Source organism: Marichromatium sp. AB32, from assembly GCF_003718675.1.
In the GTDB taxonomy this organism is placed as follows: domain Bacteria; phylum Pseudomonadota; class Gammaproteobacteria; order Chromatiales; family Chromatiaceae; genus Marichromatium; species Marichromatium gracile.
Window position 1 is genome coordinate 56,846 of the sequence record NZ_RHFJ01000003.1, and the last position, 56,541, is coordinate 113,386.

50 protein-coding genes and 1 tRNA gene (2 of these 51 only partly in view) are annotated in these 56,541 nt (G+C 69.2%); 30 read left to right on the forward strand and 21 right to left on the reverse strand.

What is annotated here, in order from left to right; genetic code table 11:
- The 9 genes in view from EBL85_RS01905 to EBL85_RS01945 are tightly spaced (at most 52 nt apart) and all read right to left on the reverse strand, a layout consistent with a single transcriptional unit that may run on beyond the window.
- Nucleotides 1-59: the start of a tetratricopeptide repeat protein gene (locus tag EBL85_RS01905; protein WP_123142024.1), read on the reverse strand. The gene continues 649 nt to the left of window position 1, outside the view; the window shows 59 of its 708 coding nt (coding positions 1-59); it begins with the start codon at nt 57-59; the stop codon falls past the left edge of the window.
- Complete coding sequence (gene mshL / locus EBL85_RS01910; RefSeq protein ID WP_190287895.1) at nt 56-1,711, reverse strand: pilus (MSHA type) biogenesis protein MshL; 1,656 nt, start codon at nt 1,709-1,711, stop codon at nt 56-58. Before mshL ends, EBL85_RS01905 begins: the two co-directional genes overlap by 4 nt.
- A 52-nt stretch (nt 1,712-1,763) precedes the next feature.
- Nucleotides 1,764-2,579 (reverse strand): Tfp pilus assembly protein FimT/FimU, encoded by an 816-nt coding sequence (locus EBL85_RS01915; RefSeq protein WP_132228610.1) that lies wholly within the window; start codon nt 2,577-2,579, stop codon nt 1,764-1,766.
- The gene (locus EBL85_RS01920; RefSeq protein WP_123142025.1) at nt 2,572-3,330 is read right to left on the reverse strand and encodes a hypothetical protein; all 759 of its coding nucleotides are present in this window, start codon (nt 3,328-3,330) and stop codon (nt 2,572-2,574) included. Before EBL85_RS01920 ends, EBL85_RS01915 begins: the two co-directional genes overlap by 8 nt.
- Nucleotides 3,331-3,367: 37 nt before the next feature.
- Nucleotides 3,368-4,006 carry a hypothetical protein gene (locus tag EBL85_RS01925; protein WP_123142026.1) on the reverse strand — a complete coding sequence of 213 codons (639 nt, stop codon included), beginning with the start codon at nt 4,004-4,006 and terminating at the stop codon, nt 3,368-3,370.
- Complete coding sequence (locus EBL85_RS01930) at nt 4,003-5,487, reverse strand: hypothetical protein (protein WP_148040506.1); 1,485 nt, start codon at nt 5,485-5,487, stop codon at nt 4,003-4,005. Before EBL85_RS01930 ends, EBL85_RS01925 begins: the two co-directional genes overlap by 4 nt.
- Nucleotides 5,393-5,872: a hypothetical protein gene (locus tag EBL85_RS01935; RefSeq protein WP_123139990.1), complete on the reverse strand. Its 480-nt coding sequence runs from the start codon at nt 5,870-5,872 to the stop codon at nt 5,393-5,395. Before EBL85_RS01935 ends, EBL85_RS01930 begins: the two co-directional genes overlap by 95 nt.
- Nucleotides 5,869-6,699, reverse strand: a complete 831-nt coding sequence (locus EBL85_RS01940) for a prepilin-type N-terminal cleavage/methylation domain-containing protein (RefSeq protein WP_123139989.1) — start codon at nt 6,697-6,699, stop codon at nt 5,869-5,871. The genes EBL85_RS01935 and EBL85_RS01940 overlap by 4 nt, the downstream gene beginning before the upstream one ends.
- 32 nt (nt 6,700-6,731) lie before the next feature.
- The gene (locus EBL85_RS01945; protein WP_255419358.1) at nt 6,732-7,511 is read right to left on the reverse strand and encodes a type II secretion system protein; all 780 of its coding nucleotides are present in this window, start codon (nt 7,509-7,511) and stop codon (nt 6,732-6,734) included.
- A gap of 594 nt (nt 7,512-8,105) precedes the next feature.
- On the opposite strand from EBL85_RS01945, the gene EBL85_RS01950 reads away from it, so the two are divergent.
- From EBL85_RS01950 to EBL85_RS01975, 6 genes are all read left to right on the forward strand, one after another.
- Nucleotides 8,106-8,855, forward strand: coding sequence for a YebC/PmpR family DNA-binding transcriptional regulator (locus EBL85_RS01950; protein WP_123139987.1), 750 nt, complete (start codon nt 8,106-8,108; stop codon nt 8,853-8,855).
- 29 nt (nt 8,856-8,884) lie between these two features.
- Nucleotides 8,885-9,436, forward strand: a complete 552-nt coding sequence (ruvC, locus tag EBL85_RS01955; RefSeq protein WP_123139986.1) for a crossover junction endodeoxyribonuclease RuvC — start codon at nt 8,885-8,887, stop codon at nt 9,434-9,436.
- A gap of 4 nt (nt 9,437-9,440) precedes the next feature.
- Nucleotides 9,441-10,043: a Holliday junction branch migration protein RuvA gene (gene ruvA, locus EBL85_RS01960; protein ID WP_123142029.1), complete on the forward strand. Its 603-nt coding sequence runs from the start codon at nt 9,441-9,443 to the stop codon at nt 10,041-10,043.
- Between the two features lie 92 nt (nt 10,044-10,135).
- Nucleotides 10,136-11,209 carry a glycolate oxidase subunit GlcE gene (glcE, locus tag EBL85_RS01965; protein ID WP_123142030.1) on the forward strand — a complete coding sequence of 358 codons (1,074 nt, stop codon included), beginning with the start codon at nt 10,136-10,138 and terminating at the stop codon, nt 11,207-11,209.
- 31 nt (nt 11,210-11,240) lie between these two features.
- Nucleotides 11,241-12,479: a glycolate oxidase subunit GlcF gene (gene glcF, locus EBL85_RS01970; RefSeq protein ID WP_123142031.1), complete on the forward strand. Its 1,239-nt coding sequence runs from the start codon at nt 11,241-11,243 to the stop codon at nt 12,477-12,479.
- The gene (locus tag EBL85_RS01975) at nt 12,476-13,360 is read left to right on the forward strand and encodes an NAD(P)-dependent oxidoreductase (RefSeq protein ID WP_123142032.1); all 885 of its coding nucleotides are present in this window, start codon (nt 12,476-12,478) and stop codon (nt 13,358-13,360) included. Before glcF ends, EBL85_RS01975 begins: the two co-directional genes overlap by 4 nt.
- A 33-nt stretch (nt 13,361-13,393) precedes the next feature.
- Here EBL85_RS01975 and EBL85_RS01980 read toward each other — a convergent pair whose 3' ends face one another.
- The gene (locus EBL85_RS01980; protein ID WP_005221183.1) at nt 13,394-13,969 is read right to left on the reverse strand and encodes a copper-binding protein; all 576 of its coding nucleotides are present in this window, start codon (nt 13,967-13,969) and stop codon (nt 13,394-13,396) included.
- A 326-nt stretch (nt 13,970-14,295) separates the two neighbouring features.
- On the opposite strand from EBL85_RS01980, the gene EBL85_RS01985 reads away from it, so the two are divergent.
- From EBL85_RS01985 to EBL85_RS01995, 3 genes are read left to right on the forward strand one after another with little or no spacing between them, the layout of a single operon-like run.
- Nucleotides 14,296-15,774: a Do family serine endopeptidase gene (locus EBL85_RS01985; protein ID WP_123142033.1), complete on the forward strand. Its 1,479-nt coding sequence runs from the start codon at nt 14,296-14,298 to the stop codon at nt 15,772-15,774.
- Nucleotides 15,775-15,789: 15 nt separating this feature from the next.
- Nucleotides 15,790-16,464, forward strand: coding sequence for a response regulator transcription factor (locus EBL85_RS01990; protein ID WP_062272425.1), 675 nt, complete (start codon nt 15,790-15,792; stop codon nt 16,462-16,464).
- Entirely contained in the window at nt 16,461-17,891 is a 1,431-nt protein-coding gene (locus tag EBL85_RS01995; RefSeq protein ID WP_338086182.1) for a HAMP domain-containing sensor histidine kinase, read from the forward strand. The genes EBL85_RS01990 and EBL85_RS01995 overlap by 4 nt, the downstream gene beginning before the upstream one ends.
- Here EBL85_RS01995 and EBL85_RS02000 read toward each other — a convergent pair.
- Together EBL85_RS02000 and EBL85_RS02005 are read right to left on the reverse strand one after the other, a co-directional pair.
- Nucleotides 17,888-20,107, reverse strand: a complete 2,220-nt coding sequence (locus EBL85_RS02000) for a patatin-like phospholipase family protein (RefSeq protein WP_123139979.1) — start codon at nt 20,105-20,107, stop codon at nt 17,888-17,890. The genes EBL85_RS01995 and EBL85_RS02000 overlap by 4 nt on opposite strands.
- 18 nt (nt 20,108-20,125) lie before the next feature.
- Nucleotides 20,126-21,334 (reverse strand): exo-beta-N-acetylmuramidase NamZ domain-containing protein, encoded by a 1,209-nt coding sequence (locus EBL85_RS02005; protein ID WP_123139978.1) that lies wholly within the window; start codon nt 21,332-21,334, stop codon nt 20,126-20,128.
- 348 nt (nt 21,335-21,682) lie between these two features.
- On the opposite strand from EBL85_RS02005, the gene queA reads away from it, so the two are divergent.
- The 7 genes from queA to EBL85_RS02040 all read left to right on the forward strand — a co-directional run bounded on the left by queA (nt 21,683) and on the right by EBL85_RS02040 (nt 29,545).
- On the forward strand, nt 21,683-22,741 hold the full coding sequence (queA, locus tag EBL85_RS02010; RefSeq protein ID WP_123142034.1) for a tRNA preQ1(34) S-adenosylmethionine ribosyltransferase-isomerase QueA: 1,059 nt from the start codon (nt 21,683-21,685) through the stop codon (nt 22,739-22,741).
- A 353-nt stretch (nt 22,742-23,094) separates the two neighbouring features.
- Nucleotides 23,095-23,496 (forward strand): H-NS histone family protein, encoded by a 402-nt coding sequence (locus EBL85_RS02015; protein WP_123139976.1) that lies wholly within the window; start codon nt 23,095-23,097, stop codon nt 23,494-23,496.
- A 295-nt stretch (nt 23,497-23,791) separates the two neighbouring features.
- Complete coding sequence (locus EBL85_RS02020) at nt 23,792-25,120, forward strand: DEAD/DEAH box helicase (protein ID WP_123139975.1); 1,329 nt, start codon at nt 23,792-23,794, stop codon at nt 25,118-25,120.
- 280 nt (nt 25,121-25,400) lie between these two features.
- Entirely contained in the window at nt 25,401-25,673 is a 273-nt protein-coding gene (locus EBL85_RS02025; protein WP_005221201.1) for an RNA-binding protein, read from the forward strand.
- Nucleotides 25,674-25,951: 278 nt separating this feature from the next.
- On the forward strand, nt 25,952-27,796 hold the full coding sequence (locus EBL85_RS02030) for a M61 family metallopeptidase (protein WP_123142035.1): 1,845 nt from the start codon (nt 25,952-25,954) through the stop codon (nt 27,794-27,796).
- A gap of 10 nt (nt 27,797-27,806) precedes the next feature.
- A complete protein-coding gene (birA, locus tag EBL85_RS02035) occupies nt 27,807-28,805 on the forward strand; it encodes a bifunctional biotin--[acetyl-CoA-carboxylase] ligase/biotin operon repressor BirA (RefSeq protein ID WP_123142036.1) in 999 nt (332 codons plus the stop codon).
- On the forward strand, nt 28,805-29,545 hold the full coding sequence (locus EBL85_RS02040) for a type III pantothenate kinase (protein ID WP_341777148.1): 741 nt from the start codon (nt 28,805-28,807) through the stop codon (nt 29,543-29,545). Before birA ends, EBL85_RS02040 begins: the two co-directional genes overlap by 1 nt.
- 104 nt (nt 29,546-29,649) lie before the next feature.
- Here the strand turns inward: EBL85_RS02040 and EBL85_RS02045 are convergent.
- Nucleotides 29,650-29,726, reverse strand: a tRNA-Arg gene (locus EBL85_RS02045).
- A gap of 305 nt (nt 29,727-30,031) precedes the next feature.
- Between EBL85_RS02045 and EBL85_RS02050 the strand changes: the two genes are divergently transcribed.
- Entirely contained in the window at nt 30,032-32,191 is a 2,160-nt protein-coding gene (locus EBL85_RS02050) for a GAF domain-containing protein (RefSeq protein WP_223806024.1), read from the forward strand.
- 19 nt (nt 32,192-32,210) lie between these two features.
- Here EBL85_RS02050 and EBL85_RS02055 read toward each other — a convergent pair whose 3' ends face one another.
- The 4 genes from EBL85_RS02055 to ppsR form a co-directional block, all read right to left on the reverse strand.
- A complete protein-coding gene (locus EBL85_RS02055) occupies nt 32,211-32,480 on the reverse strand; it encodes a hypothetical protein (RefSeq protein WP_123139970.1) in 270 nt (89 codons plus the stop codon).
- Nucleotides 32,481-32,497: 17 nt separating this feature from the next.
- A complete protein-coding gene (locus EBL85_RS02060) occupies nt 32,498-33,688 on the reverse strand; it encodes a geranylgeranyl diphosphate reductase (RefSeq protein WP_062272407.1) in 1,191 nt (396 codons plus the stop codon).
- A 99-nt stretch (nt 33,689-33,787) separates the two neighbouring features.
- Complete coding sequence (gene chlG, locus EBL85_RS02065; protein WP_123139969.1) at nt 33,788-34,693, reverse strand: chlorophyll synthase ChlG; 906 nt, start codon at nt 34,691-34,693, stop codon at nt 33,788-33,790.
- Nucleotides 34,694-34,874: 181 nt separating this feature from the next.
- Nucleotides 34,875-36,308 carry a transcriptional regulator PpsR gene (ppsR, locus tag EBL85_RS02070; protein ID WP_123140041.1) on the reverse strand — a complete coding sequence of 478 codons (1,434 nt, stop codon included), beginning with the start codon at nt 36,306-36,308 and terminating at the stop codon, nt 34,875-34,877.
- Nucleotides 36,309-36,857: 549 nt separating this feature from the next.
- Here ppsR and bchF point away from each other — a divergent pair.
- From bchF to EBL85_RS02135, 13 genes are all read left to right on the forward strand, one after another.
- A complete protein-coding gene (gene bchF / locus EBL85_RS02075) occupies nt 36,858-37,367 on the forward strand; it encodes a 2-vinyl bacteriochlorophyllide hydratase (protein WP_062272403.1) in 510 nt (169 codons plus the stop codon).
- Nucleotides 37,364-38,641, forward strand: coding sequence for a ferredoxin:protochlorophyllide reductase (ATP-dependent) subunit N (locus EBL85_RS02080; RefSeq protein WP_123139968.1), 1,278 nt, complete (start codon nt 37,364-37,366; stop codon nt 38,639-38,641). The genes bchF and EBL85_RS02080 overlap by 4 nt, the downstream gene beginning before the upstream one ends.
- Nucleotides 38,642-38,645: 4 nt before the next feature.
- Nucleotides 38,646-40,235: a ferredoxin:protochlorophyllide reductase (ATP-dependent) subunit B gene (gene bchB / locus EBL85_RS02085; RefSeq protein WP_123142038.1), complete on the forward strand. Its 1,590-nt coding sequence runs from the start codon at nt 38,646-38,648 to the stop codon at nt 40,233-40,235.
- Nucleotides 40,210-43,956: a magnesium chelatase subunit H gene (locus EBL85_RS02090; protein WP_123142039.1), complete on the forward strand. Its 3,747-nt coding sequence runs from the start codon at nt 40,210-40,212 to the stop codon at nt 43,954-43,956. Before bchB ends, EBL85_RS02090 begins: the two co-directional genes overlap by 26 nt.
- A 26-nt stretch (nt 43,957-43,982) precedes the next feature.
- Complete coding sequence (bchL, locus tag EBL85_RS02095; protein ID WP_207301277.1) at nt 43,983-44,831, forward strand: ferredoxin:protochlorophyllide reductase (ATP-dependent) iron-sulfur ATP-binding protein; 849 nt, start codon at nt 43,983-43,985, stop codon at nt 44,829-44,831.
- On the forward strand, nt 44,831-45,532 hold the full coding sequence (gene bchM, locus EBL85_RS02100; protein WP_123142040.1) for a magnesium protoporphyrin IX methyltransferase: 702 nt from the start codon (nt 44,831-44,833) through the stop codon (nt 45,530-45,532). The genes bchL and bchM overlap by 1 nt, the downstream gene beginning before the upstream one ends.
- Nucleotides 45,533-45,798: 266 nt before the next feature.
- Nucleotides 45,799-46,581, forward strand: a complete 783-nt coding sequence (gene puhA, locus EBL85_RS02105) for a photosynthetic reaction center subunit H (RefSeq protein ID WP_123139963.1) — start codon at nt 45,799-45,801, stop codon at nt 46,579-46,581.
- The gene (puhB, locus tag EBL85_RS02110; protein ID WP_123139962.1) at nt 46,578-47,219 is read left to right on the forward strand and encodes a photosynthetic complex putative assembly protein PuhB; all 642 of its coding nucleotides are present in this window, start codon (nt 46,578-46,580) and stop codon (nt 47,217-47,219) included. Before puhA ends, puhB begins: the two co-directional genes overlap by 4 nt.
- A gap of 51 nt (nt 47,220-47,270) precedes the next feature.
- On the forward strand, nt 47,271-47,690 hold the full coding sequence (gene puhC, locus EBL85_RS02115; protein WP_223806025.1) for a photosynthetic complex assembly protein PuhC: 420 nt from the start codon (nt 47,271-47,273) through the stop codon (nt 47,688-47,690).
- A gap of 134 nt (nt 47,691-47,824) precedes the next feature.
- A complete protein-coding gene (gene puhE, locus EBL85_RS02120) occupies nt 47,825-48,733 on the forward strand; it encodes a putative photosynthetic complex assembly protein PuhE (protein WP_123139960.1) in 909 nt (302 codons plus the stop codon).
- 485 nt (nt 48,734-49,218) lie between these two features.
- Nucleotides 49,219-50,577, forward strand: a complete 1,359-nt coding sequence (hemN, locus tag EBL85_RS02125) for an oxygen-independent coproporphyrinogen III oxidase (protein ID WP_123139959.1) — start codon at nt 49,219-49,221, stop codon at nt 50,575-50,577.
- Nucleotides 50,574-51,185, forward strand: coding sequence for a bacteriochlorophyll 4-vinyl reductase (gene bchJ, locus EBL85_RS02130; protein WP_123139958.1), 612 nt, complete (start codon nt 50,574-50,576; stop codon nt 51,183-51,185). The genes hemN and bchJ overlap by 4 nt, the downstream gene beginning before the upstream one ends.
- Nucleotides 51,186-51,222: 37 nt before the next feature.
- On the forward strand, nt 51,223-52,608 hold the full coding sequence (locus EBL85_RS02135) for an AMP-binding protein (RefSeq protein WP_223806028.1): 1,386 nt from the start codon (nt 51,223-51,225) through the stop codon (nt 52,606-52,608).
- Between the two features lie 42 nt (nt 52,609-52,650).
- Here EBL85_RS02135 and EBL85_RS02140 read toward each other — a convergent pair whose 3' ends face one another.
- The 4 genes in view from EBL85_RS02140 to EBL85_RS02155 are tightly spaced (at most 56 nt apart) and all read right to left on the reverse strand, a layout consistent with a single transcriptional unit that may run on beyond the window.
- Nucleotides 52,651-53,421: a DUF4412 domain-containing protein gene (locus tag EBL85_RS02140; RefSeq protein WP_123139956.1), complete on the reverse strand. Its 771-nt coding sequence runs from the start codon at nt 53,419-53,421 to the stop codon at nt 52,651-52,653.
- Nucleotides 53,422-53,448: 27 nt separating this feature from the next.
- Entirely contained in the window at nt 53,449-54,786 is a 1,338-nt protein-coding gene (locus EBL85_RS02145; RefSeq protein ID WP_123142042.1) for a phenylacetate--CoA ligase family protein, read from the reverse strand.
- A 23-nt stretch (nt 54,787-54,809) separates the two neighbouring features.
- Nucleotides 54,810-55,247, reverse strand: a complete 438-nt coding sequence (locus tag EBL85_RS02150) for a hypothetical protein (protein ID WP_005221249.1) — start codon at nt 55,245-55,247, stop codon at nt 54,810-54,812.
- A 56-nt stretch (nt 55,248-55,303) separates the two neighbouring features.
- Nucleotides 55,304-56,541, reverse strand: the 3' portion of a protein-coding gene (locus EBL85_RS02155; RefSeq protein ID WP_123139955.1) for a phenylacetate--CoA ligase family protein. 97 nt of this gene lie beyond the right edge of the window; the window shows 1,238 of its 1,335 coding nt (coding positions 98-1,335); its start codon lies beyond the right edge, outside the window — the gene reads right to left on this strand; it ends in the stop codon at nt 55,304-55,306.

The following is a 56,541-nucleotide window of genomic DNA, read 5'->3' on the forward strand; positions in this document are numbered from 1 at the left end:
CCCAGGGCGCTCAGGTGCGGGGCCTCGCGTGCGCGCAGACTGGTGAAGATCAGGCTCACAGCAGGGTGACGCGCAGCGCGATGACCAGCTCGCGGGCGGTGGTGGAGTGACCGCGCCCGCCGAACAGATACTCGACCCCGGGGATCTCGGTGAACGGCGGGATGCCGTCCTTCGAGCGGCTGCCGGTCTCGCTGATCATGCCGCCGAGGATCACCAGATCGCCGTCGCGCATGTTCAGCGAGGTGGTCATGCCCTTGAAGCTGACCTTGGGCAGCGAGATCGACTGGTCGTTGCCGATGTCGACGGGGTCGGTGCTGCCCGGCTCGACCTGGGTCTGCATCGGGTTGATCACCAGGCTGATGGTGCCGTCGTCGGCGATGAAGGGGATGACCCCGAGCAGCACGCCGTCGAAGACGTTGCCGGTCTTGGTCTCCCAGGTGCTCTCGGGGTTGTCGGCGGTGCCCAGCGAGGTGCGCGAGACCTCCTTGAGGAAGCTCGAGTTGCTGCCGACGCTGACCAGTGCCGGCTGGGTGTTCTTGACCCGCAGCGAGGGGTTGGAGAGCACGTGGACGTTGCCGAAGGTGCGCAGCAGGTTGACCGCGACGCTGTAGTTGTCGTTGCCGGCGACCAGTCCCAGCCCCGGGTTGCCGCTGTCGCCGATGCTGGTGCCGGGGATGGTGATGGCGCGTCCGATGCCGCCCTCGTTGGGCAGGGCCGAGTCGATCGAGCCGAGCCCGATGGCCTCGGGGCCGTAGAGCGCGGCGATGTTGCTCTCGAGCTGCGACCAGTTGACGCCGAAGCGGAACTTGTCGCTGAGTTCGACATCGATCAGCTGCGCCTCGATCAGCACCTGACGCTGCATCACCCGCTTGTAGCGCGAGATGAGGTCGTCGATGGCCTCGAGCTGTGAGGGGCGGGCGCGGACGAAGAGCACCCCGGTGTTGCGGTTGAGGGTGTAGTTCGACCCCTGGGCGGTGGCCGGGTCGACGACGCCGGGGGTGGTGCCGAGGATCACCCCGAGCATCGCCTCGATCTGGTCGTAGGGGTCGGCGGTGTTGGTATTGCGCCCGTCGAGCTGGAAGCTGCTGGTGATCCCCGAGGAGCCGCTGCTGCCGCTGTTGCTGCTGCTGCCGATGTCGTTCATGGCGCTGGCGCCGAAGACGTCGCCGCCGGCGTTGAAGCTGGCCGTCGAGACGGTCTGCAGGAAGCCGAGGTGGAACACCCGGCTCTCGTGCTCGTAGACCTCGATCAAGCGGTCGTTGACCCGCGCCGACATGTCGATCTTGTCGAGCACCACCTGCAGCACCTTGGAGGCGGGCATGTCGCGCAGCTCCAGGGTGAGATAGCGCGGCTGGCTGCCGAGCGAGTCGGGCAGCGCCAGGCTGAGCTCGGCCTGGCGCGCCACCGCCTGGAGGATGCTGCGCGCGTCGGTGTCCTCGACCACCAGGGTCACGCGGATGGCGTCGAGCGGGTTGTAGCGCGGTGCGATCGGTTGCGGCGGCGGAGCGACCGAGCGCTCCTCGACCCGCTCCTGCAGCGCACGCTGCAAGGTGCTGAGCTTGCGCGACTCGGCCACCAGGCGCTCCTGCAGTGCGCGCTGGGACTCCTCGTCGATGTCGACGGTGCGGTCGAGGTCGACCTTGGCCGGCCCGGAGCAGCCGGTGAGGAGGATGAGCGCGAGGGCGATCAGGGGCGCCGTGTTGTTGATCATGTGCATGGTTTTCCAGGGCAGAACGATTCGTTGCGGGGTCTCTTGGACCGGGTCAGCGACGCCCCACCGTCAGCAGCTCGCCGGCCAGCCGGTCGAAGCCGATCGCGATCACGGTGTCGTCATAGTGTTCGGTCGTCGGGGTGCCGGGGGCGGCGAAGCAGCGCGAGTTGATGGTCAGCGGGGTGTGCGGGCCGTCGAACAGATCACCGTCGAGGTCGGCGTCGCGCGTCCCGGCGCTGAGCACCAGGAAGGCGACGTTGGGCCGCTTGTTGCCGACACAGTCGAGCGTGCCCAGCGGGCCGTCGTCACCGGTCAGGTAGGGGTTGGTGTCGTCGCGCGGCTGGGCGGCGGCGAGGCGCAGTGCGCGCAGGAAGGCGCCGCGTCCGGCATAGGGGCCGTCGCCGGGGAGCATGCGCGGGGCGGCGTCCTGTTGCCACGACGGCGGCTGGGCGCTGGTCAGGTCGACCGCGCCACTGCGATAGACGGCGTAACGCAGTCGGGTGTAGAGCCGGGTCTCATCGGCGCTGGGGGCATCCAGCCCGAGGGTGCGGAAGGGGACATGGCCGAGCCGGTTGGCGGAGACGTCGCCGCAACCGAGCTCGCCCGCGCCCTCGCGCCCGTCGGGGTCGAGCCCTGCGCCGATGTTGCCATCGGCGCAGGGCAGGCGGTGATAGCGCCGCGCGTATTCAAGCACGGCGTCGAAGACCTCGCGCTGCAGCGCGGCGAGCGCCTGGGCGTCGCTGCCGTCGCGCGGATAGCTCGGCAGCGAGGCGCGCCCGACGCTGATCGCCACCAGCAGACCGGTGATCACCAGCACGAAGGCCATCTCCAGGGTGGAGAGACCGCGGTTGCGGTGCGGGCTAGTCATGGTCCCGGCTCCGTAGCGAGGAGAGATCGACCACCGGGCGGTTGAGCTGTGGGGCCAGGGATTCGAGCTCGCTGGTGTACTGGCGCAGCCGCGCGATGTCGGCCTGCTCGCCGCGGGCCGCCTCGCGTTGGATCAGTCCGTTGAGCTCGACCATGCGCTCGGAGGTGCGCAGTATCCCGGCCAGCGCCGCGAGGTCGAGCACGCTGTCGCGCCCCCGCTCGCGCAGACCGTCGTCGAGCGCCTCGATCATCCCGGCGAGCTCGCCGAGCGCCGGGGGCTCGCCCGAGAGTCCGCGCTGACTGTAGGCGATGAGTTCGTCGCGCAGCCTCGCCACCCGTGTCTCGGTGTCATCGTCCGGCGTTGCGGGGCGCGCGGTGGCAGGCGGTGTGCTCGTCGTCGTGCTCGGCTGTCCGATCGCCGGGTCGGCCGCGAGACTGGCCGCCTGTTGCTGGGTCTGCTGTGCCTGGCGCCCGGCGTCGCTGAGCGCGCGATAGCGCGCCATCAGCGCCTCGAGCTGCGGCGGCGCGTCCTCGGGCAGGGGCGGCGGCGGGGGTGGTTCGGGGATCCGCCTCACCACCGTCTCGGGCGCGCGCGGCGGCACCACCGCGATCGCCGGTGGCGGTGCGCGATGGAGCGCCTCGAGCGCCTCGAGGTCGCGCGGTGGGGTGAAGATCCACCACAGCGCGAGGCCGGTGGCCACACCGAGCACGATCGCCAGTGCCAGTCGGGACCACTGATAGGTACTGTTCATGCGCGCCCCCGGATCGGGCGGCGCGGTGGCCGGTCGATCATCGCACCTCCGCGTCCGGCGCGATCGCCGGGCGGGTCAGCATCTCCTCGGCCAGGCGCAGCTCGATGCGCCGGCGCTGGCCGTCGCGATCGAGCCACACCGCCGCCGACTCGATGGCGACGAGCCGCACCCGCGCGTCGACCGCCTCGCCCGGGGCGAGCAGCCGGCCATTGACCAGTGCATGGCTGTTGTGTCGCGCGGCGTAGATCAGCCCGACCTCGTAGTCCAGCCACCAGGGCTCGACATCCTCGGGCAGTGGCGGCGTCATGGTGCGGCTGGCGGGGCGTGCGGTGGTCTCGCTCGTCAGTAGCCTGGAGCGCTCGCTGGTGCCCGCGGCGGCGAGGGTGGCGCTGTCGCCGAGCCGTGGCGCCGGGGGCTGCGATCGCGACCCCGGGCTCGCCAGCAGGGCTTGCGTGGTCGCCGCCGGGGGCGGGGTCAGGCCGGTTGCGGCGAGCCGCGCCTCGAGTTGCTCGAGCAGTCGCAGGTGTGCGGCGAGTTCACGCTCCATGCGCGCGAGCTGCTGCGCCGAGCCGCGCTGGATGAACGCCTGGCGCGAGTGGTCGAGGTGCGGCACGATCGCCGCCACCAGCGCGGCGCCGATCAGCCCGATGAAGACTCGGGTGGTGGGCTTGTTCATGGTCGTGCCCCCGTTGTCGCCGGCGTGTCGTCGCTGTCCTCTCCGCGCGCGCCGCGCCAGATCGCGGCGAGGCTGAAGGTGTTCTCGCCGCTGTTGCCGGCCTGGATCGTCTGGTCGACGACCCGATAGCCACGCTGGCCGAGCGCCTCGACCAGGTGACGCTCCTTCTCCATGGTCGGGTAGAAGGCCGCGCTGCTTCCGGTGAGCACCACCATCGCCACGCCGTCCTCGACCACCACCGAGAGCTCCTGCAGTGCCAGCCCCTCGGGGAGGCTGCGCTGGACATCGCGGACCAGCCGCGGCAGCGGCGGGACGCGATCGCGCAGCGACTGCAGCTCGAGCAGCGCGAGCACGTCGGCGGCCTGCTCGGCGGTGGCGATCGAGCCCTGGTGGGTGCGCTGCAGTCGCGCCTCGACCTCGTCGAGGTCGGCGACGGCGATGCGCTGCTCGGCGAGCCGTTGCTCGAGCGTCCGCGCCTGTTCGCTCCAGCGCGTCCCCTGCCAGGCGAGCGCCGCGGCCAGCACCAGGAAGCTCAGCCCCATCCACGGCAGCAGCGACAGCAGCAACAGTTGCGCGCGCTGCGCCGGGGTGGCATCGGCGATCGCCTCGCTGCTGGTCTCGAGCAGCGCCGGCAGCGCGCTCTGGAAGTCGGGGTCGTGATCGATGGTGCAGGCGGCGCCCAGGCGGCCCCAGTCCATCCCCGGGAAGCGTCGCTGCAGCGCGTCGAGCAGCCGCGTCCCGGTCTCCTCGGTGAATTCGCCGTGACCGATCAGGGTGGCGTGGGGAGGCAGCGGATAGGCGCGACCGAAGCCCTGGTCGTTGAGCTGGCGATAGAGCCGCTCGGCGACCAGGGTCGGGTCGGAGCCGGCGAGCACCGGCATGCGCTCGGCGAGCATCGCCTGTTTGTCGATCACCACCATGAAGCTGATGTCGTCGGGCTGGAGCAGCACCAGCAGATGGCTCGCGCGCCCGCGTCTCAGCGCCCAGGCGAGCATCGCCGCGCCCAGCGGGATCAGCACCTGATGCTGGTCGCTGGTCTTGACGCGTTTCTGGTAGCGGGTCCAGACATCGAGCGGCACCACGGTGTAGAACACCCGGTAGGCATCGCGCAGACGGGTGCGCTGATGGACGATCACCCGCGAATAGGCGTCGATCTCGCCTTGATCTCGCAGGCGCTTCTCGATGATCGGTGCGATGTCGGCGACCCGGCTGTTGACCAGCATCACCCCGAAGGCGGCGCCCTGGTAGTCGGTGAGCAGCCACAGCGGGGCGGTCGGCGGGGCGTCGAGGTCGAGTGGCTGTGCCCGATCGCCGGCGATGCGCAGTGCGCGGCCACCGAGATCGATTGCCTTGGTCCAGTTGATGACGGCGGACTCCTGGTCGGGGTTAGCGGGAGTAGTAGGTGCCGAGCAGGGTGAACTGCAGCGCCTGGGGGCCGTCGTCGTCCTGATCCTGGGTGAACAGCCCCGGCTCGCCACCATTGGCGCGGATACTCAGCGCGTCGGTGATGAAGAAGCCGTCGGCGTCGGGCGCGGTGCTCAGCAGATAGGCGTCGACCTGCTGGCGTGAGAGCATCCGGCTCTCTACCCGCAACTGGCGCTCGCTCCAGTCGGCGCGGCGCAGTGACTGCGCCTCGATCATCGGGCGCCAGCGCTCGAAGCCGGCAGCCGCCTGCGTCCAGCGCTCCAGCGTGGCCAGTCCGCCGGCGGCGCTGGAGAGTGTCTGGCTTGCGCTCTGGTAATCGTATCTGGCCTGTTGCAGTCGCTGCTGGGCGTCGCTCGCGTACCAGGAGCCGGCTGCCAGCAGCAGGGCCGCGCCGAGGGTGAAGGCGGCCTGGGTGGTGCCGTTGATCGAGCCGCGGATCATTGGTCCATCCGCCAGTGCGCGGTCAGCAGCATCACCGCATCCTCGTCACGGTTCTCGCCGATGTCCTCGGCGGTGGCGTTGAGGCCGCTGTCACGACGGAAGGTGTTGTTGCCGCCCCATTCGTAGCCGGGCTCGCGGACATTGGTCTGGGCATGGTTGCTCAGGGTGGTCTGCTCGCGGAAGCGGCCCTCGCGCGCGTCCGGCGCGCCGTCGATCATCTGGTCGAGGCTGCGCGCCAGATCCGGGGTGAGCCCGCGCAGCACCATCACGTTGCCCGAGCCGCTGGCGGTGGTGTCGGGGTTCCACTGGAAGCAGATCTGCAGCTCCACCGGGTTGCCGTTGCTGTCGGTGTAGAGATAGCGGTCCTCCTGCCCCTCGGCGCGTCCGGCCGGCATGGCGATGCCGGCGCGCTCCATCAGGTGGTGGAGGTTCTGCTCGGAGAGTGCGGCGGGGTCGCCGAGCCCGACCGAGTTGGCCGGGTAGCCCTGCCCATGACACAGCCGCTGGCCGGTGCGGCTGTAGTTGGCGGGGATACCGGCGACCTGGCCGTAGCGGTTGTTGAGTCGGGCGTCGGCGCCGCTGACCATGTAGGTCGGGGCGATCTGGCTGTCGCCGACCACCACGCCGGTGCGCTGGAAGTGGATGTCGTAGGCGCGCTTCCAGCCGCTGACGAACTGGAAGATGCGTTTCGACTGGGCCTCGCGGACGATGTCCTTGGAGATGGCGATGCCGCCGAGGATCATGCCGATGACCACCAGCACCACGGTCAGCTCGACCAGGGTGAAGCCGCCCTGTGCGCGACGGGCGGCGGGGGTGCGCTGCTGCATTGCGTTACTCCACCGAGGTACGCCGGGACGCGTCACTGGTTCATCTTGTAGTGGGCGACCAGGGTCATGATCTGGTCTTCGTCTTTGCGTGCCCCTTCTTCGGTTGCGCTGGGCGCTCCTTCGGCGCTATAGCCGTAGGTGTTGTTACCCTGCCATTCCTTGCTCGGAGTGCGATCCGTGGCGCAGCCAGTAAGCCCTTCTTGACGAAAGACGCCTTCACAGGCATCGGCCTGGCCGTCGATCATCTGATCGAGCGCACGCGCCAGGTCCGGGGTCAGCCCGGAGATCACCATGACGTTGCCGGAGGGGACGTCCTGGCCCGGCGCATTCCATTGGAAGCACACCCGTAGTTCCTGCGGGTTGCCGTTGGTGTCGAGATAGACGTAGCGATCCTCGAAGCCCTCGGCACGACCGGGTGGGAGCTGGATGCCGTGGCGCAGCATCTCTTGAAATAGCGAGCTGGTGACGGTCTCCGTATTGGCGTCGCTGATTTGCGCGGTTCCATTGCAAATCGGTCCAGGGCTGCTGGCGCTGGACATGTTCTCGCCGGAAATGATGGTGCCCGAGGCGGGGTCGGTATTGTACTTGGCGCCATTGACCATATAGCGCGGCGCGGTCTGGTCGTCGCCGACCACCACCCCGGTGCGCGAGTAGTGGTTGTTGTAGGCCGAGACCCACTGGTCGACGAACTTCTGCTTGATCTTCACGTACTCGGCGCTGCGCTGCATGTCGCGCCCGATGGATACGGCGCCGAGGATCAGCCCGATCACCACCAGCACCAGCGACATCTCCACCAGGGTGAAGCCGCGCATCGAGGATCTGGAACCCGACATCTTCGTTCTCGCTGTCGTTATCGTTGTTGGGAATGGCCGGGGAGACCCGGTCCGGCATCCTTCGGACGGTGCGTCAGTCGTCCGGCAGTAGATGACGTGTACCCGCTGCGGTGACGAGCGGGGCCTTCCTGGCGCTGAGTCGCACGTCTGGCGAGAGACGGGCATGAGGCATGGGAGCGTGGGCTGGGAATGACCCGGCAGGGGAGAACGACGAAGGGTCGTCTGTCTGATTCCGGCGTGCGTGCATCACGTCATCCTGTGGCAAGGATCTGATTGCCCTCGCTCTCTTTGTCGGCAAGCAACGGGTCAGGGCCTCGACCCCGCAAGGTCGTGAGCCATGTCTCGAGCGGAGGCGCATGACCCCGCCGCGCTGGCCGCGGCCAGCTGGTTGCGCGTCCGAGTATAGCTAAGTCAAAAATGTTTTATCGTGCACGATTCGTGCCTGTGTGGCGGGGTGATTCCCGTTCTTCGTGCGGCACTCGAACAGGGCCTCGCAGAGGGGCGCTTAACGTCCGATCGGCGCCGAATGTTAGAATATCGGCCCAGTATTCAGCTTCAGGAGCAACCCAATCGATGGCAGGTCATAGTAAGTGGGCCAATATCAAGCATCGCAAGGCCGCGCAGGACAAGCGTCGCGGCAAGATCTGGACCAAACTGATCCGCGAGGTCACGGTCGCGGCGCGTGAGGGGGGCGGTGATCCGGCGGCCAACCCGCGGCTGCGTCTGGCGATGGACAAGGCCTTCGGCGCCAACATGCCGCGCGACACCGTCGAGCGTGCGATCAAGCGCGGCGCCGGCGGCACCGAGGGCGACAACTACGAGGAGATCCGCTACGAGGGCTATGGCCCGGGCGGCGTGGCGGTGATGGTCGACTGCATGTCCGACAACCGCAACCGCACCGCCTCCGAGGTCCGTCACGCCTTCACCAAGCACGGCGGCAACCTCGGCACCGACGGCTCGGTGGCCTATCTGTTCACCAAGCAGGGGATCATCAGCTTCCAGCCCGGGAGCGACGAGGATGCGGTGATGGAGGCGGCCATCGAGGCCGGCGCCGATGACGTGGTCACCAACGACGACACCTCGCTCGACGTGATCACCACCCCCGAGGCCTTCTCCGAGGTCAAGGATGCGCTGATCGCCGCCGGTTTCGACACCGAGGCCGCCGAGGTCACCTTCAACGCCTCGACCTCCGCCGAACTCGACCGCGACACCGCCGAGAAGCTGTTGAAGATGATCGACGCGCTCGAGGACCTCGACGACGTCCAGGAGGTCTATCACAACGCCGACATCGCCGACGAGATCATGGCGGCGCTCGATGCCTGATCCGGCACGCGTCCGGGGGCGCTGACGCGATGGCCCGTGCCCCCCGCTCGGCCCCGCCACGCCTGGCGCACCGTATCCTCGGTATCGATCCGGGCTCGCGCTTCACCGGCTACGGCATCATCGACACCGACGGTCATCACAGCCGCCGCGTGGCCAGTGGCTGTATCCGCGTCGACAAGGCCCCCTGGCCGGACCGGCTGCGGCTGATCTTCGACGAGGTCGAGCAGCTGGTGCTCGATCACCGTCCGCACGAGCTGGCCGTCGAGCAGCTGATCTTCGCCCGTGACCCCAGCGCCGCGCTCAAGCTCGGTCAGGCGCGCGGTGCTGCGCTGTGCGCGGCGCTGCGCGGCGAGCTGTCGGTGCACGAATACAGCCCCAAGTCGGTCAAGCTGGCGGTGGTCGGCACCGGCGGGGCGCAGAAGTCGCAGGTCCAGCACATGGTGCAGATCCTGCTGACCATGGACACCCCGCCCGGCGAGGACGAGGCCGACGCGCTCGCCATCGCGCTCTGTCACGCCCACTCGATGGGCATCCCCGGGCGCAAGCGCATGGCCGCCTCCTGGCGCGACTGGAGACCCTGAACCCATGATCGGACGTTTGCGTGGACAGCTGGTCCACAAGCAGCCGCCTCGGCTGATGCTCGACGTCGGTGGCGTCGGCTATGAACTCGAGGCGCCGATGTCGACCTTCTACGAGCTGCCGGCGGTGGGCGAGACGGTCACCCTGATCACCCATCTGGCGGTGCGCGAGGACGCCCAGGTGCTCTACGGCTTCATCCGCGAGTCGGACCGTGCACTGTTTCGCAACCTGCTCAAGGTCACCGGGGTGGGCGCGCGGATGGCGCTGGCGATCCTCTCGGGGATGGACGCGGCGCGCTTCGCCCAGTGTGTCGAGTACGAGGACGTCGCCGCCCTCACCAAACTCCCCGGGATCGGCAAGAAGACCGCCCAGCGCCTGGTGGTGGAGATGCGCGATCGGCTCGAGGCGACCCTCACCCCGGCCCTCGCCGGGGCTGCGGGCGAGAGCGCTCCCGGTACCGACCAGGCGCTCGCCGATGCGGTCAGCGCCCTGGTCGCGCTCGGCTTCCGTCCGGCCGATGCGACGCGCATGGCGCGCGCCGCCGACGACGGCGCCAAGACCTCCGAGGAGATCATCCGCCTGGCATTGCGATCGGTGAATCCGGCCTGATCTAAGGGGGCATCGTCGATCGGGTGCGGTCAACGCGCCCGATCCCATCGTCGCTCGTCGCGACGACGACCAGGGATGCGCGAGGCCCCCGGATGAGCCAGGACCTGACCGCCGAGCTGTGCGCCAGCGTGACTGCGGCGATCGCCGCCACCACGCCGCTGTGTCTGCGTGGCGGCGGCACCAAGGACTTTCTCGGTCGGCGCTGTGCGGGCCGTCCGCTCGCGCTCGCCGGGCATCGCGGCATCCTCGACCACCAGCCGCGCGAACTCACCCTCACCGCCCGCGCCGGCACCCCGCTGCGTGAGATCGAGACGGCGCTCGCCGAGGCCGGGCAGTGTTTCCCCTTCGAGCCGCCGCACTTCGGCCCCGGCGCCACCCTCGGCGGCACCATCGCCTGTGGCCTCTCGGGCCCGGCGCGCCCCCATGCCGGGGCGGCGCGCGATCTGGTGCTCGGCGCGCGGGTGCTCACCGGGCGCGGCGAGGTGCTGCGCTTCGGCGGCGCGGTGATGAAGAACGTCGCCGGTTACGACATCGCCCGGCTGATGACCGGCGCCTTCGGCACCCTCGGCATCCTCCTCGACATCAGCCTCAAGGTGCTGCCGCGCCCCGAGGCGGTGCGCACCCAGGTGCTCGACTGCGACGGTGACGAGGCGCTCGCCCGGCTGCGCGCGCTGGCGCGTCGGCCGTTGCCGCTGAGCGCGAGCTGTCACGACGGCGAGCGGCTGTGGCTGCGACTCTCCGGGGCCGAGCGCGCGCTCGCGCCCGCCGCCGCCGGGATCGGTGGCGAGCGCGTCGAGCCGGAGCGGGCCGAGGACTTCTGGGACACGCTGATCCGCGAGCAGCGCCACCCCTTCTTCACCGCGCCGGGCGCGCCGCTGTGGCGGCTCTCGCTGCCGCCGCACGCCCCGGCGCTGGCGCTCGACGCCCCCCAGCTGATCGAGTGGGGTGGGGCGCAGCGCTGGCTGCGCGCGGCCCACCCCGCGGAGGTGGTGCGCGCCGAGGCCGCGCGGCTCGGCGGGCACGCGACCTGTTTCCGCGGCGGCGAGGCGATGCGCTCCCCCTTCACCCCGTTGTCGCCGCCGCTGCTCGCCCTGCATCGCAACCTCAAGCAGGCCTTCGATCCCCACGGCATCCTCAATCCGGGGCGCTTCCATGCCGAGTTCTAGCGGGGCGCCGCCGCCTTGACCCGGAGTCCGCATGCGTACCGATCTGCTCCCCGAGCTGCTCGACACCGCCGCCGGTCGCGAGGCCGACGCCATCCTTCGCGCCTGCGTCCACTGCGGCTTCTGTACCGCCACCTGTCCGACCTATCAGCTGCTCGGCGACGAGCTCGACGGGCCGCGCGGGCGCATCTATCAGATCAAGCGGGTGATGGAGGGCGCGCCGGCCACCGCCGTGGTGCAGCGCCATCTCGATCGCTGTCTCGGCTGTCGCGCCTGCGAGCGCACCTGTCCCTCGGGGGTGCGTTATGCGCGGCTGGCCGAGATCGGGCGGGGACTGGTCGCCGCCCAGGTGCGCCGTCCCTGGCGCCAGCGTCTGCTGCGGCGGGCGTTGGTGCTCGGTCTCTCGGGGGCGGGGCGGGTGCGCGCGCTGCTCGCCCTCGGGCGGCTGGCGCGCCCGTTGTTGCCGGCGCGACTGGCCGCGCGGATCCCGCCGCGGGTCGCGCCGGGTGCGGCGCCGGCCTCGCGCGGCCTGGGGCGGCGGATGCTGGTGCTCGATGGTTGCGTGCAGGGGGGCGCGACCCCGCGCACCAACGCCGCCGCGGCGCGGGTGTTCGCGCGTCTCGGCATCGAGCTGGTGCGTGCGCCCGCGGCGGGCTGTTGCGGTGCGCTGGCGTATCATCTCGACGATCAGGCCGGCGGGCGGGCGCGGATGCGCCGGGCGATCGACGCCTGGTGGCCGGAGATCGAGGCCGGCTGCGAGGCGATCCTGGTGACCGCCAGCGGTTGTGCGAGCATGGTGCGCGAGTACGGTGAGGCGTTGGCCGACGACCCGGACTATGCCGGGCGGGCGGCGCGGGTCGCCGCGCTCGCCCGCGACCCGGCCGAGGTGCTCGCCGCCGCCGACCTGACCGCGTTGGGTCGGCCCGGTGCCGGGCGGCGGGTGGCCTATCACGCGCCCTGCAGCCAACAGCACGTGCTGCGGCTCGACGGCGTGGTCGAGGGCGTGCTCGAGCGTCTCGGCTTCACCGTCACCGCGGTGCCCGAGGCGCACCTGTGCTGCGGTTCGGCCGGGACCTATTCGATCACCCAGCCGGTGCTCTCGCGCCGCCTGCTGGAGAACAAGCTCGGCGCCCTGGAGGGCGGCCGGCCCGCGCTCATCGCCACCGCCAACGTCGGCTGCCAGCTCCAGCTCGCCGCCGGCGCCTCGGTGGCGGTGGTGCACTGGCTGGAGCTGCTCGACCCGGCGCCCCCCGAGGAGACCCCTGAGAGATGACAGAGCGGATTGGATTCATCGGCCTCGGCCTGATGGGTGCGCCGATGGCGCTGAACCTGTTGCGCGCCGGTCACCGGCTGGCGGTGTATGCGCGTCGCGAGACGGCGCTGGCGCCGTTGCGCGAGGCCGGCGCCGAGGTCTGTGCGAGCCCGGCGGCGCTGGCGCGCGCGGTCGACGTGGTGTTCACCATCGTCTCCGACACCGAGGATGTCGAGCAGGTACTGCTCGGCCCCGACGGGGTGATCGAGGGGGCGCGACCGGGGAGCGTGGTGGTCGACATGAGCACCATCTCGGCCTCGGCCACCCGCGCCATCGCCGCGCGGCTGGCCGGGCGCGGGGTGGCGATGCTCGACGCCCCGGTCTCGGGGGGCGACGTCGGCGCGCGCGAGGGGCGGCTGTCGATCATGGTCGGCGGCGACCCGGAGGTGTTCGCGCGGGTGCGCCCGCTGTTCGAGGTGCTGGGCACCAACATCGTCCATATCGGCGAGCATGGCGCCGGACAGGTGTGCAAGGCGTGCAATCAGGTGGTGGTCGGCGGCACCATCGCCGCGGTGGCCGAGGCGCTGCTGCTGGCGCGTGCCTCGGGGGTGGACGCGGCGCGGGTGCGCGAGGCGCTGCTCGGCGGCTTCGCCGCCAGTCGGGTGCTCGAGCTGCACGGCCAGCGCATGCTCGATGGCGACTACCGGCCCGGCTTCAAGGCGCGGCTGCACCGCAAGGACATGCGTCTGGTCGAGGAGGGGGCGCGCGAGCAGGGGCTCGAGCTGCCGCTGGCCGCACAGGTCGCCGCCCATCTCGAGACGCTGCTCGCCGCCGACGGCGGTGAGCTCGACTCGGCGGCGATCCTCAGCGCCCTGGAGCGGATGCAGCAGGGCGCTGGCTGAGTTCGGGGCCGGGGCGGCGCCCCGGCTGTGGGATCATTCGAAGGTGACGAAGCCGTCGATGGCGGTGATATAGGTGGCCACCACCCCGTCGCCCGGGGCGACGCTATCGAGCAGCGCCTGGTCCTCGACGGTGAACACCAGGGTGCGGTTGGGGCCGCGCACGGTGACGGTCGCGGCCTCGCGGTCGACCGCCTCGATCTTGCCGTAGAGGGTGAGGGTGTCGACGATGGCGCCGGCAGGCTTGGCGCCCGGGTCGCGCGCCACCTCGCGCTCCTTGGTCATGCCGACGGTGCCGGCGTCCGAGCCCTTCTGCAGGTCGATCAGCACCGCCTCGGTCTTGCTGACGTTGAGGGTGTTGCCGATCTTGACCTCGTCGAGCCGGGTCACCTCGTCGGGGACGTGGAGCACCACGAACTCGCCCTCGGGGGTGCGGATGGTGAGCATGCGCTTGTCGAGATTGACCACCTCGACGGTGCCGGTCAGCTCGGTGGTGACCGCGGCGCCGGTCACCGGCACGTCGCGCAGCTCGGCCAGCGCGACCGGAGAGAGGCCGGCGGAGGCGAGTGCAATGGCCGAGGCGAGGGTCAGGCTGGCGGGTCTGATCTTCATCGTGAAGCGATCTCCTTTGGTGTCGGTGAGCATGATCCGGGCGCTGTGTCCCCATGTCCCGGGTGCAGTGCAAGGATTGGTGCGAAACCTCGTCGACGCAAGGGTGGTCGGCATCGGGCGGTCCCCGCCTCTTGCCGCCAGGGCACGCCCTGGGCGGTCTCAAGAGGGGCCGGGCGCTGCTTCCTTAACGATCGTTAATCTTGTCGCAAGGCGCTGGCAAGGCGACCCTGGCGATACTCATCGTCGAACCATCCAGTCTCGTCGGTGAGGTCCCGGTACCTGTTACGGGACGGGCCGGCAGCGGTATTGAGGAGGAGTCGACAGGTATGCGTGCAATCAGCGATCCACAGGTCCCGATCAGACGCGGTGCGCTCGCCGTGGCCTTGAGCATGGCGCTGCTCGGTGGTGGTGGTGCGACGACGCTCACCGTGACGCCGGCGCTGGCCGGCCCCGCCGCCGTGCAGGGCCTGCCGAGCTTTGCCGATGTCGCCGAGCGGGTGGTCCCGGCGGTGGTCAACGTCACCGTGGTCGCCGAAACCGGCACGCGGCTGCAGGGGCTGCCGCAGTGGCCCGAGGAGATGCCGGTGCCGGAGTTCTTCCGGCGCTTCTTCGAGTCCCCCGGGCTCGCCCAGCCGCGCCGGGTGCGCGGTCAGGGCTCGGGTTTCCTGATCGACCCCGAGGGTCATATCGTCACCAACAATCATGTCATCGACGGTGCCACCGAGGTCACCGTGGTGCTCAACGACGGCAGCAGCCACGAGGCCCGGGTGGTGGGGCGCGACGACAAGACCGATCTGGCGCTGCTCAAGATCGAGACCGACGGGCCGCTGCCCCATGTCGAGCTGGGCGATTCGGCGCAGGCGCGCGTCGGCGACTGGGTGCTGGCGGTGGGCAACCCCTTCGGGCTCGGCGGCTCGGTCAATGCCGGGATCATCTCGGCGCGCGGGCGTGATATCCACTCCGGCCCCTATGACGACTATCTGCAGATCGACGCGGCGATCAACCGCGGCAACTCCGGCGGTCCGCTGTTCGATGCCGGCGGCCGGGTGATCGGGGTCAACACCGCGATCTACTCGCCCTCCGGGGGCAACGTCGGCATCGGCTTCGCCATCCCCGCCGAGATGGTGCGTCGAGTGGTCGAGGATCTGCGTGACAAGGGTCATGTCGAGCGCGGCTGGCTCGGGGTGCGGATCCAGGCGGTGACCCCGGAGTTGGCCGCCGCGCTCGGGCGCGCGGCGGACGATGGCGTGCTGGTGGCCGAGGTGCTCGACGGTACGCCGGCGGCGGCGAGCGCGCTGCGCGCCGGCGACCTGATCCTCAGCGCCGGCGGTACGCCGATCACGGACTATCGCGACCTGCCCCGGCTGGTGGCGGCGACCCCGGCGGGCAGCACCCTAGAACTGGAGGTGTGGCGCGAGGGGCGCCGCCAGCGCCTCGATGTCGAGATCGGGCGGATGCCCGCCTCGAACCCGCAGGTGGCCGCGGCCGCGCCGGGCGCGCCGCTCGAACTCGAGCACCTGGGGCTGCGGGTCCGGGCACTGAGCCCGGAGCTGCGCGCCGAGCTCGGCATCGGCCCCGAGCGTGCCGGGGTGGTGGTGAGCGAGGTGGTGCCGGGAGGACCTGCGGCGCGTGCCGGGGTGCGACCCGGGGCCTTGATCTCGATGTTCGGCAACGCGCCGGTCGACTCGCCGGCGGCGCTGCGCGCGGCCCTGGAGACTGCGCTCGAGGCCGGACGCAAGTCGGTGGTGGTGCGCCTCGAGCGCGACGGTGCGGCGCTGTTCGTCGCCCTGCCGGTGGCCGACTGAGCGGCGGGCGCGGGGATGCGGATCCTGCTGATCGAGGATGATGCGCAGATGGCCGATTATCTGCGCAAGGCGCTGGGCGAGATCGGCGCCCTGGTCGACCATGCCGATGATGGTCGCGAGGGGTTGCTGCAGGCGGCCGGCGGCGGCTATGACGCGCTGATCGTCGATCGCATGCTCCCCGGGCTCGACGGACTGGCGATCGTGCGCACCCTGCGCGCCGCCGACGATCACACCCCGGCGCTGATCCTCAGCGCCCTCGGTGAGGTCGACGACCGCGTCGAGGGGCTGCGCGCCGGCGGCGATGACTATCTGACCAAGCCCTTTGCCTTCTCCGAGCTGCACGCCCGGCTCGAGGCGCTGTTGCGGCGCGGTGGCGGCGAGGCGCCGGAGACGCGGCTGCGGGTGGGCGATCTGGAGATGGACCTGCTCGCGCGCGAGGTGACCCGTGGCGGACGCGCGATCGTGCTGCAGCCGCGCGAGTTCCGCCTGCTCGAGTACCTGCTGCGCCATGCCGGTCAGGTGGTGACCCGGACCATGCTGCTCGAGCATGTCTGGGACTATCACTTCGACCCCCAGACCAATGTCATCGACGTCCATGTCAGCCGGCTGCGGGCGAAGATCGACAAGGACTTCCCGACCCCGTTGCTGCACACGGTGCGCGGCGCCGGCTACATGATCCGCGCCGCATGAGCCCGATGCGTCTGGCGCAGGCGACCTGGTCGCGGGCGCGGCGCCGGGTCGGGCGTATCCTCCACAGCTCGATCTTTCGCCTCGCGCTGCTCCACGTCCTGCTCGCCTGCGCCTCGGCGGCGATCCTGCTCGGCTTCATCTACTGGTCGACGGCCGGGTACATGGACCGCCAGACCGACGCCACCATCGCCGCCGAGGTGCGGGGGCTGGCCGAGCAGTACCGCCAGCGCGGGCTGGCCGGTCTGCGCACACTGATCGAGGAGCGCATCCGTCGCGATCCCAGCGGGGCGAGCGTCTATCTGCTGGTCGATGCCCGGCGCCAGTGGATCCTCGGTAACCTCGACCGCTGGCCGGCCGACACCCCGGATGAGTCGGGCTGGGTGCGCTTCCGGCTGCGCGAGCGCGGTCCCGATGATGTCGGTGCGGCGCACGCCGCGCGGGCGCGGGTGTTCCGGCTGCGCGGCGGGCTGCGGCTGCTGGTCGGGCGCGACATCCGCGAGCTGGAGGCGACGCGCACCCTGATCGAGCGGGCGCTCTACTGGGGGGTGGCGATGACCGCCGCGCTGGCGCTGCTCGGCGGCTGGCTGATGAGCGCCGGGGTGGTGCGCCGGCTCGAGGCGATCAACCACACCAGTCGCGAGATCATGGCCGGCGATCTGGCCCGGCGCATCCCGCTCGGCGGCAGCGACGACGATTTCGATCAGCTCGCGCGCAACCTCAACCAGATGCTCGATCGTATCGAGGGGCTGATGGCCGGGGTGCGGCAGGTCTCGGACAACATCGCCCACGACCTGCGCACCCCGCTGACCCGGCTGCGCACCCGGCTGGAGCTGCTCGCCGCCGCGCTCGACGACCCCGAGGCGGCGCGGGCGCTGGCCGAGACCGCGATCGCCGACGCCGACGAGCTGCTGGCGACCTTCAATGCGCTGTTGCGCATCGCCCGGATCGAGTCGGGCGGACGCCGCGCGGCCTTCGCCCCGGTGGCGCTGGCGGCGCTGCTGGAGGATCTGCGCGAGCTCTACGAGCCGGTGGCCGCCGAGCGCGGTCAGCGCCTGACCCTGGAGATCGCCGCCCCGGCGACGCTCGCCGGCGATCGTGACCTGCTGTTCCAGGCGCTCGCCAATCTGGTCGACAACGCCATCAAGTACGGTCCGCCCGAGGGCGCCATCGTGATCCGTCTCGACACCCGCGATGGCGCCCCCTGCATCGGTGTCGCCGACGACGGGCCGGGCATCCCGGAGGCGCTGCGCGAGGCGGTGTTCCGCCGCTTCTTCCGCGCCGACGACAGCCGCTCGACCCCGGGCAGCGGGCTGGGGCTGAGTCTGGTGCGGGCGGTGGCCGAGCTGCATCGGGCGCGGGTGGTGCTCGAGGACAACCGGCCCGGGCTGCGCGCGCTGCTGTACTTCGCCGCGCCGCCCCAGGGTTAGTGGATCAGCGCCCGGTTCCAGGGACGACCGAGGAACAGATAGAGGGCGTCGTTGCCGCCGTCGGCATAGCCGTAGCCGAGATAGAGCGGGCCGATCGGGGTGTCGGCGCCGAGAAACAGGCTGCTGCCCAGACGCAGGCTGTCGGCGCCGATGTCGCCGCGCCGCGCCCAGGTGTTGCCGACCTCGAGCGAGGCGCCGGCATAGGTCGGCACCAGCCCGGTGTCGAAGGCGTGGAGATAGATCGCGCGCGCCAGCCCGAGGTTGGCCCCGGAGAGTTCGAGCTGGTTGAAGCCGGAGAGGTTGAGGAAGCCGCCGAGCCGGTAGTAGGCGTGCAGCGGGGTCTCGCCGCCGAAGTTGCCGGCCAGGGTCAGCGCGGTGATCAGGCGGTGACGACCGCGCCCCAGGGCGTGCACCAGCTCGATCCCGGCCTGGTCGTAGTTGCTGGTGGCGCCGAGTGCGGTGCGCGAGTGTTCGCCGAAGGCGCTCGCGGCCCAGCCGCTGGCGGGGAAGTTGGCGCTGTCGAGGGTGTCGATGTCGAACCTGAACTCGAGTGCGCCGACGTCGAAGTTGTAGCCGCCGAAGCCGGGATCGCCGACGCGCAGGTCGGCGTCGCCGCGATAGTGGGCGTAGCCGAGCGCGATCCGGCCCCAGTCGCCGAGATTGCGCCCGAGCTTGACGTTGGCGCCGAACCGGTTGAGCTGGTACTCGGCGAGCGGCGCGTCCTGGGCGCTGGGGTCGAACAGGGTCAGGCTCTCGGAGAGATAGCCGACGCCCAGCCCGGCGAACCAGCGCTCGGCGGGGTCGAGCGGCAGATAGAGGTTGGAGAGGATGCCCGGCTCCTCGCCGAGCCGGATCTCGGTGCGCCACTCGCCGTTGAGATCGGTGAGCGGGGCCTTGGTATAGGCCGCGCCGAGGTTGAAGCGGGAGTTGCCGCCTCCGCTCGAACTCAGCTCCAGCCCGCCCTGCAGCGAGCTGGTGCCCCAGCGCTTCTCGCGCGCGCTGATGTGCAGCGCGGCGCGCTCGTCGTCGCCCGGTTCGGGCTCGATGCGGTAGCGCACCGTCTCGAACACGTCCTGGTCGTAGACCCGCTCGATCTGTTCGGCGAGCGTCTCGGGGTCGAACCGCTCGCCGGGGGTGACCTGGATGCGCCGGGCGAGCACGGCGTCGTCGAGCCCGGAGTCGTTGTCGATGCCGAGCCGAGTGATCACTGGCGCCTGGTAGTCGGCGCGGCGGTGGGCTTGGCGGTAGGCGGCATAGCGCGCCGCGGGCAGGGCGAGGGCGTCGAGCGGCGCCCCGGTGGCGCGCGCGGCCTGCTCGCCGATGGCGATCGCCTCGAGCATCTTGTCGAAGTCGCTGGCCAGCACCCGGCGCCCGAGCGGCGGGGTGAGCAGCAGGTCGCGCGGGCCCAGGGTGGCGATCTCGGCCTGGGTGTTGCGCCAGGTCACCAGGCTGGCGACCTGATCGAGCATCTCCAGCACGTCGGTGATCGACTCGCGATCGCGGCGCGGGCCACCGATGTCGACGGCAATGACGATCTCGGCGCCCATCTCGCGCACCACCCCGATCGGCAGGTTCATCGCCAGCCCGCCGTCGACCAGCAGTCGCTCGCCGATCTCGACCGGGGCGAACACCGCGGGGACGGCCATGCTGGCGCGGATCGCGGTGGCCAGATCACCGCCGCCGAGCACCACCGCCTCGCCGCTGACGACATCGGTGGCGATGGCGCGGAAGGGGATGCGCAGACGGTCGAAGTCGTGAATCGCGGTGGCCGGCAGGGTATACTCGCGCAGCGCCAGTTCCAGCCGCTGGCCCTGGATCAGCGCCGGTACCAGGTTGACCCGCCCGGCCTCCTCGTCGACCCCGGGGCGGCTCTTGATCAGAAAGCTCCGGTCCTCGAGCTTGCGCTGCATCCGTCGCGTGGCACGGGCCGGCTCGTCCTGAAAGATCGCCGTCCAGTCGATGTCCTCGATCGTCCGCTCGATCTCGTCGGGCGACATCCCCATGGCATAGAGTCCACCGACGACCGCGCCCATCGAGGTGCCGGCGATGTAGTCGATGGGGATGCGGCGGCGTTCGAGCTCGCGCAGCACGCCGACATGGGCGGCGCCGCGCGCGCCGCCGCCGGAGAGCGCCAGGCCGATCGCCGGTCGTGTCTCGGCGAGCGCCGGGGCGGCGAGGCCCAGCAGGGTCAGCAGGATGGCGACGGTGGTGCGCACGCGGGGCTCCTCCCGGGGTCAGGGGTAGATCAGCAGCGGCTCGATCTGCTCGCGCCAGGCGTGCTCGTCGGCGCTCAGGCGCCGTTCGAGATCGGCGGGGGTGGCCGCGGGGTCGTCGACCCATTCGCGCAGCAGCGGGCCGCCGCAGATCAGGTCGATGGCCAGGCGCTCGTGCTCGTACTCATAGGCGAAGTGACGCCACAGCGGATAGTCGGGGGACTCCAGGCGCAGCGCCTTGAACAACAGCGCGATCAGCCGGTAGGGGCGGAACGCGCCGTGATCGTAGCCGGCCTGATCGGTGTGGATCTGCACCCCGGCGCAGCGCGCGCCCTGGTGCTTGTGGAAGGTCGGCTCGAACCAGCAGGGACGCAGCAGTGCGCCGCGGGTCCAGGCCGGGCACAGCGCCTCCATCCGCGCGAGGATGCGGTTGAAGTCGAGGTCCGGGGCGCCGACCAGTTCCAGCGGGGTGGTGGTGCCGCGTCCCTCGGAGAGGGTGGTGCCCTCGAGCATCACGGTGCCGGGATAGCAGCGCGCCATGTTGAGGCTGGCGGCGTTGGGGCTGGGGTTGACCCAGGGGCGCTGGTGCAACGGCCAGCCGAACCCGGGCCCCTGCTCGGGCCGATAGCCCTGCATCTCGACCACCTCGAGCTCGAGATCGTGCCCGCCGCGCGCGGCGAACCAGCGCGCCAGCTCGCCGAGGGTGAGACCGTGGCGCATGATCAGTGCCCCGGCGCCGACGAAGCTCTCCCAGCCCGGCTCGAGGATGCTGCCCTCGATCGGGCGCCCGGCGGGGTTGGGGCGATCGAGCACCCACAGCGCCTTGCCGTGGCGGGCGCAGGCCTCGATCAGATAGGCCAGGGTGGTGATGTAGGTGTAGATGCGGGTGCCGACGTCCTGCAGGTCGACCAGCAGCACGTCGAAACTCTCGAGCATCCGCGCGGTCGGATAGCGCGCCTCGCCATAGAGGCTGTAGACCGGGATGCCGTGACGCGGGTCGCGCTCGTCCGGGGTCTCGACCATGTTGTCCTGCTTGTCGCCGCGCATCCCGTGCTGAGGACCGAAGGCGGCCACCAGGTCGAGGTCGGGGAGCGCCATCAGGGCGTCGAGGCTGTGCTGGCCGCTGGCGCTCAGCGAGGCGGCGTGGCCGAGCAGGGCGAGGCGCCGGCCGTGCAGTGGGCGGCGCAGCTCGGGCTCGGCGAGCAGGCGGTCGATTCCGTAGCTGATCATCTCGGTGCTGTGATGCCGGTTGCGATGGAGCGGGCATGTTAGACCAGAGTCCGGGCCATCGCCTATGGAGCCTGGTCCGCTTGGTGCTGGATTGATCCCGGCCAAGGACAAGTGCGCGCCGATCGGCGACAATGATCCGTTTTCGTCGCGCCGAGTTCCTGGCGGCGCGGCCCGGTCGCGACCAGACGTCGTGCGCTGACCGCAAGGATGTCGTCGGCCCGATCGGGCGTGACGGTGGTCCCCATGCTTTCGTATTCGTGCGAGATGCCGTGTTCGCGGCGTCTCGTGCCCCTGTTTCCCGGTCGGTGGCTATCCGTCGACCCTCGATCTCTTTTGCACTGCCAAGCGATGCGCCGTTCAGACTTCCATTTCGATCTTCCCGACGAGTTGATCGCGCAGTATCCGCTCGCCGAGCGTGCCGCCTCGCGCCTGCTGGTGCTCGAGGCCGGGGCCGAGCGGCCGAGTGACCGACGCTTTCTCGACCTGCCCGCGCTGCTGCGACCGAACGATCTGCTGGTGTTCAACAACACCCGGGTGATGCGCGCGCGTCTGTTCGCCGTCAAGGAGACCGGCGGGCGGGTGGAGCTGCTGATCGAGCGGGTGGTCGAGCCCGGGGTGGCGCTGGCGCATCTGCGCGCGAGCAAGTCGCCCAAGCCCGGCGCCCGGCTCTCGATCGACGGCGTGCCGCGCATCGAGGTGATCGGACGTGATGATGACCTGTTCCGGCTGCGCGCACTCGATGACGACTTCGCGGTATTGATGGAGCGCTTCGGGCACATGCCGCTACCGCCGTATATCACCCGCGCCGACGAGGCCGCCGACGAGTCGCGCTATCAGACCGTCTATGCGCGCAATGCCGGCGCGGTGGCGGCGCCGACGGCCGGGTTGCACTTCGATGAGGCGTTGCTCGATCGGCTCGATGCGCGCGGCGTCGAGCGTGCCGAGATCACCCTGCATGTCGGTGCCGGGACCTTCCGCCCGGTACGGGTCGATGATCTCGACCAGCACCACATGCACTCGGAGTGGTTGGAGGTCGACGAGGCGCTGTGCGCGCGGGTGGCCGAGACCCGCGCCCGTGGCGCTCGGGTGATCGCCGTCGGCACCACCAGTGTGCGAGCGCTGGAGACCGCAGCGGCCGGCGGCGAGCTGCGTCCTTATCGCGGCGAGAGCCGGTTGTTCATTCGTCCGGGTTATCGCTTCCGCGTGGTCGATGCCATGGTCACCAATTTCCATCTGCCCGAGTCGACCCTGCTGATGCTGGTGTGCGCCTTTGCCGGGTATCAGCGGATGATGGCGGCCTACCGTCATGCCGTGGCCGAACGTTATCGCTTCTTCAGCTATGGCGATGCCATGTTTCTTGCCGCCATGCGCGAGGATCCGAGTCGCCAGCCTCCACTCATTGAATGAGTCGGTGTCGTTCGGGGGAGCTAGATGTCTTCTTTCGTGTACGACATCGCCCCGGCGGCATCATCTTTTCCTGCCAAATCAACCCGCCTTTCGTCAATGTGCGATGGCAATCCCCTTGTGAGATTGCCGGGATGCCGCATTTGCTGGAGGAGGGGGTTCTTTATCGTTCACTCTATGGCCGGTTAGGCGCATGAGCGGATGTCGTGGTTGTTTTTTTATAGTTAAAAAGGCCGGTCAATAAAAGGTCTTTGCTTGACTTTTGTAATAAATCGAATAAATTACGCGGTGCGCGCAGATTCTGTCTTTTGCGTCCATCAAAGAAAAACACCCTAACCCCATTGGAGGTAGACCACGTGGAGTACGCTAACCTTAGCGTCGAGGAAATCCGGCGCCAGCTGGAAGAGGCCGAGAGCAAGCAGTCCGAGCTCAAGCGCGCACTCGAGATCCGTCGTCGCGAGGCGAAGAAGGAAGTGGCCCAGGAGGTCCGCGACCTGATTCAGCAGCGCGGCTATGATCTCGCCGAGATCGTCGAGCTGCTCGATGGGAAGAAGCCCCGCCGCACTGGTGCCCGCAAGTCCTCCGGCTCGCGCCAGTACACCGAGTACTTCGACCCCGAGAACCCGGAAAACGTCTATGTCCGTGGCGTGCTGCCGCGCTGGATGAAGGACAAGATGACGGAAAAGGGTCTCGACCACAGCTCCAAGGAAGATCGCGACACCTTCAAAAAGACCTATCTGCAGGTCAAGAACGGTTGATGCATCGCTTCGCCTCCGTCCTTCCGCGCCGCTGGATATCATCCGCGCAGGCCGCGGACGATGCGGAGGCGGGTTCGACGTGTTTTCAGCTCATGGATGAGATCATTGCAATGGATCGCTGGCTTTCGTCTTGCCGAGCGCGTAGACTGCATCCATCGCATCAACCGGTCGATGCGTCGTCTCGCGGCTGAACCGACCTTGCCATCAAGGCCTCACCCTCGAACGTCCTCCCTCTTTTTTGCCTAGACCGGCCCCAGCATTCAAGACTTGGGTTAGGCTGGTTTCAGGAGTCTTCATGTCCTTCGATTCGCTCGGCCTGCGGGCCGATCTGCTGCGTGCCGTGGCAGGTCAGGGCTATGCACGCCCGACCCCGATCCAAGAGCAGGCCATCCCTGCGGTCCTGGCGGGCCATGATCTGCTCGCCGGCGCCCAGACCGGCACCGGCAAGACGGCGGCCTTCGCGCTTCCCGTACTGCAGCTGCTCGCGGCCCGCAAGAGCAATGGTGGACGACGCCTGCCCCGTGCGTTGGTGCTGTCGCCGACTCGCGAACTGGCGGCACAGATCGGCGAGCGCTTCCAGGCCTATGGTCGTGAGGTGTCGCTGCGCTCGACGGTGATCTTCGGTGGTGTCGGCATGCAGCCGCAGGTCGACCGACTGCGGCGCGGCGTCGACATCCTGGTGGCCACGCCGGGGCGACTGCTCGATCATGCCGCGCGCCGCACCCTGGACCTGTCCGCGGTCGAGATCCTGGTCCTCGACGAGGCCGATCGGATGCTCGACATGGGCTTCATCCACGATATCCGCAAGGTGCTCGCGCTGCTGCCCAAGCAACGTCAGAACCTGCTGTTCTCGGCGACCTATTCCGACGAGATCCGGCGCCTCGCCGACGGCATCCTCCATCAGCCCAAGCTGGTCGAGGTCGCCCGGCGCAATACCGCCGCCGAGACCGTGGAGCAGGGTGCGCACCCGGTCGACAAGTCGCGCAAGCGTGAGCTGCTGGCCCATCTCTTCCACCGTGAGGGTTGGGAGCAGGCGCTGGTGTTCACCCGGACCAAGGCCGGTGCCAACCGCTTGGCCGAGTATCTGGGGCGCGAGGGGATTGCCGCAGCGGCGATCCATGGCAACAAGAGTCAGTCGGCGCGCACTCGAGCGCTGAGCGAGTTCAAGCAGGGGCGGGTGCGGGCGCTGGTGGCGACCGACATCGCCGCGCGCGGCATCGACATCGCCAACCTGCCCCAGGTGGTGAACTTCGAGCTGCCCGCCGTTGCCGAAGACTACGTTCACCGCATCGGACGCACGGGTCGCGCCGGTGCCGGTGGTCGGGCGCTGTCGCTGGTCAGCCATGACGAGCGCAAGCTGCTCAATGGCATCCAGCGTCTGATCAAGCGTGAGATCGTGCTCCAGCCGGTTGCCGGTTTCGAGCCCTCGGCCGAGGCGCCGGCGAGCGAGACCCTCGATCATGGTCGGGGCGGTCGTCACCGTCGTTCGGGCGGTCGCAATGGCGGCCGGGGTAACGGCGGCAATGCACAGCGGGAGCGCTCCGGGCGTCCTGCATCCAAGTCGCGGTCCGGTCAGGGCGCCAAGCGCGCCCGGCTCGGCCAAGGCGGCTCGACACGGGCCTGATCGGTCCGTATCGGCGGGTGGTGCGTCCATCCGCCTTGGCCCCAATGCAGCGCTTCCGTGCGCTGCCGTCAGGTCGTCGTCCGTTGATCGGACGCGCCGGACATCGGACGCCGGCCTCGTGACAATCGCTCCGGATCACCATTCCGGATGCCCCGTTGCCGGTACCGAAGACGTGGGCCTGGTCTCCAACGGTGGAGACAAAAACTGTCGAATCAGTTGCGCGTTGATTTTTCGGCTGTTCTCTTTCTCTTCAATGCGCGCTCGTATGGATATCCCGAATATGAATATTTATGTTGGCAATCTCGCTTACGGCGTGACTCAGGAAGAACTTCAGGCCGTGTTCGCCGCCTACGGTGAGATCTCCAGCGTGAACTTGATCACCGACAAGTTCACCGGTGAGTCGAAGGGTTTCGGCTTCGTCGAGATGCCTAACAACTCCGAGGCCGATACCGCCATCAAGGCCCTCAACGACACCCCGCTCAAGGGGCGCAACATGAAGGTCAACCAGGCCAAGCCCCGTGGTGAGCGTCCGTCTCGCGGACCGCGCTGGTAAGGCGTCGCCTCAGGGGGAGGGGCGCTGCCGCCGCTCCCCCGCGGTGTCCTGCCGAGGTGTCGGCGGGACGCCCGGCGGACCATCCCCGGTCCGCCATCAGGCGGGGTCGTCCGACCCCGACCTGCTCCTCCCCAACATGACCCGCTTGCCGAGGCTCCACCTCCACCCGTCAGTCGGGCTGGTGTCACGACGGGCCTCCCCCGGCATCCCGGACGCTGCGTGCACCCTGGGCATCTGCTACCGTAGCGGCGTCTTCATCCGCTGCAATCCTTCGGACCATGCCTGAAACCCGCAATCAACCGGTCGATCTGACCTATCGTGTTCATCCTGTCGACCCCGAGGCCCATCTCTTCGAGGTCGAGTTGTTGCTGTCCCGCGCTGCGCCCGCCATGTTGCGCCTGAGTCTGCCGGCGTGGATCCCGGGCAGCTATATGATCCGCGACTTCGCCCGCAATCTCGTCGAGATCGCCGCCAGCGATGGCGAGGGTGCGCCGCTCGCGCTGGAGAAACACGACAAGCAGACCTGGGTCGCCGACCGGCCGGTCGCCACGGCGCGGGTACGCTATCGGGTCCATGCCTGGGATCGCTCGGTGCGCGGCTGTCATCTCGATGCCACCCATGCCTATTTCAACGGTCCCGGGCTGTTGCTGCGGGTCGACGGCGCCGATGAGCGCCCCTGCGCGCTCGAGCTGCTGCCGCCGCCGGGCGAGGGGCGCGCCGACTGGCACCTGGCCTGCGCCTGCCGGCCCGAGTCGGTCGATGCGCGCGGCTTCGGGCGCTATCTCGCCGATGACTATGCCGACCTGATCGACCATCCGGTGGAGATGGGGCGGTTTACCGAGATCCCCTTCGATGTCGACGGCGTACCCCATCGCATGGTGCTCAGCGGGCAGCATCGCGCCGACGGTGAGCGGCTGGTCGAGGACCTCGAGCACATCTGCCGCGAGCATGCGGCGCTGTTCGGCGAACTGCCGCTCGACCGCTATCTGTTCCTCACCAGCGTCACCGGCGCCGGTTACGGTGGGCTCGAACACCGCTTCTCCACCAGCCTGATGTGCGCCCGCGCCGATCTGCCGCGACGCGCCGAGCGCGACCGTCCGCCGCGCGAGGGCTATGTCCGCTTCCTCGGGCTGTGCAGTCACGAATACTTCCATCTCTGGAACGTCAAGCGCATCCGTCCCCAGGCGCTGATCGACGGCGGTCTGGAGCACGAGGTCCACACCCGTCTGCTGTGGGCCTTCGAGGGCATCACCTCCTACTACGACGAGCTGGCGCTGGTGCGCAGCGGTCGTATCGACACCGCGACCTATCTCGGCCTGCTCGCCAACGCCATCACCCGCTTGCAGCGCAACCCGGGACGGCATCTGCAGACCCTGGCCGGGTCGAGCTTCGATGCCTGGACCCGCTTCTACAAGCAGGACGAGAGTGCGCCCAACGTCATCGTCAGCTATTACCTCAAGGGCGCGCTGGTGGCGCTGGCGCTCGATCTGACGCTGCGCCAGCGCAGCGCCGGGGCCTGTTCGCTCGATACCGTGATGCGCGCGCTCTGGACCCGCCACGGACGGACCGGGGTCGGTGTCGCCGAGCGCGGTATCGAGGCCCTGGCCGAGGAGGTCGGCGGGCTCGAGCTGGGCGATTTCTTCGCCACCGCGCTCGATTCCACCGACGAGCTCGATCTCGCGCCGCTGTTCGCCTCCCTGGGGATCGAGATGCGGTTGCGCCCGGCGCGCGATGGCAAGGATCTCGGCGGTTGTGTCGAGCGCTTCGACCCGGTCGAGGCCTCGGCCACCCTTGGGGTGCGCCTGGCGCCGGGTGCGCCCGAGGGGGTGGTGCGCCATGTCCTCGCCGGCTCGCCGGGCGAGCGCGCCGGGCTTGCCCCCGGCGACCGGCTGGTCGCGCTCGATGGGCTGCGGATCGGCGCCGATGACTTCGAGCGCGCGGTGGCCGCGCTCGGTGCGCTGGATGCGCCGGTGTCGCTGCACGTCTTCCGCGACGACGAGCTGCTCGAACTCGCCGTGCGTCCGCAGCCGGCCCCGGCCGACACCTGCGAGCTGCGTCTGCTGCCCGAGGCCGATGCCGCTGCGCAGGCAGCGCGCGCGGCCTGGCTGGCCAGTCATGTCTGAGGGGGCGGGGATGGATCGTCAGATCGCGTTGATCCGGCTGCTCGCCGACGGCGAGGTGCACTCGGGCGAGGCCGTCGCCGCGCACCTCGGCATCACCCGCGCGGCGGTGTGGAAGGCGTTGCGCAAGGCCGCCGAGCGCTTCGGCCTGGCGCTCGAATCGGTGCGCGGGCGCGGCTACCGTCTCGCCCAGCCGCTGGAGCTGCTCGAGCGCGAGCGCCTGCTCGCGGCGATGTCCGAACAGGGGCGCGCGCGGCTCGCCCGGCTCGACATCCATGACCAGATCGACTCGACCAACGCCTGGCTGATGCGCGAGGCCGCCGCCGGGGCGCCCTCGGCGACCCTGTGTCTGGCCGAGCAGCAGAGCGCCGGGCGCGGGCGGCGGGGGCGGACCTGGGTCTCGCCCTTCGGGGTCAATCTCTATGGCTCGTTGCTGTGGCGCTCGCCGCTGGCGCCGGCCGCGCTCGGTGCCTCGAGCCTGGTCGCCGGGGTGGTGGTGGCCGAGCAGCTCGCCGCGCTCGGGGTCGAAGGGGTGGCGCTGAAGTGGCCCAACGACGTGCTCTGGGAGCGACGCAAGCTCGCCGGGCTGTTGCTCGAGGTCGCCGGCGAGTCGCAAGGACCGAGCCATCTGGTGGTCGGCATCGGCATCAATCTGCGCATGGCGGCTGACCAGGGGGCGGCGATCGACCAGCCCTGGGTGACGCTCGCCGAGGCCTTGCCCGCCGAGGTCGAGGGCGTGCGCAATGCGCTGGCCGGGCGGCTCGCCGAGGCGCTGCTCGAGGCGCTGGCAGACTACGAGCGCGCCGGTCTCGCCCCCTTCCTCGCACGCTGGGAGCGGTTCGACACCTTGCGCGGCCAGCCGGTGGCGTTGCACCTCGGCGAGCGGGTGATCCGTGGTCGCTATGCCGGGATCGAGAGCGATGGCGCGCTGCGACTGGAGACCGCCGAGGGGGTGCGCCGCTTCCAGGCCGGCGAGGTCAGTCTGCGGCCGGTCGCGGAGGAGGGCCGATGATGTTGCTGCTCGATATCGGCAATACCAATCTGCGCTGGACCCTGGCTGACGAGCAGGGGCTCGGCGAGGTCGGGGTGGTGCGCCACGACGGCGGCATCCCGCTCGATCTGTTGGCGAGTTGGGAGCGGTTGGCGCCGCGCCCCGAGCGCGTGCTGGTGAGCAATGTCGGCGGCGCGGCGGTGGCCGAGGCGCTGAGTCGGGTGAGTCGCGCCTATTGGGCGCTCGAGCCGGAGTTCGTCGCCACGCGCGCGACCTGGGGGCGGCTGCGCATCGCCTATGACGAGCCGAGCCGGCTCGGCGTCGATCGCTGGCTGGGACTGGTCGCGGCCGAGGCCGAGGGGGAGGGCGCCAAGCTCGTTCTCGATGCCGGTACCGCGGTGACCTTCGATCTGCTCGCCGCCGACGGCGAGCATCTCGGCGGGGTGATCCTGCCGGGGATCGAGATGATGCGCGCGAGTCTGCTCGCCGGCACCGCGATCCCGCGGATCACCGCCGAGCCGAGCGGTGAGTCCTGGGCGCGCGATACCGGTGCGGCGGTGGCCGCCGGCAGCCTGCAAGCGGTATTGGGCGTTGCCACCCGGCTCTACGACCAGTTCGTCTCGCAGACCGGCGAGATGCCTCGGCTGTTGCTGACCGGGGGGGATGCGCCGCGGCTCGCCGGGCAGCTCGATCGTCCCTGGGAGGCGGTGCCCGACCTGGTGCTGCGCGGGCTGGCGCGGGTCGGAGCCCGGCAGGCATAGTCGGGCATGGCGGCGCGCGGTCGCAGGCGGCGCGGGTCACGGCCGGGGTGTCGGCGGGGGGCTGGTATACTGGCCGCCGGCGAGATGTCCCGGTGCCTGGGGGATGGTGCCCTCGACAGGATTCGAACCTGTGACCTATCGCTTAGGAGGCGATTGCTCTATCCGGCTGAGCTACGAGGGCGGGTCAGTCGATTATGGTAACTCAGGCGCGACGGAGGGTCACGTCGACCGTGCTCCCGCTGGTATGCCTGGGGTCGCTCACGTACCATCGTCTGAGATGTCCGGGCCTGGGGTGCCCTTGCTGACCCTCGGCGCCCGGTTGCGAATCCCGGTCGTGCGCCGTCGGCGCCGACATCGGGCGGATGTTCGGGGCGGCGGTTCGTCCGCCCAGTCCCGCACCGCCTGCAGGCCCTGCCCCGCCGTCCGTGGCCACGGGCAGGCGCCGAGCACGGAGGTTTACCGTCTGTGAGTGTCAGTTTCTCCGCCTTGACCAGGTTCACGATCGCCGGGTCGGAGGGTCGTGACCCCGAATCACTGCATTCGATCCAGACCATCCAGCCCCATGGTGCCCTGATCAGCGTGCGCGAGCAGGATCTCGAGATCCTGCAGGCGAGCACCAATGCGCGGCGGATGCTGGGGCTCGACGATGCGCTGCCCGGGCACCGGCTCGGCTGGCTGGGGGAGGATCTGGTCGAGCGGTTGCGCCCCCATCTGGACGCGCCGCTCAACCCGGTGGCGCTGGCGCTGCGCTGCCGCCTGGGTGCCGACGCGACCGAGTTCGACGTGCTGGTACACCGACCGGGCAGCGGTCTGCTGGTGCTCGAACTCGAACCCGCCGGTCCGTCGCTCCAACTCTCCGGGCGGGTCGAGGAGGCGCTGCAGCGGATCATCGCCGCGCCCTCGGTGCGGGCGCTCGGCGAGGAGGTCGTCGCGACCCTCAAGCGGCTCACCGGCTACGACCGGGTGATGCTCTACCGGCTCGACGAGGCCGGTCACGGCGAGGTCTTCGCCGAGGCGCGCGAGCCGGCGCTGCCGGCCTATCTCGGCCAGTGTTATCCCGAGGCCTGCGTGCCGCGGATGGCGCGCCAGCCGGGGCGCCGCCCACGGGTGCGGCTGCTGGTCGATGTCGACAGCGTGCCGGTGCCGCTGCAGCCGATGCATCCTCTGGGTGAGCCGCTCGACCTGTCGCTGTGCACCCTGCGCAGTGTCTCGCCGCTGCACATCCAGATCCTCAAGATGATGGACGTGCGCGCCACCCTGGTCGTCTCCCTGGTGGTGGGCGGACGGCTGTGGGGTCTGATCGCCTGTCACCATCGCACGCCGCGCTTCGTCCACTACGAGATCCGCGCGCTCTGCGAGCTGCTCGCCGAGACCGTGGCCACGCGTATCGCGGCACTGGAGAGCTTCATCCAGGAGCAGGCGGAGCTGGCGGTGCGGCGCCTCGAGCGGGGGATGATCGAGGCGATCTCGTGCAGCGGCGACTGGCGCTCGGCGCTGGTCACCGATGGTGATGCCCTGCTCGCGAGCCTCGAGGCGAGCGGCGCGGCGCTGTTCTGTGACGGTGAGCTGCAGACCCTGGGCCGGGTCCCGGAGCAGGGTGGACTGTTGCGCATCCGCGCCTGGCTCGATCGCCAGCCGCGCGCGGCGGTGATCGCCACCTCCTCGCTGATGCGCGAGGACCCGCGCTTCGCCACGCTCAAGGAGACCGCCAGCGGGGTGCTGGCGGTGCCGCTGTCGAGCGGCTGCGGCGAGTACCTGGTGTGGTTTCGCCCCGAGCGGGTGCGGACCCTGATCCTCGGCGCCAGCCCGCTGCTCTGTGCCGATGGGGCTGAACTCAACCGCGCCCCGGCGCTCGCCGGTGAGCAGCGCGAGGTGCGCGGCCGGGCGGTGCCCTGGAACTCGGGGCAGACGGCCATCGCCCGGTTGCTGGGTGAATCGGTGACCGACGTGCTCCAGCAGTTCCGCTCGGTACGGTTGCTGATCGCCCAGGCGCAGCTCGCCGAGGCCCAGGCGCGGGTGCGGATCTCCGATCAGCCGATGCTGATCACCGATCCCGAGGGGCGGCTGGTACTGGCCACCCGCTCGCTCGAGCGGCTGTTCGGCGCCGGACGTCTGGAGTCTCTCGACGCGCTGCCCGGACTGGTGAGCGATCCTGCAACGGTGCGTGCCGCGCTGTCCGCGCTCCGCGACGACTACCAGCCCTGGCACGCCGAGCTCGAGGTGTGTGGCGCCGATGGGCGCAAGACCCCGGTGCTGTTACGCGCCGACCCGGTGTTCTCGGCGCCGGGGCGGGTGCTCGGCTTCATGTTCCTGTTCACCGACCTCACCGGTATCAAGGCCGCCGAGGATGCCCGCCAGCGGCTCCATGCCGGGATCGCCGCGCGCCAACACCGTACCAGCGCGCCGCTGTGCGGCGGCGACGGCGAACGCTATCGCGAACTGTTCGCCGCGATCATCGGCAACGCCCGACTCGCCGCCGAGGAGGTCGCCGACGGGGTCGATCTGGAGCGTGTGCCTGCGGTGTTCGAGGGCTTCGAACATTCGGTGAGTCATACCACCACGCTGCTCGAGCGGCTGCTGTGGTATGCCGCCCAGCGCCAGGACGGCGAGGGGCGTGACGAGGGTGACGGGACGCCGGGTCACTGAGACACCGCTCGGGCGCGCTTCAGTGGTCGCGCCAGCGTCGGATCAGATCGAACAGGTGGGCGAACAGCGAGGCGGTCAGCCACAGCCCCACCCAGCCCCACCAGGCATCGGTCAGGGCTGCGCGCAGCGCCAGCATCAGGAAGGCCCCGGAGAGCAGGAAGCCGATCACCTCCGCCGGCGGCAGTCCCTTGCCGGACCAGCGGTGGATGAGCGCGAGCGCGAGCGCCTCGAGCGCGATCAGCCCGAGGATCAGGTCGATCACCAATGCGCTGGTGAACAGCGACTCCACGACGCCCGGCCCCTGGTTCAGCGCGGCGAGACGACGCCGAGCAGGTGGGCGAGGTCCTTGAAGAAGATACGGATGTGCGCCGTCGGCTTGGCGCGCACCAGACGCTTGTTCATGTACGCCTCCCAGGTCAGGTACTGCACGTCGGGGTCGGCGCAGATGCTGACGAAGCGCTCGCGGCGCTTGTCGTTGGCGTACCAGAAGCGCTGCATGATGCCGAGGATCCAGAACACCCGGCCGTGATCCTTCATGAAGCGTTTGCGTGCGAGCTTGAGCGCCGAGGCCTTGCCGGTGGCCAGCATCTCCTCGACCGCCTCGCCGGCCAGACGTCCGCCGAGCAGGGCGTAGTAGATGCCCTCGCCGGAGGCCGGTGCGACCACGCCCGCGGCATCGCCGGCGAGCACCACGTCACGACCGTTGTCCCAGCAGCGCAGCGGCTCGAGCGGGATCGGCGCGCCCTCGCAGCGCAGCGTCTCGACCTCGGCCAGTCCGGCGCGCTTGCGCAGCTCGGTGCAGGCCGAGCGCAGCGAGAAACCGCTGATCTCGGTGCCGACGCCGACGCTGATGGTGTCGCCGTGGGGGAAGACCCAGCCGTAGAAGTCGGGGGAGATGTCGCCCTGGTAGTAGACGTCGCAGCGGGTGCCGTCGAAGCCCTCGGGGGTGCGTACGATCTCGTGATAGGCGGCGACGTACTTCATCTTCTCGGCGCCGGGCACGCACTGCTTGGCCACCGCCGAGTGGGCGCCGTCGGCGCCGATCACCGCACGCGCGCGCACCTGCAGCGGCTCGCCCGAATCGCGGCCCTGACCGGGGCGGTAGCGCACCAGGGCGGTGCCGTCGGCGTCGCGCTCGATCGCCTCGAAGGTGGCGTCGAGACGGGTGGCGCCGTGCTCGGCGGCGCGCTCGCGCAGCCACTCGTCGAAGTCCTTGCGGTCGACCATGCCGACATAGCCGCCGTCGATCGGCATGTCGACGGTGCGGTTGGAGGGCGCGACCATGCGTGCGGAATAGACCCGGGTGGCCAGCTGGGCCTCGGGGATGTCGAATTCGCGCATCGCCTGCGGCGGGATGGCGCCGCCACAGGGCTTGATCCGCCCGGGACGGTCGAGCAGCAGCACGGAACGGCCGCGCTTGGCCAGGTCGGTGGCGGCGGTGGCGCCGGCGGGGCCGCCGCCGATCACCACCACGTCGAAGGTTTCGAGCTCAGTCATGAGGGTCCTACCCTGGTTGGGAGGCGCCTGTGCCCGCCGCTCGCGGTACACCGGCGCCCCGGGTTGAGGTTGCTGCGCGGGGCGGGCGGCGGCGCCGGATCAGCCGGCCAGCGCGCGCACCGCGAAGGCGCTGATCATCATCCCGGTGACATAGACGCTGACACCGAGTCCGCTGAACCAGGTGGCGCGGGCGCGCGGGTCGCCGAGGAAGCGGATCATCAGTCCGACCTGGATCAGCAGCACCACGCCGACGGCGATGGCGTGCGCCGGCTTGTCCCAGGAGAACAGCAGCGCGATCACGATCGCCTGCGGCAGCCCCATGACCACGCAGGCGAGCTGAGCGGCGCGGTCGACGCCGAGCTGTACCGGCAGGGTGCGCACGTTCATCTTGATGTCGCCCTCGATCGCCTTGAAGTCGTTGAGGGTCATGATGCCGTGGGCGCCGATGCTGTAGAGCAGGGCGAGCACGAGGATCTGCCAGTCGGGCATGGCGCCGCCGATCATCACCGCCGCGCCGGTCACCCAGGCCAGTCCCTCGTAGGAGATGCCGACGGCGAGGTTGCCCCACCAGCCGTTCCCCTTGAGGCGGAAGGGCGGGGCGCTGTAGGCCCAGGCCAGGGCCATGCCGACCAGCGAGGCGCCGAACACCCAGGGGCCGAGCGCGTAGGCGAGCAGCAGCGAGGCGGCGGTCCAGATCAGCGACAGATAGAAGCCCCAATTGCCGGGGATGCGCCCGGAGGGGATGGGGCGATCGGGCTCGTTGATGGCGTCGACATGACGGTCGTACCAGTCGTTGACCACCTGGCTGGTGCCGCACATCAGCGGCCCGGCGAGCAGGATGCCGGCGAACACCACCAGCAGCTGGTCGAGGATCGGCGCGCCGGAGGAGACCACGCCGCAGGCGAAGGCCCACATCGGCGGGAACCAGGTGATGGGGTGAAGGACCTCGAGTACCGCGGGCAAGGCGGGGCGCTTGGGGGTGGCGGACAGCGTCGATTGATTCATGCCGGAAACCTAAAGCCTATCAGGGGGCGCGGCGGCGATCCGGCCGGGGATGCCGCCATGCGGTCGTGGGTGGAACTGGGTGCGTGTCTCGGCCCGGGGCAGGGGTGCAGGCGCCGCCGGGAGGCGCCGACGCTGCGCGCGGTGATGATCGGGTCGGGCTGCATGGGTGTCGAGGTCGGCGCTATTTCTTGTCCGGCGCCGTGGCCTCGGACGCTTGATCGGTGATGCCGTAGCGGTCGATTTTGACGTACAGGCTTTGGCGGCTCAAGCCGAGCAACTCGGCGGCCGAGGCGCGGTTGTCCCCGGTCAGCTTGAGCGCCGCCTCGATGCAGAGTCGCTCGATGGTGTCGGTCGACTCGCGCACCAGCTCCTTGAGCGGCACCCGACCGACGCGTTCGGTGAGTTGCTCGAGCCAGCGTGGCTGTTCCGGGGTGGGGGCCGGCTCGGCGCCGAGTCGGCGACCGACGTCGCGGATGAAAAAGCCGAAATAGGGGCGCTCGCCGTTGCGGATGGCCGCCGCCGAGATCTCGACCTCGGTGGTCGAGCCGTACTCGCCGCACAGGGTGGTGGCGAACAGCCGCACCGTGCCGTGTTGGCGCAGGTTGGCCATCAGCACGTTGAGATCGACACCGGGGCGGCCCAGCCAGCGGTCGAGCGACTCGCCGCGGGCCTGCTGCTCGGTGGCCACCTCGGCGAGATTGAGGAAGGTGCCGTTGGCGGTGAGGATGCGCCCATCGCCATCGGTGATGACGACGCAATCGGGGGCGTTCTCGAGTACCCGCAGATAGCGCGAGCTGGTCTCCGGGTGGGCTGTGCCCGAGCTGCTGTCGGCCGGTAGCGGCGAGAGTCTGACGAGCAGGAAGGAGACGTTCTCCTGGCGCAGCAGCGAGGCCGAGACCAGGAACTCCTGACCGCTGTCGAGCAGCCGGGCGCGCACGTCGTCGGCCCGCCCGGCGGCGCGCACGCCGGCGAGCAGGCCGTTGATGGCCTGGGTGCTGTCGGCGTCGAAGCCCTCGGGGAAGGGGCGACCGATCACCCGTGCGGGCGCCTCGCCGAGCAGCTGGCCCGAGGCCGGGTTGGCCTCGACCACGCGCTGGGTCGGCGCGTCGATGATGAGGATGGCCTCGGAGACCATGCGAAACAGCAGCCGGTAGCGGGTCTCGACCTGGCGGAAGCGCCAGTAGTCGCGCTCGAGCGCCTGCTGGGCGTCGACCAGTTGCTGCTGCAGTGCGGCGATCCCCTGGAGGTTGCGTCCGAGCGCCACCACCGAACCGTCCTCGCCGAGACGCATCGCGCGATACTGCACCGGGATGTCGGTGCCGCGCGCGGTGGGGTGGGTGACCTGGCGCCAGTGGGTGATGGCATCGTGCTCGGCCTCGGCGAGCAGCGCCTCGAGGTTGGGGCGGCTCTCCGGGAGGACGGTCGCCAGCCACGGCTGGCCGATCCACTCGTCGCTGAACTCCGAGGAGAGATCGTCACTCCCGTATGCGATATCGCTCACTACGCCTTGGTCGTCGATCACGATGGCGATGTCCGCTGTGCCTTCGATTAACAGCGCCGCTGTTTCGGCGTTGAGGACGCCCAGGGATTCCCTTGGGTCTCTGAACGGACTCACGGCGACCAGACCCTCCACTGCCTATGGGCGCGTTTAGCAGGTTCCACGTCAGGGCCGCAGTGGCAGGCTCACCGAACGAGATCCCATATGAATCAACAAGCCTCCCGGCACCCCGGGCGCTGAAGCCCGTTTGCCACGCACCGAGACCTCCAGAAGTCGCCCGGCGCGCGCACGCGGGGGGTGACAAATCAGGCCCGGATGCGCGATGCTCGCTGCCGAAATCAGGTGTTTCGACGGAAACCAAGCCAAGGCGCGACGCGCGGGCTCGTCTCCGTATTCGATACTGCGAATGGATCGAGGCCCGCCCTCTCAACTCTCGAGCTCAATGAGGAGGCGGTCGCCGGTCTGGACGGGCCATGCCGAACGTACCGTGCACGCTGATGCCGGGGCATCGCGAGCGGCCTCGTTGGACTCGCAACCCTATTGTGGTGGCTTGTGCCGGGTTGTCAAGTCAGGTTTACGTAAAGTTTGGTTGACGCATCCTGGAAAGCGGACTAGATTCCTCATGCATGACATAACGACTAAGGATCGAAGCGAGCCCGGCCAACGATGAGTCTCCGTCAATCAAAGCAAATCCCGCGCCCGCCGCTTTATACCCCAGAAGAGCGCAGGCGCCGGGACGAATCGCCTTGGACGCTGGTTCAGGGGATTCTTGCGCCCGTTCAATTCGTGGTCTTTCTGGTTAGTCTGTACCTGGTGCTGCGTTACCTGTCAACCGGCGAGGGTGCGCTGGCGGCGACGGTCTCCATCGTTATCAAGACCCTGATCCTCTATACCATCATGATTACCGGCGCGATCTGGGAGAAGGTCGTGTTCGGGCGTTATCTGTTCGCGCGCGCCTTCTTCTGGGAAGACGTCTTCAGCATGCTGGTGCTGGCGCTGCACACCGCCTATCTGGTCGCCCTGGCCACCAACTGGGTCGATGTGACCGGACAGATGTGGATCGCGCTCGCCGCCTATGCCACCTACGTGATCAATGCCGGGCAGTTCCTGATCAAGCTGCGCGCGGCGCGGCTCGAGGGGAATCGTAACGCCAAGCTCGCCGAGGTGGCCGAATGAGCCTGGTCAGCGAACCCAAGCAGGGCGGTTGCGCGCTGCCCGAGATCACCCGCGAGCGTGGTCAGCGCCAGGTCTTCTGCGGTCTGGCCGGTATCGTCTGGCTGCATCGCAAGATCCAGGACGCCTTCTTCTTGGTGGTGGGTTCGCGCACCTGCGCGCACCTGCTGCAGTCGGCCGCCGGGGTGATGATCTTCGCCGAGCCGCGCTTTGCCACCGCCATCCTCCAGGAGCGCGATCTCGCCGGTATGGCCGATTGCAACCAGGAGCTCGACCGGGTGGTCGCCGACGTGCTCGAGCGTCGTCCCGACATCAAGACCCTGTTTCTGGTCGGCTCCTGTCCCTCGGAGGTGATCAAGCTCGACCTGGGCAAGGCCGCCGAGCGTCTCTCCGAGCGCTACAGTGACCGCGTCCAGGTCATCGACTACTCGGCCAGCGGCCTCGAGACCACCTTCACCCAGGGTGAGGACGCCTGTCTTGGCGCGCTGGTGCCGCGCCTGCCGGCACTGCCCAGCATCGAGCGTTCGCTGCTGGTGCTCGGCACCCTGCCCGACGTGGTCGAGGACCAGTTCCGCCGGCTGTTCGAGGCCCTCGAGATCGGCCCGGTGCACTTCCTGCCGCCGCGTCAGGCCAGCGAGCTGCCCCCGGTCGGCCCCGGCACCTCGGTGCTGCTCGCCCAGCCCTTCCTCGGCGAGACCGCGCGCGCGCTGCACAAGCGCGGCGCGGCGCTGCTCTCGGCCCCTTATCCCTTCGGCGTCGAGGGTACGCTGGCCTGGCTCAAGGCCGCCGCCGCCGCCTGGGGCGTGACCCCCGAGCGCGTCGACGAGGTTGCCGCGCCGGCGGTGGCCCGTGCCCGCCGCGGGCTCGAGCATTATCGCGAGCAGCTCGCCGGCAAGCGCATCTATTTCATGCCCGACTCCCAGCTCGAGATCCCGCTCGCGCGCTTCCTCCAGCGCGAGCTCGGCATGGAGCTGGTCGAGGTCGCCTCGCCCTTCATCGATCGTCAGCTGATGGAACCCGAGCTGGCGCTGCTGCCCGAGGGCGTGCGGGTCACCGAGGGCCAGGACCTCGAGACCCAGCTCGACCGCGTGCGCGCCGCGCGTCCCGACCTCACCGTCTGTGGACTGGGGCTGGCCAACCCGCTCGAGGCCGAAGGGTTGCGTACCAAGTGGTCGATCGAGCTGGTGTTCTCGCCGGTGCACGGATTCGACCAAGCGGCGGATCTCGCAGAATTGTTCGCGCGCCCGCTCACCCGCGGTGCGCTGTTACAGGTTTGACATCATGCAGCTGACGCTCTGGTCCTACGAGGGGCCGCCTCATATCGGCGCGATGCGCGTCGCCGCCTCGATGAAAGGCGTGCATCTGGTGCTGCACGCGCCCCAGGGAGATACCTATTCCGATCTCCTGTTCACCATGATCGAGCGGCGCGACTCGCGCCCGCCGGTGACCTATACCACCTTCCAGGCCCGCGAACTCGGCGCCGATACCGCCGAGCTGGTCAAGGACACCATCCAGGCCTGCTACGACCGCTTCTCGCCCGAGGTGCTGTTGATCGGCGAGTCCTGCACCGCCGAGCTGATCCAGGATCAGCCCGGCGCGCTCGCCCAGGGCATGGGGCTGCCGATCCCGGTGCTGCCGCTGGAGTTGCCGGCCTATACCCGCAAGGAGTCGTGGGGCGCCAACGAGACCTTCTACCAGTTGGTCCGTGGCCTGCTGCACGAGCGTCGTCCGGCACCCGGTGAGTCGCGTCCGCCGCGCCCCGAGGGGCAGCGCCCGCGCGCCAACCTGCTCGGGCCGATCTCGCTCGGTTTCCGCTGTCGCGACGACGTCACCGAGATCACCCGGCTGCTCGACATGATCGGCGTCGACGTCAACGTGGTCGCGCCGCTCGGCGCTGCGCCGGCCGACCTGCTGCGTCTGCCCGAGGCCGATTTCAACATCTGTCTCTATCCCGAGACCGCGGACCAGACCTGTCTCTGGCTCGAACGCATGTTCGGTCAGCCGACGGTCAAGACGGTGCCGCTCGGCATCGGCGCCACCCGCGACTTCATCGCCGAGGTCGGTCGGGTCGCCGGGATCGATACGGGCAGCATTCCGATGCCCGACTGGTCTAGAATGCCGTGGTACTCACGCTCGGTCGACTCGACCTATCTGACCGGCAAGCGGGTCTTCATCTTCGGCGACGCCACCCATGCGGTGGCCGCGGCGCGGGTGGCCAGCGAGGAACTCGGGTTCACCGTGGTCGGGCTCGGCACCTATGCGCGCGAGTTCGCCCGCGAGGTCCGCGCCGCGGCCAAGCAGTATGGTGTCGAGCCGCTGATCACGGACGATTATCTCGAGGTCGAGGCGCGGGTGGCCGAGGCGCACCCGGAACTGGTGCTCGGCACCCAGATGGAGCGCCATATCGCCAAGCGTCTGGGGGTGCCGTGCGCGGTGATCTCGGCGCCGGTGCACGTGCAGGACTTCCCTGCGCGCTATGCCCCGCAGATGGGCTTCGAGGGCGCGAACGTCCTCTTCGACACTTGGGTCCACCCGCTGATGATGGGTCTCGAGGAGCACCTGATCACCATGTTCAGGGAGGACTTCGAGTTCAACGACGCGTCGACCCCGTCGCATCTGGGACATGGCGCGAGCCCCGGACGGGCCCCTGAAGCCGCCGCGTCCGCACAGCTGGAGGAGACGCCCGCCGCCGCGGCTGGCGACCCCGCTGCAATGGCTTGGGCACCGGAAGCCGAGCAGGAACTGAAAAAGATCCCGTTCTTCGTGCGCGGCAAGGCCAAGCGCAACACCGAGCGCTATGCCACGGAGCGCGGGATCCAGACCATTACTGTGGAGACGCTCTACGATGCCAAAGCGCATTTCGGCCGCTGATCAGCGCGCCAAGAAACCCGATGAGACTCCGGTTCGCGTCGTCATCATCAACCTTGACGGGCATCTGGCGGGAACCACCGAGCGCGCACTGCCGGAGGTGCGGCGCGACCTCCCGGGTCTGGAGCTGAGTCTGCACGCGGCGACCGACTGGGCCGGTGACGCCGAGTCGCTCGAGCGTTGCCACGCCGACATCGCCCGGGGTGACATCATCATGGTCACCATGCTGGTGATGGAGGAGCACTTCCGCCCCATCCTGCCGGCGCTGCAGGCGCGTCGCGACGACTGCGACGCGATGATCGTGTGCATGTCGGCCAGCGAGCTGATGCGCCTGACCAAGCTCGGCGGCTTCACCATGGACGGCAGCGCCCAGGGCGGCCCGATGGCGCTGCTCAAGCGTCTGCGCGGCAACAAGGAGCGCAAGCAGCAGAGCGCCGGCGCCCAGCAGATGTCGATGCTGCGCCGCATCCCCAAGCTGCTGCGCTTCATCCCCGGCACCGCGCAGGACGTGCGCGCCTACTTCCTCACCCTGCAGTACTGGCTCGCCGGCTCCGCCGACAACCTCGGCAACATGATCCGTTTCCTGGTCGACCGCTACGCCGACGGCGAGCGGCGCCATCTGCGCGGCACCCTCAAGGTCGGCGCGCCCATCGAATATCCCGAGGTCGGGCTCTTCCACCCCGCCGTCAAGGGTCGCATCACCGAGCAGCTCGCCCAGCTCCCCAATCCCGGCAAGGGTGGCTTCAAGGGACGTGTCGGCCTGTTGCTGATGCGCTCCTACGTACTCGCCGGCAACTCCGGGCACTATGAGGGCGTGATCAAGGCGATCGAGGCCCACGGTCTGCAGGTGGTCCCGGCCTTCGCCAGTGGGCTCGACGCCCGTCCGGCGATCGAGAAGTTCTTCATGAAGGACGGCAAGGCGACGGTCGATGCGGTGGTCTCGCTCACCGGCTTCTCGCTGGTTGGCGGTCCCGCCTACAACGACTCCAAGGCCGCCGAGGAGATGCTCGAGAAGCTCGACGTGCCCTACATGTCGACCCTCGCCGTGGAGTTCCAGACCCTCGATCAGTGGCAGGACTCCGACCAGGGGCTGATGCCGGTCGAGTCGACCATGATGGTGGCCATCCCCGAACTCGACGGCGCCACCAACCCGATGGTCTTCGGTGGTCGTACTGGCGACGGCAGCGGCGATGCCAACCGCGACATGAACGCCAAGGACGATCGCGCCGCGATGCTCGCCGCCCGTGTCGCCAAGCTGGTGCGGCTGCGTCGCGCCGAGCGCGCCGAGCGCAAGGTCGCGGTGGTGCTGTTCAACTTCCCGCCGAACGCCGGCAACACCGGTACCGCGGCCTATCTGTCGGTGTTCTCCTCGCTCTATCACACCCTGGTGTCGATGAAGGAGGCCGGCTATGGCGTCGAGCTGCCCGAGAGCGTCGATGACCTGCGCGAGCGTGTGGTCAACGGCAACGCCTCGCGCTTCGGTGCTCACGCCAACGTCCACACCCGCATCGCCACCGACGATCACGTCCGTCGCGAGCCGCATCTCGCCGAGATCGAGGCCCACTGGGGTCCGGCCCCGGGTCGTCAGCAGAGCGACGGCGCCTCGATCTTCGTGCTCGGTGCCCAGTTCGGCAACGTCTTCGTCGGCATCCAGCCCTCGTTCGGCTACGAGGGCGACCCGATGCGCTTGCTGTTCGAGAAGGGCTTCGCCCCGACCCACGCCTTCTCGGCCTTCTATCGCTATATCCGCGAGGACTTCGGCGCTCACGCGGTGTTGCACTTCGGCACCCACGGCGCGCTCGAGTTCATGCCGGGCAAGCAGGCCGGTCTGTCCGGCGCCTGCTGGCCGGATCGTCTCATCAACGATCTGCCCAACGTCTATCTCTACGCCTCCAACAACCCCTCCGAGGGCGTCATCGCCAAGCGTCGCGCGGCCGCGACCCTGGTGAGCTATCTCACCCCGCCGATCGCGCATGCCGGTCTCTACAAGGGGTTGGTCGAGTTGAAGTCGTCGATGGAGCGGTGGCGCTCGCTGCCGCCGAGCGAGACCGACGAGCGCGCTCAGCTCGCCGAGGTGATCCAGGCCCAGGCCGCCGAGCTGGAGCTCGCCGAGCTCGAGCCGCAGTGGGCCGGCACCGAGATCGACTCGCGCATCACCCGCCTCAACGAGGAGGTGCTCGAGCTCGAGTACACCCTGATCCCGCACGGTCTGCACGTGGTCGGCGAGGCGCCGACCGACGAGGAGCGCATCGATACCCTGGTGGCGGTGGCCGAGTCGACCCGCGACATCCGCCCGGAGCGCGACGCGGTCGCGGCACTGGTCGCCGGCAAGTCGCCGGAGAAGGCGCTCAAGGCCGCCAAGATGGCGACCTCCGAGGAGAACGTCGAGCTGTTCCGCGAGCTGGCCAGGATCAACCTGCAGCTGCAGCAGGACACCGAGACCCCGGCGATCCTCGCCGCGCTCGACGGACGCTTCATCCCGCCGGCGCCCGGCGGCGATCTGCTGCGCACCCCGGAGATCCTGCCCACCGGTCGCAACCTGCACGGCTTCGACCCCTTCCGCATGCCCAGCCGCTTCGCCCAGCGCGACGGCGCGCTGCAGGCCAAGCTGCTGATCGAGCGTCACCAGGCCGAGGGCAACGGCTTCCCCGAGAGCATCGCGCTGGTGCTCTGGGGCACCGACAACCTCAAGACCGAGGGTGGCCCGATCGGTCAGGCCCTGGCGTTGATGGGCGCGCGCCCGCGCTTCGACAACTACGGCCGGCTGTGCGGCGCCGAGCTGATCCCGCTCGAGGAGCTGGGACGCCCGCGCATCGACGTGGTGATGACCCTCTCGGGCATCTTCCGCGACCTGCTGCCGCTGCAGACCAAGCTCCTCGCCGAGGCCGCCTTCCTCGCCGCCGAGGCCGACGAGCCGGTCGAGCAGAACTTCATCCGCAAGCACGTGCTCGAGTACATGGAAGCGCACGACTGCGACCTCGAGACCGCCGCGCTGCGGGTGTTCAGCAACGCCGACGGGGCCTACGGCGCCAACGTCAACAACCTCATCGACAGCAGCAGCTGGGACGAGGACGGTGAGCTCGCCGAGACCTATACCCGGCGCAAGAGCTTCGCCTACGGCCGCTCCGGCAAGCCGATGCAGCAGACCGAGCTGCTCAAAGACGTGCTCGGCAAGGTGCAGCTGGCCTATCAGAACCTCGACTCGGTCGAGCTCGGCGTCACCACCGTCGACCACTACTTCGACACCCTCGGCGGCATCGCCAAGAGCGTCGGTCAGTTCAAGGGCGACGAGGTGCCGGTCTACATCGGCGACCAGACCCGTGGCGACGGCGTGGTGCGGACCCTGGCCGAGCAGGTCGCGCTCGAGACCCGCACCCGCATGCTCAACCCCAAGTGGTACGAGGGCATGCTCAAGCACGGCTACGAGGGCGTGCGCCAGATCGAGGTCCATGTGACCAACACCATGGGTTGGTCGGCCACCACCGGTCAGGTCGCCCCCTGGGTCTACCAGCAGCTCACCGAGACCTTCGTGCTCGACGATGAGATGCGCAACCGGCTGGCCCAGTTGAACCCCACCGCCTCGGCGAAGGTCGCCAACCGACTGATCGAGGCGCACGAACGTAACTATTGGTCGCCCGACGAGGCGACGCTCGAGGCCCTGCGCAAGGCGGGCGAAGAGCTTGAAGATCGCCTTGAAGGCGTCGTCGAGGAGGCTGCCGCGTGACGAAGTACCTGGACGGAGAGGGCAGCATGCAGGTGCAGCTCGATCCCAACCTGCAGATCGAGTCGGCCAAGGTCTTTGCCGTCTACGGCAAGGGCGGGATCGGCAAGAGCACCACCTCGTCGAACCTGTCGGTCGCCTTCTCGAAGCTCGGCAAGCGGGTGCTGCAGATCGGCTGCGATCCCAAGCACGACTCGACCTTCACCCTGACCAAGTGCCTGGTGCCGACGGTCATCGACGTGCTCGAGTCGGTCGACTTCCACGCCGAGGAGCTGCGCCCCTCCGATTATGTCTACGAGGGCTACAACGGGGTGATGTGCGTCGAGGCCGGCGGCCCGCCCGCCGGCACCGGTTGCGGCGGCTACGTGGTCGGTCAGACGGTGAAGCTGCTCAAGCAGCATCATCTGCTCGAGGACACCGACGTGGTGGTCTTCGACGTGCTCGGCGACGTGGTCTGCGGCGGTTTCGCCGCGCCGCTGCAGCATGCCGATCGCGCGCTGATCGTCACCGCCAACGACTTCGACTCGATCTTCGCGATGAACCGCATCGCCGCGGCCATCCAGGCCAAGGCCAAGCACTACAAGGTGCGTCTCGGCGGCGTGGTGGCCAACCGTAGCCGTCAGACCGACGAGATCGATCGTTTCATCGAGGCCGTCGGTCTCGAGCGTCTGGCACACCTGCCCGACCTCGACATCATCCGTCGCAGCCGACTGAAGAAGTCGACCGTGTTCGAGATGCAGCCGGAGCCGGACTCCGGGCTGGAGGCCGCGCAGCAGCAGTATCTGCAGCTCGCCCAGCAGCTCTGGAACGGGGTCGAGCCGCTGGACGCGCGACCGATGCGCGATCGCGACATCTTCGATTTTCTGGGGTTTGACTGATGGCCGAGGGTTCCTATCAACAGCGTCGGAGTCAGATCAAGACCTACTTCGACCGCACCGCCTCCGAGGCCTGGTCGAAGCTGACCTCGGATGCCAAGGTCTCGCGTATCCGCGAGACGGTGCGCGCCGGGCGCGACGACATGCGCAACACCCTGCTCAGCTGGCTGCCGGGCGATCTCGCCGGCAAGCGTCTGCTCGACGCCGGGTGCGGGACCGGGATGCTCTCGGTCGAGGCGGCGCGCCGCGGTGCCGAGGTCTGCGCCATCGATGTGGCGCCGAGTCTGATCGAGGTGGCGCGTGAGCGCCTGCCGGCCGATCTCGGGCCCGGTGTGGTCCACTTCGAGGCCGGTGACATGCTCGACCCGGCCCACGGTCGCTTCGATTACGTGGTGGCCATGGACTCGCTGATCCACTACAGCCCCGAGGATGTGGTGGATGTGCTCGCCGGGATCGCCGAGCGCACCAGCGGATCGATCCTGTTCACCTTTGCGCCACGGACGCCCTTGCTGGCACTGATGCACGCCGTCGGCAAGTGGTTCCCGCGCAGCGATCGCTCGCCGGCGATCGTGCCGGTGAGCCTGGAGCGACTGCAGGCGCTGATCGCCGCCGAGCCCAGGCTCAGTGGCTGGAAGCCAGGGCGCACCCACCGGGTGATGGTCGGCTTCTACACCTCTCAGGCCCTGGAGCTGGTGCCGGCATGAGTGCCTGCCCCAGGGTGCAGTGCGCACTGTCCACGCCGCGCGTGGCTGTGTTCGGGTCGCGCCACGGGGCGGAGAGGGGTCCGGTCGAGACCGGTTTGTCGGCCGGTTATGGAGTTGTCACATCACGCGAGTTCGTTTTTTCATCTGCCACGTTGGTCGTCACTGGTGCGCTTGCGGGTCTGGCCCATCGACCCGGTCCAAGGCGGTCATCGCGCTTCGGTCTGGCCGGTTAGCCGGCTGGCCATTTGTCCTACGGAGGTCACAACATGAATGCTGCCATCACTGAATACATCGATGTCGCCCAGCTCACGATCTGGGCTTTCTGGTTCTTCTTCGCCGGTCTGATCTACTACCTGCGTCAGGAAGACAAGCGCGAGGGTTATCCGCTCGACTCCGATCGCACCGAGCGCTCGGGCGGTCGCGTCAAGGTTGTCGGTTTCCCCGGCATGCCCGCGCCCAAGACCTTCATCCTGCCGCACAACGGCGGTACCGTGCAGGCGCCGAACCCGAAGGCACCGGAGACCAACCTCAAGGCCAAGCCGATCGCGCCCTTCCTCGGTGCCCCGATCGAGCCGATCGGCGATCCGATGACCGCTGGCGTCGGCCCGGGCTCCTCGCCCAACCGTGAGAAGCACCCCGACCTCACCGAGGACGGTCGTCCGAAGATCGTGCCGCTGCGCGTGGCCACCGACTTCTCCATCTCCAGCAAGGATCCCGATCCGCGCGGCATGACCGTGGTCGGTCTCGACGGCGCCAACGGCGGCACCATCACCGACGTCTGGGTCGATCGCTCCGAGCCGCAGATCCGTTACCTCGAGATGAAGACCGCTCAGGGTGGCAAGCAGGTGCTGCTGCCGATCAACTTCTGCCGCTTCAACAAGAAGGAAGGCAAGGTCAAGGTGGTGTCGCTGCGCGGCGAGCACTTCGCCAAGGTGCCGACCCTGGCCAGCCCGGATCAGGTCACCCTCTATGAAGAGGACAAGGTCTGCGCCTTCTATGCCGCGGGCAAACTCTACGCCACCGAAGAGCGTGCAGAGCCCCTGCTGTGAAGGAATACGACTTCGAGCCTATTCGGGGTTTGCCCGAGCAGCTTCCTCCTGGTGAGGAGCTGCTCTGGCAGGGCGCGCCGCGCTGGAACGTCCTGGCGCGGCGCGTCTTCCACGTCAGGAAGATCGCCGTCTACTTCCTGTTGCTGGCAGTGCTGCTGGCATTCGGGTGGGCGGATCAGGGCGGCGTTGCCGCCGTGGTGCAGGGAACGCTGTGGATCGCCATGCTGGCGGCGCTGGCCATCGGCGCCCTCGTGTTGCTGGCCTGGGGGATGGCGCGGACCACCGTCTACACCATCACCTCGCGTCGGGTGGTGATGCGGATCGGTGTGGCGCTGCCGATGATGATGAATCTGCCCTTCGCGCAGATCCGCACCGCTGATCTGCGTCGCTACGCCGATGGCTGTGGCGACATCCCCCTGCTGCTCGCTGAGTCCGCGCGTCCTTCCTACGTGCTCTTCTGGCCCCATGTCCGCCCCTGGACCTTCTCGCCTCCACGCCCGATGCTGCGGGCGATCCCGGACGTCGACCGGGTCGCCGGAATCCTGGCCGATGCCCTCAAGGCCTTCGCCGAGAGCGGCGAGGAGCAGGATTCCGCGAGCGACAGCGAGGCCGAGTCCAGTCCCGCAGCCGCTTCCTGACGAGGTCTCATCTTGAGTGATCCATTTGGTGAACGCCCGTTTCCGCGGGGCGTGCTGATCGCAGTCGCGATCCTGCTCGGCTCGATCATCCTGATGATCAGCATCGCGCGTCTCACCGGCATGTCGCCGGAGCAGATCCCGGTGGCCCCGGCGGTCGAGACCAGGGATCTGCGTTTCGAGTCGCAGCCCGAGGACGTGCTCGCCGTCTACGACGACACCACCGGCGAACTGATCGAGACCTTCGCGCCCGTCGAGGGCGGTTTCGTGCGTGGCGTGCTGCGCAGCATGGGGCGCGAGCGCATGCTGCACCAGGCCGAGGCCGGGGCACCCTTCCAGGTGGCGCGTCGCGCCGACGGTGCGATCACCCTGGAGGATCCGGAAACCGAGATCCTGATCCGGTTGCGCGCCTTTGGCGAGAGCAACGAAGGCGTGTTCGCCGAACTCCTGGACGCCGAGCCGGTCTCCCAGTGAGCCCATTCGTGGCGCGTCCCCGCGGGGACGCGCCTGCTCGCGCGTATCGACCCTGATGCGACCGGGCAGCGGATGGTCTCGGTGATATCGGCGAGCCCTGCGGCTCGCCTCAGCAGCAGAATGGGTCGCATCGCATGACCGACTTCGGTTTCCCAGTCCTCTTCGCGCTCGGGCTGTGGTGGTTGGGCACCGGCGTGGTGCTCTATCTCGACAATCTGCCGCGTCGCACCTTCCGCTGGACCATGCTCGGCGGCATCGTGGTGCTGGCGGTGGCGATCTTCGGTTTCGCCCTGAGCAGCCTGCACGACGGCCGTCTCGCCGCCTATGCCGGTTTCACCTGTGGTCTGGTGATCTGGGGGGTGTTGGAGATGAGCTATTTCACCGGCTTTCTCACCGGTCCGCGCAAGCTTGCCTGCCCCCGGGACTGTCGTGGCTGGCGTCGCTTCTGGCTGGCGGTGCTCACCAGCCTCTATCATGAGCTGGCGATCATCGCCACCGCCGTGTTCCTCATCCTGATCGCCTGGGAGCAGCCCAACCAGGTCGGGGTCTGGACCTTCATGGTGCTGTGGCTGATGCGCTGGAGCGCCAAGCTCAATCTCTTCTTCGGTGTGCCCAACCTCAACGAGGATTGGCTCCCCGAGCATCTGCGCTATCTCAAGAGCTACATGCCCAATCGCGGCATGAACCTGCTCTTCCCGATCTCGATCACCGTCTCCACCGTGGTGGTGGTGCTGATGGTGCTCGAGGCGATTGCGCCACACTCGGCCGGCGCCGCCGCGGTGCGCCTGAGCCTGGCCACCACACTGCTCGCGCTGGCGCTGCTCGAGCACTGGCTGCTGGTGCTGCCGCTGCCCGACGAGGCGCTCTGGTCCTGGGCGTTGCCGAATCGCCAGGATGCGGCCAAGGATGATCAGGGTGGCTCGGGTGCGGATGGTGGCGCGCTGCGCTCGGCGGTGTCGCGCACCCGCCCGCAGGGCGGCGAGGGCGGTGATTATGCCGCCCCCGCCTGTGGCCGACGAACCGGATGGGCCTCCGGGCTCTGAGGGTTTCGGCCTACCTGTGCAAGGTGTCGAGCGGGGTGGTCGGCATCGCGCCGCATGGGTGCCGGGAACTTTTTCGTCGGTCACCGTGACAAGGTAGAGCTTCGTCTGCAGTCGACGTATAATCCTCGGTGCCAGCCATGGCGAGCGCGGCGCGGTCGCATGGAGTCCTGAGCGCAGATCGACGAGACCGTCGGTGTGCTCGATCCATTCGGAAAATCCCGCTTGGACAAGCGCTTGCAAGATGCCTTCGGCGGCCCGACGGGGTGCCGAGACATCCTGAGCCAGGTTCTTCGCGGAGAGATTCATTGAGTCGTGCTGGCCGTCCAGCGCTCGCGCGCCCTCGTCCACGAGGTCCGTGAATCCGCCGGACATTCCGAGTCGGATATGGATGGATTCGAGACTGCGACACTTTGGGGTGGCCACGGCCTGGTCCGTCGCGTCGGTACCCGGATGTTCGCGGCACAACCTGAAGACAGGTTTGACACATGGCGCCTCTCTCTACCAGTGTGCCGTTCGAGTTGCTCGACCGGTATGGCCAATCCTCGAGCGGATGTCCGTTCTCCCCCTCGGGTCTGGTCTCCGACCGATCCTTCTGCGAAACCCTCTACCGAGAAGCACTCGCCGAGCTGGCAAGTGCCCCGGATGATGATCTCGCGCTCTACGTCCACGTGCCCTTCTGTCACGTGCGCTGTCTCTACTGCGCCTGTGATACCACCATCACGCATAGCGAGGAGAAGGTCGACGGCTATCTCGACGCCCTCGAGCGTGAGTTCGGGCGGGTCGCCGAGCTGATCGGGCGGGGACGCCGGGTGGTGCAGCTGCATGTCGGCGGTGGGACCCCCAACCATCTCAACGAGCCCCAGCTCGCCCGGTTGATGGAGATCGTCGAGCATCACTTCACACTCGCCCCCGATGCCTGCACCTCGATCGAGTGCAACCCCCGTCGGGCCTCGGCCGGCCAGCTCGATCTGCTCTACGGGCTCGGCTTCAAGCGCGTCAGCTTCGGGGTGCAGGACCTCAACACCGATGTGCAGCGCGCCATCGGCCGCTTGCAGTCGCTGGGGATGGTGCGCGATGTCTACCATACCGCGCGCGACACCGGCTTCGAGAACATCAGCTTCGACCTGATCTATGGTCTGCCCTTCCAGACCGCCGAGGGTTTCCGCACCACCCTCGATCAGGTGATCGATCTCGCCCCCGACCGCATCTCCTGCTTCAGTTACAATCACGATCCGGTTCGCCGTCCCCACCAGCACGCCATCGACGCCGCGATGCTGCCGAGCGCCGAGCAGAAGCTGGCACTGTTCCGCCAGGCCGTCGAGGCCTTCACCAAGGCCGGTTATCGCTGGGTCGGTCTCGACCTGTTCGTGCGCGAGGGCGATGAGCTGGCCGTCGCCCAGCGTGCTGGTCAGCTTCACCGCACCGCCATCGGCTATACCCCGTTGCCGGCCTCGCGGGTGCTCGCCTTCGGCCCCAGCGGTGTCGGTGAGCTGGGTGAGGTGCTGGTGCAGAACGAGTCCGATCTGCGTGCCTGGCGGGGACGGCTCGATGCCGGTCAACTGCCGGTCGCCGCGGGACGGCGACTGGGTGAGCGGGAGCGTCGGCGCCGTGATGCGCTGGTCTCCCTGATGTGTAACATGCGTCTGCCCGCCGCGTCGGCCGCCGCGCTCAAGGAGGACCAGGATCGTCTGCTGTGCGATGGCGACGGTGGGCTGGTCGAGGTCAGCCAGGATGGTATCCGGGTCACCCCCGAGGGGCGCTATCTGCTCCACGGACTCTGTGTCGAGCGGGGCGGTTCGAGTGGCTGGGGCAGTACGCAGTGGCGATCGATCCTAGTCCAATGAATCAACCAGTCAATACCACCGTCCCGGCCCCGGGGCGAGTCGGTCCCAACGCCATCATTCGCATCGCCGAGGCGCTCGAGTCCTTCGAAGGACGCGAGCGCGTCGAGGCGCTGCTCGAGGCCGCGGGCCTTGCGCACTATCTCGATGCCATGCCCGAGACCATGGTCGACGAGCGCGAGGTGACCCGGCTCCATGTCGCGCTGCGCGAGCTGATCGGGGTCGAGGGCGCCAAGGCGGTCTCGCGTGATGCCGGCGTGCGCACCGGCGACTATCTGCTCGCCCGGCGCATCCCGCGCCCGGCGCAACGTCTGCTCAAGATCCTGCCCGCGCCCCTGGCCAGCCGCGTGCTGATGACCGCGATCCGGCGCAACGCCTGGACCTTCGCCGGCTCCGGTCGGTTCGAGGCGCTGCCGGCCTATCCGCCGCGCTTCATCATCGAGGACGGCCCGATCTGTGCCGGCGCCCGCGCCGAGCATCCCCTCTGCGACTTCTACGCCGGGACCTTCGAGCGTCTCTACCGCAAGCTGGTGCAGCGCGAGGCGCGGGTCACCGAGACCGCCTGCCAGGCCAAGGGCGCCGAGACCTGCGTCTTCGAGGTCCGCTGGTAGACCGATGTCCGATGCACTTTCGCATGCCCCGCGGGGCATGCCGGTGCGCACTCGCTCCCCCGACTTCTCCGCCGCCCCCTGGTGCTCGGGCACCGGGCTGGCGCTGGTCTGTGGTGATCAGCGCTGGGACTACGATCGGCTCGGCGTCGAGGTCGCAGCGCGTGCCCGGCTGCTCCGCGATCAGGGGCTGGCCGCCGGTGAGCTGGTGCTCGCCCCCGATGCCCCGGTGCTCGATCTGCTGCTGATGCAGCACGCCCTGGCGCGGCTCGGTGCCGCGCTCTTCCCCTATCGTGCCGGACTCGACCGCGAGGCCCGCGCCGACCTGGCGCGGTTGGCCGCGGTCGAGTGGCACTGGGATCCGCTCGGTGCCCGGCTCGAACGGCTCGGCCCGGGGCCCGGGACGCCCCCGGCGCGCCCCCCGGCGCTGCTGATCCGTACCAGCGGCAGCAGCGGTGGGCGCATCAAGGCGGCGATGCTCGGCGCCGATGCCGTGCTCGCCTCGGCGCTCGGCTGCAACCACAGCCTCGGGCTCGGGGGCGGCGATCGCTGGCTGTGCTGTCTGCGCACCAGTCATGTCGGCGGTCTCGCCATCGCCTATCGCTGCGCCCTGGCCGGCGCGACCCTGGTGTTGCACCAGGGGTTCGCCGTCGAGCAGGTGGCGCACGATCTCGATGCGCACGCCATCACCCATCTCTCGCTGGTACCGCCGATGTTGGCGCGTCTGCTCGATCACGGCGTGCGGCCACCGGCCTCGCTGCGGGTGGTGATGGTCGGTGGTCAGGCGTTGAGCCCGGCGCTCGCCGCGCGCGCACTCGAGGCCGGCTGGCCGCTGCACGTCACCTACGGGATGACCGAGACCGGCTCGCAGATCGCCACCTCGGCGCGGCTGCACGCGGCGCCGTCGCCCGGACGGATCGGGCCGCTGCTACCCGGTTGTGCGGCGCGCGGTGGCAAGGCCGAGGCACCTGCGCGGCTGTGGCTGCGTGGGCCGGTGCTGATGCAGGGTTATGCCAACCCCGACAGGCGCCCCGGCGAGGGGCTGCGCGATGGCTGGTTCGAGACCTCCGACCTCGGCTGGGTCGCCGACGCGGGCGCGCTCTGGGTGCAGGGACGCGCCGACGACCTGCGGGTGATCGCCGGCAACAACGTCTCGCTCGCCCGCGTCGAGGCGGTGCTGGCCGGGGCGCCCGGGGTCACGGCGCTCGCCGTGGTCGCGCTCGAGGACCCGGTGTGGGGGCATCGGCTGGTGGCCGTCTACAGTGGCGAGGCGAGTGCCGATGAGCTGGCGGTGTGGTGCGCGGGGCCGCTGTCGGGCTCGGAGCGTCCGCGGAGCTGGCTGCGGGTGGCGGCGCTGCCGTTGCTCGACTCGGGCAAGTACGATCGGGTGGCGATCGGTTCGCTGGCGCGGACGGGGGCGGGCTGAGTCGGGTGCCGTGGCCGGCGCGCGCCGGCCACGGGGCGCGGATCACTGCGCCGGCGGGTGTCCGGCCGGGGGCGCCATGCCCATGCCGATTTCCTTGAGCTGATAGTCGTCGGGGACGGTGAAGAAGTCGTCGGCGATCGTCTCCTGGCGTACCGCGGTGACCTCGGTCTCGGTGCGCACCTCGGTGCCCATCATGTTCATGGTGCTGATGGTAAGGATCGGGAAGCCCTTGATCTTGTCGAGCTCGGCCATCTGCTCGGCGCCGCCGGGGATGTCGCCGGCGCCGGCCATGCGCATCATCCGGGTGTAGGGACGGACGTCGAGATCGATCTCCTCGGTCGCCCACACCTCCTGCTCGACCTGCATCATGCCCTGCTTGGTGACTGCGTACTTGCGGCACTCCCAGTCGCCGATCTGGCGGGTCTCGCCGGTGTCCTCGACGCTGACCTTGGTCTCGCTGATCATCGCGCGCATCTGCGCCATGCTCGGGTCGGCCATCGCCTTGGCGACGTCGTCGACGTTGATGGTGAAGTACTGCTGCAGACCGTCGTTGAGGAAGGTGATCACCCCGGACTCGGGGTCGAGGATCATGCTGTCGGCGTTCTCGCCGCTGTTGACCACCTTCATCTTGCCCGCGGCGATGTAGGTCTTGGTGAGGCTCTCCTGCGGCCCCTCGGTCATCACCGCCGAGCCGCGATTGACGGTCTCGATATAGTAGCCGTCGCCGGCGACGGCGAGCAGCGGCAGCAGCAGGGCGGCGAGCAGCAGCCCGGCCGGGAGTCGGGTTCGGCGCGCGGTATGGATCATGGTCATGCTCTCTCCTGGGATGTGGCCCTTGGGTCAGTCGTTGAGCCGGCGCTTGTCGAGTACGCGCCGGGCCTTGCCGACGAAACGCTCGATCGATCTCGGCTCGACCAGGTCGACATGGGCACGGATGCCGGCGACGGTCTGGATCTCGCGGCTGATGTGCTCGCACAGCCCCTGCATCCGGTCCATGCGATCGGAGAAGATCTCCGGGCGCATCTCGACCTTGACGTGGACCTCGTCGAGGGTGCCCGGGCGGTCGACCTCGATCAGATAGTGCGGGGTGGTGCCCTCGACGCGCAACAGCGCCTCCTCGATCTGCGAGGGGAAGACGTTGACGCCGCGGATGATCAGCATGTCGTCGGTGCGCCCGGTCACCCGGCTCATCCGCATGGTGGTGCGGCCGCAGGCGCAGGGCTCGCGATAGAGCCGGGCGATGTCGCGGGTGCGGTAGCGGATCAGCGGCGTGGCCTCGCGGGTGAGGTTGGTGATCACCAGCTCGCCCGGCTCGCCTTCGGCGACCGGCTCCAGGGTCTCGGGGTCGAGACACTCGACGATGAAGTGGTCCTCCTGGATGTGCATGCCGTCGTGCAGCGGGCACTCGCCGGCGACCCCGGGGCCGAACACCTCCGAGAGCCCGTAGTTGTTGAACGCCTGCAGCCCGAGCTGGTCCTCGATCTCGCGACGCATGTCCTCGGTCCAGGGCTCGCCGCCGAAGTGGCCGTAGCGCATCGGCAGGGTGGCCGGATCCATGCCGAGTTCGCGCGCGGTATCGGCGATGGTCAGCGCATAGCTCGGGGTGCAGATCAGCACCTCGGGGGTGAGCTCGCGCATGATGTCGATCTGGCGTCGGGTGTTGCCCGCCGCCGCCGGGATCACCGCCGCGCCGACCCGCTCGATGCCGTAGTGCAGGCCGAACCCGCCGGTGAACAGGCCATAGCCGAAGGCGACCTGGGCGGTGTGCGCCGGGCGCAGCCCGCCGGCGACGAGAAAGCGCGCGCACAGCTCCGACCAGGTGCGCAGGTCCTGCGCGGTGTAGGCGACGAAGGTGGGCACGCCGGTGGTGCCCGAGGAGCCGTGGATGCGCGCCAGCTCCTTGCGCGGCACGGCGAGGAAGCCGAGCGGCTGGTGGCGGCGCAGGTCGTCCTTGGTGGTGAAGGGCAGGCGCCGCAGATCGGCCAGCGAGCGGATGCTCTGCGGGCCGATCTCGGCGTGCTTGAACTGATCGCGGTAGAAGGGCACCTGGGCCACGCGCTCGACCATGGCGCGCAGTCGTTCGAGTTGCAGCGCCGCGATCTCCTCGCGCGGGAGGGTCTCGGCGCTGCGGTTCCAGATACGGTTCTCGCTCGACCAGTCGGGGTCTTGGTTGGACATTGGCATTGGGTCTGTGGTTGGCGTCAGCCGACGTGACGCATCAGTTCCTCGGCCTCGACCACGTGCAGCCCGTGCTCGAGCAGGACCTCGATGGCGCGGTCGGGGTCCTCGAAACGGAAGATCAGGATCGCCTTGTCGTCGCGGCGCAGCGAGAAGGCATACATGTACTCGATGTTGAGTTCGGCGGCCTCGAGCACCGCCAGCGCGCCGGCCAGGCCGCCCGGGCGGTCGAGCACGTCGACGGCGACCACCTCGGTCTGCTTCACCACCCAGCCGCCTTGCTCGAAGATCTGCTTGGCCTGCTCCCACTCGCGCACGATCAGACGCAGGATGCCGAACTGGGCGGTGTCGGCGAGCGACAGGGTGAGGATGTTGATGTCCTCGGCCGCGATCGCCTCCAGCGGTGCCCCGAGCTGGCCGGGACGGTTCTCGAGAAAGAGTGACAGTTGTTGCAGTTTCATGGGTTCGACTCCCCTTTGTGCATCTTCCTGGCCGTCGTCACCGACGACGGGGCCGCTCAGTCGTGGCGGCGATCGATCACGCGCTTGGCCTTGCCCTGACTGCGCTCGATGGTGCGCGGCTCGACCAGACGGAGCATGACACGGATGCCGATGATGCGCTCGATCGACTGTGCCAGACGGGCGCGCACCTCCTCGAGTGCGCGCACCTTGTCGCTGAACACCTCGGCGGTGACCTCGACCTCGACGGCCATCTGATCGAGACCGTGATCGCGGGTGAGGATGATCTGGTAGTGCGGCAGGGTGCCCTCGACGGCGAGCAGCGCGGCCTCGACCTGCGAGGGGAAGACGTTGACGCCGCGGATGATGAACATGTCGTCGGAGCGGCGCTCGATGCGGCGCATCCGCCGCAGGGTACGACCGCAGGCGCAGCGCTCGGGGATGATCGAGGTGATGTCGCGGGTGCGATAGCGGATCATCGGCATCGCCCGCTTGCTCAGCGTGGTGATGACCAGCTCGCCCTCCTCGCCGTCGGGTAGCGGCTCGCCGCTCTCGGGGTCGATGATCTCGGGGTAGAAGTGGTCCTCGAACAAGTGCAGGCCGTGCTGCTCGGTACACTCGCTCGCCACCCCGGGGCCGACGATCTCGGAGAGCCCGTAGATGTCGTAGGCGCGGATCCCGGCGGCCTCCTCGATGTGACGGCGCATCGCGTCGCTCCAGGGCTCGGCGCCGAACACGCCGACGCGCAGCGGCGAGGCCGGCAGGTCGACGCCGAGCTCCTCGGCGCGCTCGAGCATGTGGGCGAAGTAGCTCGGCGTGCAGCACAGCGCCGAGACGCCGAAGTCGCGGATCACCATCAGCTGGCGGTCGGTGTTGCCGCCGGAGATCGGCACCACGGTCGCGCCCAGGGTCTCGGCGCCATAGTGCACGCCGAGCCCGCCGGTGAACAGACCGTAGCCGAAGGCGTTCTGGATGATGTCGCCGCGGTGCAGGCCGTAGCAGGCCAGCGCGCGGGCCATCACCTCGGACCACACCTGGATGTCCTCGCGGGTGTAGGAGACCACGATCGGCTTGCCGGTGGTGCCGGAGGAGGCGTGCAGCCGCACCACGTCGCCCATGGGCACGGCGAACAGCCCCGAGGGATAGGTGTCGCGCAGGTCGGCCTTGACGGTGAAGGGCAGCTTGGCGATGTCGGCGAGGCTCTGGACCGATTCCGGGGTGAGACCGCGCTCCTCCATCCGACTGCGGAACAGCGCCACGTTCTTGTAGGCATGCTCGACCACGGCGCGCAGTCGGC

Coding starts and splice junctions, on each gene's coding strand:
- mshL (WP_190287895.1), bottom strand. CDS start 1,711: ATGATCAACAACACGGCGCCCCTGATCGCCCTCGCGCTCATCCTCCTC.
- EBL85_RS01915 (WP_132228610.1), bottom strand. CDS start 2,579: ATGACTAGCCCGCACCGCAACCGCGGTCTCTCCACCCTGGAGATGGCC.
- EBL85_RS01920 (WP_123142025.1), bottom strand. CDS start 3,330: ATGAACAGTACCTATCAGTGGTCCCGACTGGCACTGGCGATCGTGCTC.
- EBL85_RS01925 (WP_123142026.1), bottom strand. CDS start 4,006: ATGAACAAGCCCACCACCCGAGTCTTCATCGGGCTGATCGGCGCCGCG.
- EBL85_RS01930 (WP_148040506.1), bottom strand. CDS start 5,487: ATGGTGGCGAGCCGGGGCTGTTCACCCAGGATCAGGACGACGACGGCC.
- EBL85_RS01935 (WP_123139990.1), bottom strand. CDS start 5,872: ATGATCCGCGGCTCGATCAACGGCACCACCCAGGCCGCCTTCACCCTC.
- EBL85_RS01940 (WP_123139989.1), bottom strand. CDS start 6,699: ATGCAGCAGCGCACCCCCGCCGCCCGTCGCGCACAGGGCGGCTTCACC.
- EBL85_RS01945 (WP_255419358.1), bottom strand. CDS start 7,511: ATGCGCGGCTTCACCCTGGTGGAGATGTCGCTGGTGCTGGTGGTGATC.
- EBL85_RS01950 (WP_123139987.1), top strand. CDS start 8,106: ATGGCAGGTCATAGTAAGTGGGCCAATATCAAGCATCGCAAGGCCGCG.
- ruvC (WP_123139986.1), top strand. CDS start 8,885: ATGGCCCGTGCCCCCCGCTCGGCCCCGCCACGCCTGGCGCACCGTATC.
- ruvA (WP_123142029.1), top strand. CDS start 9,441: ATGATCGGACGTTTGCGTGGACAGCTGGTCCACAAGCAGCCGCCTCGG.
- glcE (WP_123142030.1), top strand. CDS start 10,136: ATGAGCCAGGACCTGACCGCCGAGCTGTGCGCCAGCGTGACTGCGGCG.
- glcF (WP_123142031.1), top strand. CDS start 11,241: ATGCGTACCGATCTGCTCCCCGAGCTGCTCGACACCGCCGCCGGTCGC.
- EBL85_RS01975 (WP_123142032.1), top strand. CDS start 12,476: ATGACAGAGCGGATTGGATTCATCGGCCTCGGCCTGATGGGTGCGCCG.
- EBL85_RS01980 (WP_005221183.1), bottom strand. CDS start 13,969: ATGAAGATCAGACCCGCCAGCCTGACCCTCGCCTCGGCCATTGCACTC.
- EBL85_RS01985 (WP_123142033.1), top strand. CDS start 14,296: ATGCGTGCAATCAGCGATCCACAGGTCCCGATCAGACGCGGTGCGCTC.
- EBL85_RS01990 (WP_062272425.1), top strand. CDS start 15,790: ATGCGGATCCTGCTGATCGAGGATGATGCGCAGATGGCCGATTATCTG.
- EBL85_RS01995 (WP_338086182.1), top strand. CDS start 16,461: ATGAGCCCGATGCGTCTGGCGCAGGCGACCTGGTCGCGGGCGCGGCGC.
- EBL85_RS02005 (WP_123139978.1), bottom strand. CDS start 21,334: ATGATCAGCTACGGAATCGACCGCCTGCTCGCCGAGCCCGAGCTGCGC.
- queA (WP_123142034.1), top strand. CDS start 21,683: ATGCGCCGTTCAGACTTCCATTTCGATCTTCCCGACGAGTTGATCGCG.
- EBL85_RS02020 (WP_123139975.1), top strand. CDS start 23,792: ATGTCCTTCGATTCGCTCGGCCTGCGGGCCGATCTGCTGCGTGCCGTG.
- EBL85_RS02025 (WP_005221201.1), top strand. CDS start 25,401: ATGAATATTTATGTTGGCAATCTCGCTTACGGCGTGACTCAGGAAGAA.
- EBL85_RS02030 (WP_123142035.1), top strand. CDS start 25,952: ATGCCTGAAACCCGCAATCAACCGGTCGATCTGACCTATCGTGTTCAT.
- birA (WP_123142036.1), top strand. CDS start 27,807: ATGGATCGTCAGATCGCGTTGATCCGGCTGCTCGCCGACGGCGAGGTG.
- EBL85_RS02040 (WP_341777148.1), top strand. CDS start 28,805: ATGTTGCTGCTCGATATCGGCAATACCAATCTGCGCTGGACCCTGGCT.
- EBL85_RS02060 (WP_062272407.1), bottom strand. CDS start 33,688: ATGACTGAGCTCGAAACCTTCGACGTGGTGGTGATCGGCGGCGGCCCC.
- chlG (WP_123139969.1), bottom strand. CDS start 34,693: ATGAATCAATCGACGCTGTCCGCCACCCCCAAGCGCCCCGCCTTGCCC.
- bchF (WP_062272403.1), top strand. CDS start 36,858: ATGAGTCTCCGTCAATCAAAGCAAATCCCGCGCCCGCCGCTTTATACC.
- EBL85_RS02080 (WP_123139968.1), top strand. CDS start 37,364: ATGAGCCTGGTCAGCGAACCCAAGCAGGGCGGTTGCGCGCTGCCCGAG.
- bchB (WP_123142038.1), top strand. CDS start 38,646: ATGCAGCTGACGCTCTGGTCCTACGAGGGGCCGCCTCATATCGGCGCG.
- EBL85_RS02090 (WP_123142039.1), top strand. CDS start 40,210: ATGCCAAAGCGCATTTCGGCCGCTGATCAGCGCGCCAAGAAACCCGAT.
- bchL (WP_207301277.1), top strand. CDS start 43,983: ATGCAGGTGCAGCTCGATCCCAACCTGCAGATCGAGTCGGCCAAGGTC.
- bchM (WP_123142040.1), top strand. CDS start 44,831: ATGGCCGAGGGTTCCTATCAACAGCGTCGGAGTCAGATCAAGACCTAC.
- puhA (WP_123139963.1), top strand. CDS start 45,799: ATGAATGCTGCCATCACTGAATACATCGATGTCGCCCAGCTCACGATC.
- puhE (WP_123139960.1), top strand. CDS start 47,825: ATGACCGACTTCGGTTTCCCAGTCCTCTTCGCGCTCGGGCTGTGGTGG.
- hemN (WP_123139959.1), top strand. CDS start 49,219: ATGGCGCCTCTCTCTACCAGTGTGCCGTTCGAGTTGCTCGACCGGTAT.
- bchJ (WP_123139958.1), top strand. CDS start 50,574: ATGAATCAACCAGTCAATACCACCGTCCCGGCCCCGGGGCGAGTCGGT.
- EBL85_RS02135 (WP_223806028.1), top strand. CDS start 51,223: ATGCCGGTGCGCACTCGCTCCCCCGACTTCTCCGCCGCCCCCTGGTGC.
- EBL85_RS02140 (WP_123139956.1), bottom strand. CDS start 53,421: ATGACCATGATCCATACCGCGCGCCGAACCCGACTCCCGGCCGGGCTG.
- EBL85_RS02145 (WP_123142042.1), bottom strand. CDS start 54,786: ATGTCCAACCAAGACCCCGACTGGTCGAGCGAGAACCGTATCTGGAAC.
- EBL85_RS02150 (WP_005221249.1), bottom strand. CDS start 55,247: ATGAAACTGCAACAACTGTCACTCTTTCTCGAGAACCGTCCCGGCCAG.